The sequence below is a fragment of the Pseudomonas sp. LBUM1656 genome (assembly GCF_059716065.1).
In genome coordinates this window covers 4,402,451-4,459,941 of the sequence record NZ_CP166800.1, presented here as the reverse complement: position 1 = coordinate 4,459,941, position 57,491 = coordinate 4,402,451, and the positions used below count along the sequence as shown (strand labels likewise).

At 60.1% G+C, this 57,491-nt stretch carries 46 protein-coding genes, 2 tRNA genes and 3 rRNA genes (2 of these 51 running past the window's edge); 26 read left to right on the top strand and 25 right to left on the bottom strand.

All coding sequences use genetic code 11. From position 1 onward, the window contains the following. Together ACA072_RS20025 and ACA072_RS20020 are read left to right on the top strand one after the other, a co-directional pair. Positions 1–7,068: the 3' portion of a non-ribosomal peptide synthetase gene (locus ACA072_RS20025; RefSeq protein ID WP_497620091.1), read on the top strand. It extends 5,916 nt beyond the left edge of the window; only the last 7,068 of its 12,984 coding nucleotides appear in the window; its start codon lies beyond the left edge, outside the window; its stop codon occupies positions 7,066–7,068. Between the two features lie 181 nt (positions 7,069–7,249). Further along, a complete protein-coding gene (locus ACA072_RS20020; protein ID WP_497620089.1) occupies positions 7,250–8,074 on the top strand; it encodes an alpha/beta fold hydrolase in 825 nt (274 codons plus the stop codon). 104 nt (positions 8,075–8,178) lie between these two features. On the opposite strand, the gene dsbG is transcribed toward ACA072_RS20020, so the two are convergent. Genes dsbG through dsbD form a run of 3 tightly spaced genes read right to left on the bottom strand, consistent with a single transcriptional unit; the run spans position 8,179 to position 11,527 of the window. Continuing rightward, positions 8,179–8,949: a thiol:disulfide interchange protein DsbG gene (gene dsbG, locus ACA072_RS20015; protein WP_497620087.1), complete on the bottom strand. Its 771-nt coding sequence runs from the start codon at positions 8,947–8,949 to the stop codon at positions 8,179–8,181. Then, positions 8,925–9,791, bottom strand: coding sequence for a TlpA disulfide reductase family protein (locus ACA072_RS20010; RefSeq protein WP_109633534.1), 867 nt, complete (start codon positions 9,789–9,791; stop codon positions 8,925–8,927). The genes dsbG and ACA072_RS20010 overlap by 25 nt, the downstream gene beginning before the upstream one ends. Beyond that, positions 9,791–11,527, bottom strand: a complete 1,737-nt coding sequence (gene dsbD, locus ACA072_RS20005; RefSeq protein WP_497620084.1) for a protein-disulfide reductase DsbD — start codon at positions 11,525–11,527, stop codon at positions 9,791–9,793. Before dsbD ends, ACA072_RS20010 begins: the two co-directional genes overlap by 1 nt. Before the next feature lie 153 nt (positions 11,528–11,680). Here dsbD and ACA072_RS20000 point away from each other — a divergent pair, with 153 nt between their 5' ends. From ACA072_RS20000 to ACA072_RS19980, 5 genes are all read left to right on the top strand, one after another. Beyond that, entirely contained in the window at positions 11,681–12,364 is a 684-nt protein-coding gene (locus tag ACA072_RS20000; RefSeq protein WP_497329659.1) for a response regulator, read from the top strand. Further along, complete coding sequence (locus tag ACA072_RS19995; protein WP_497620081.1) at positions 12,361–13,686, top strand: ATP-binding protein; 1,326 nt, start codon at positions 12,361–12,363, stop codon at positions 13,684–13,686. The genes ACA072_RS20000 and ACA072_RS19995 overlap by 4 nt, the downstream gene beginning before the upstream one ends. A gap of 219 nt (positions 13,687–13,905) precedes the next feature. Further along, complete coding sequence (locus ACA072_RS19990) at positions 13,906–14,391, top strand: GNAT family N-acetyltransferase (RefSeq protein WP_497620079.1); 486 nt, start codon at positions 13,906–13,908, stop codon at positions 14,389–14,391. Positions 14,392–14,468: 77 nt separating this feature from the next. Continuing rightward, on the top strand, positions 14,469–15,881 hold the full coding sequence (locus tag ACA072_RS19985; protein ID WP_497620078.1) for an aspartate aminotransferase family protein: 1,413 nt from the start codon (positions 14,469–14,471) through the stop codon (positions 15,879–15,881). An 81-nt stretch (positions 15,882–15,962) separates the two neighbouring features. Then, a complete protein-coding gene (locus ACA072_RS19980) occupies positions 15,963–16,190 on the top strand; it encodes an MbtH family protein (protein ID WP_497620076.1) in 228 nt (75 codons plus the stop codon). Between the two features lie 192 nt (positions 16,191–16,382). Here the strand turns inward: ACA072_RS19980 and ACA072_RS19975 are convergent, their stop codons facing one another. The 8 genes from ACA072_RS19975 to ACA072_RS19940 all read right to left on the bottom strand — a co-directional run bounded on the left by ACA072_RS19975 (position 16,383) and on the right by ACA072_RS19940 (position 22,610). Further along, positions 16,383–17,285: a metal ABC transporter substrate-binding protein gene (locus ACA072_RS19975; protein WP_497620074.1), complete on the bottom strand. Its 903-nt coding sequence runs from the start codon at positions 17,283–17,285 to the stop codon at positions 16,383–16,385. After that, positions 17,286–18,185, bottom strand: a complete 900-nt coding sequence (locus ACA072_RS19970; RefSeq protein WP_003226663.1) for a metal ABC transporter permease — start codon at positions 18,183–18,185, stop codon at positions 17,286–17,288. After that, on the bottom strand, positions 18,185–18,943 hold the full coding sequence (locus tag ACA072_RS19965) for a metal ABC transporter ATP-binding protein (RefSeq protein WP_497625017.1): 759 nt from the start codon (positions 18,941–18,943) through the stop codon (positions 18,185–18,187). Before ACA072_RS19965 ends, ACA072_RS19970 begins: the two co-directional genes overlap by 1 nt. A gap of 83 nt (positions 18,944–19,026) precedes the next feature. Further along, positions 19,027–19,953 carry a metal ABC transporter substrate-binding protein gene (locus ACA072_RS19960; RefSeq protein WP_497620071.1) on the bottom strand — a complete coding sequence of 309 codons (927 nt, stop codon included), beginning with the start codon at positions 19,951–19,953 and terminating at the stop codon, positions 19,027–19,029. A 35-nt stretch (positions 19,954–19,988) separates the two neighbouring features. After that, complete coding sequence (locus tag ACA072_RS19955; RefSeq protein WP_497620070.1) at positions 19,989–20,561, bottom strand: DUF6162 family protein; 573 nt, start codon at positions 20,559–20,561, stop codon at positions 19,989–19,991. Beyond that, entirely contained in the window at positions 20,558–20,881 is a 324-nt protein-coding gene (locus ACA072_RS19950) for a hypothetical protein (RefSeq protein ID WP_497620068.1), read from the bottom strand. Before ACA072_RS19950 ends, ACA072_RS19955 begins: the two co-directional genes overlap by 4 nt. After that, positions 20,878–21,420, bottom strand: coding sequence for a PA2404 family protein (locus tag ACA072_RS19945; protein ID WP_497620066.1), 543 nt, complete (start codon positions 21,418–21,420; stop codon positions 20,878–20,880). The genes ACA072_RS19950 and ACA072_RS19945 overlap by 4 nt, the downstream gene beginning before the upstream one ends. Continuing rightward, positions 21,417–22,610 (bottom strand): PepSY-associated TM helix domain-containing protein, encoded by a 1,194-nt coding sequence (locus tag ACA072_RS19940; protein WP_497620065.1) that lies wholly within the window; start codon positions 22,608–22,610, stop codon positions 21,417–21,419. The genes ACA072_RS19945 and ACA072_RS19940 overlap by 4 nt, the downstream gene beginning before the upstream one ends. 430 nt (positions 22,611–23,040) lie before the next feature. On the opposite strand from ACA072_RS19940, the gene leuC reads away from it, so the two are divergent. Together leuC and leuD are read left to right on the top strand one after the other, a co-directional pair. Continuing rightward, on the top strand, positions 23,041–24,462 hold the full coding sequence (gene leuC / locus ACA072_RS19935; protein WP_497620063.1) for a 3-isopropylmalate dehydratase large subunit: 1,422 nt from the start codon (positions 23,041–23,043) through the stop codon (positions 24,460–24,462). Beyond that, the gene (gene leuD / locus ACA072_RS19930; RefSeq protein WP_497620061.1) at positions 24,459–25,073 is read left to right on the top strand and encodes a 3-isopropylmalate dehydratase small subunit; all 615 of its coding nucleotides are present in this window, start codon (positions 24,459–24,461) and stop codon (positions 25,071–25,073) included. The genes leuC and leuD overlap by 4 nt, the downstream gene beginning before the upstream one ends. Positions 25,074–25,217: 144 nt before the next feature. Here leuD and ACA072_RS19925 read toward each other — a convergent pair whose 3' ends face one another. The 4 genes from ACA072_RS19925 to soxR form a co-directional block, all read right to left on the bottom strand. Beyond that, entirely contained in the window at positions 25,218–26,168 is a 951-nt protein-coding gene (locus ACA072_RS19925; protein WP_497625016.1) for a LysR substrate-binding domain-containing protein, read from the bottom strand. Between the two features lie 18 nt (positions 26,169–26,186). Then, the gene (locus tag ACA072_RS19920; RefSeq protein ID WP_497620059.1) at positions 26,187–27,062 is read right to left on the bottom strand and encodes an alpha/beta fold hydrolase; all 876 of its coding nucleotides are present in this window, start codon (positions 27,060–27,062) and stop codon (positions 26,187–26,189) included. Between the two features lie 242 nt (positions 27,063–27,304). Continuing rightward, a complete protein-coding gene (locus ACA072_RS19915) occupies positions 27,305–27,763 on the bottom strand; it encodes a VOC family protein (protein ID WP_497620057.1) in 459 nt (152 codons plus the stop codon). A gap of 270 nt (positions 27,764–28,033) precedes the next feature. Further along, complete coding sequence (soxR, locus tag ACA072_RS19910; protein WP_497620055.1) at positions 28,034–28,501, bottom strand: redox-sensitive transcriptional activator SoxR; 468 nt, start codon at positions 28,499–28,501, stop codon at positions 28,034–28,036. A 95-nt stretch (positions 28,502–28,596) separates the two neighbouring features. Between soxR and ACA072_RS19905 the strand changes: the two genes are divergently transcribed. After that, the gene (locus ACA072_RS19905; RefSeq protein WP_497620054.1) at positions 28,597–28,962 is read left to right on the top strand and encodes an antibiotic biosynthesis monooxygenase; all 366 of its coding nucleotides are present in this window, start codon (positions 28,597–28,599) and stop codon (positions 28,960–28,962) included. Here the strand turns inward: ACA072_RS19905 and ACA072_RS19900 are convergent. The 4 genes from ACA072_RS19900 to msuE form a co-directional block, all read right to left on the bottom strand. Then, positions 28,959–30,062, bottom strand: a complete 1,104-nt coding sequence (locus ACA072_RS19900; protein WP_497620053.1) for a sigma-54 interaction domain-containing protein — start codon at positions 30,060–30,062, stop codon at positions 28,959–28,961. The two genes, ACA072_RS19905 and ACA072_RS19900, sit on opposite strands and share 4 nt — an antisense overlap. A 24-nt stretch (positions 30,063–30,086) precedes the next feature. Continuing rightward, positions 30,087–31,274 carry an acyl-CoA dehydrogenase family protein gene (locus tag ACA072_RS19895; RefSeq protein ID WP_497620052.1) on the bottom strand — a complete coding sequence of 396 codons (1,188 nt, stop codon included), beginning with the start codon at positions 31,272–31,274 and terminating at the stop codon, positions 30,087–30,089. Positions 31,275–31,409: 135 nt separating this feature from the next. Next, a complete protein-coding gene (ssuD, locus tag ACA072_RS19890; protein ID WP_497620050.1) occupies positions 31,410–32,555 on the bottom strand; it encodes an FMNH2-dependent alkanesulfonate monooxygenase in 1,146 nt (381 codons plus the stop codon). 10 nt (positions 32,556–32,565) lie between these two features. After that, a complete protein-coding gene (msuE, locus tag ACA072_RS19885; protein WP_497620049.1) occupies positions 32,566–33,129 on the bottom strand; it encodes an FMN reductase in 564 nt (187 codons plus the stop codon). Positions 33,130–33,529: 400 nt separating this feature from the next. Between msuE and ACA072_RS19880 the strand changes: the two genes are divergently transcribed. The 4 genes from ACA072_RS19880 to ACA072_RS19865 all read left to right on the top strand — a co-directional run bounded on the left by ACA072_RS19880 (position 33,530) and on the right by ACA072_RS19865 (position 37,749). Then, entirely contained in the window at positions 33,530–33,799 is a 270-nt protein-coding gene (locus ACA072_RS19880) for a hypothetical protein (protein WP_131060115.1), read from the top strand. Positions 33,800–33,901: 102 nt separating this feature from the next. Continuing rightward, entirely contained in the window at positions 33,902–34,513 is a 612-nt protein-coding gene (locus ACA072_RS19875; protein WP_497620047.1) for a LysE family translocator, read from the top strand. A 204-nt stretch (positions 34,514–34,717) separates the two neighbouring features. Next, positions 34,718–35,875, top strand: a complete 1,158-nt coding sequence (locus ACA072_RS19870) for a cysteine desulfurase family protein (protein WP_497620046.1) — start codon at positions 34,718–34,720, stop codon at positions 35,873–35,875. A gap of 65 nt (positions 35,876–35,940) precedes the next feature. Then, positions 35,941–37,749 (top strand): aminopeptidase P family protein, encoded by a 1,809-nt coding sequence (locus ACA072_RS19865; protein WP_497620045.1) that lies wholly within the window; start codon positions 35,941–35,943, stop codon positions 37,747–37,749. On the opposite strand, the gene ACA072_RS19860 is transcribed toward ACA072_RS19865, so the two are convergent. After that, on the bottom strand, positions 37,742–38,662 hold the full coding sequence (locus tag ACA072_RS19860; protein WP_497620044.1) for a LysR family transcriptional regulator: 921 nt from the start codon (positions 38,660–38,662) through the stop codon (positions 37,742–37,744). The two genes, ACA072_RS19865 and ACA072_RS19860, sit on opposite strands and share 8 nt — an antisense overlap. 104 nt (positions 38,663–38,766) lie before the next feature. Between ACA072_RS19860 and ACA072_RS19855 the strand changes: the two genes are divergently transcribed. Next, complete coding sequence (locus ACA072_RS19855) at positions 38,767–39,765, top strand: zinc-dependent alcohol dehydrogenase family protein (protein ID WP_497620042.1); 999 nt, start codon at positions 38,767–38,769, stop codon at positions 39,763–39,765. On the opposite strand, the gene ACA072_RS19850 is transcribed toward ACA072_RS19855, so the two are convergent. Continuing rightward, positions 39,762–40,352 carry a 2-hydroxychromene-2-carboxylate isomerase gene (locus tag ACA072_RS19850; protein WP_497620040.1) on the bottom strand — a complete coding sequence of 197 codons (591 nt, stop codon included), beginning with the start codon at positions 40,350–40,352 and terminating at the stop codon, positions 39,762–39,764. The two genes, ACA072_RS19855 and ACA072_RS19850, sit on opposite strands and share 4 nt — an antisense overlap. Positions 40,353–40,389: 37 nt before the next feature. After that, positions 40,390–41,118 (bottom strand): SDR family oxidoreductase, encoded by a 729-nt coding sequence (locus ACA072_RS19845; protein WP_131060120.1) that lies wholly within the window; start codon positions 41,116–41,118, stop codon positions 40,390–40,392. A 92-nt stretch (positions 41,119–41,210) separates the two neighbouring features. Here ACA072_RS19845 and ACA072_RS19840 point away from each other — a divergent pair, with 92 nt between their 5' ends. Beyond that, entirely contained in the window at positions 41,211–41,783 is a 573-nt protein-coding gene (locus ACA072_RS19840; RefSeq protein ID WP_497620038.1) for a TetR/AcrR family transcriptional regulator, read from the top strand. Here the strand turns inward: ACA072_RS19840 and ACA072_RS19835 are convergent. Next, the gene (locus ACA072_RS19835) at positions 41,770–42,051 is read right to left on the bottom strand and encodes a hypothetical protein (protein ID WP_010461128.1); all 282 of its coding nucleotides are present in this window, start codon (positions 42,049–42,051) and stop codon (positions 41,770–41,772) included. The genes ACA072_RS19840 and ACA072_RS19835 overlap by 14 nt on opposite strands. Positions 42,052–42,219: 168 nt before the next feature. After that, a complete protein-coding gene (gene rhtA / locus ACA072_RS19830; RefSeq protein WP_497620036.1) occupies positions 42,220–43,107 on the bottom strand; it encodes a threonine/homoserine exporter RhtA in 888 nt (295 codons plus the stop codon). A gap of 670 nt (positions 43,108–43,777) precedes the next feature. Between rhtA and ACA072_RS19825 the strand changes: the two genes are divergently transcribed. From ACA072_RS19825 to rrf, 5 genes are all read left to right on the top strand, one after another. After that, positions 43,778–45,316, top strand: a 16S ribosomal RNA gene (locus ACA072_RS19825). An 82-nt stretch (positions 45,317–45,398) separates the two neighbouring features. Continuing rightward, positions 45,399–45,475: transfer RNA gene (locus ACA072_RS19820), tRNA-Ile, on the top strand. 27 nt (positions 45,476–45,502) lie between these two features. Beyond that, positions 45,503–45,578, top strand: a tRNA-Ala gene (locus ACA072_RS19815). 250 nt (positions 45,579–45,828) lie between these two features. After that, positions 45,829–48,720 (top strand): 23S ribosomal RNA (locus ACA072_RS19810). A 160-nt stretch (positions 48,721–48,880) separates the two neighbouring features. Next, positions 48,881–48,996, top strand: a 5S ribosomal RNA gene (gene rrf / locus ACA072_RS19805). The 16S, 23S and 5S rRNA genes sit together here with 2 tRNA genes alongside, the layout of an rRNA operon. Before the next feature lie 111 nt (positions 48,997–49,107). Here rrf and ACA072_RS19800 read toward each other — a convergent pair. Beyond that, the gene (locus ACA072_RS19800) at positions 49,108–50,031 is read right to left on the bottom strand and encodes a TIGR03571 family LLM class oxidoreductase (protein WP_497620034.1); all 924 of its coding nucleotides are present in this window, start codon (positions 50,029–50,031) and stop codon (positions 49,108–49,110) included. Positions 50,032–50,308: 277 nt separating this feature from the next. Here ACA072_RS19800 and mrdA point away from each other — a divergent pair, with 277 nt between their 5' ends. The 5 genes from mrdA to qhpG all read left to right on the top strand — a co-directional run. Further along, positions 50,309–52,201 carry a penicillin-binding protein 2 gene (gene mrdA / locus ACA072_RS19795; RefSeq protein WP_497620032.1) on the top strand — a complete coding sequence of 631 codons (1,893 nt, stop codon included), beginning with the start codon at positions 50,309–50,311 and terminating at the stop codon, positions 52,199–52,201. 247 nt (positions 52,202–52,448) lie between these two features. Beyond that, positions 52,449–54,353, top strand: coding sequence for a sigma-54-dependent Fis family transcriptional regulator (locus tag ACA072_RS19790; RefSeq protein ID WP_497620030.1), 1,905 nt, complete (start codon positions 52,449–52,451; stop codon positions 54,351–54,353). Continuing rightward, complete coding sequence (locus tag ACA072_RS19785; protein ID WP_497620028.1) at positions 54,353–56,071, top strand: ABC transporter ATP-binding protein; 1,719 nt, start codon at positions 54,353–54,355, stop codon at positions 56,069–56,071. The genes ACA072_RS19790 and ACA072_RS19785 overlap by 1 nt, the downstream gene beginning before the upstream one ends. Next, complete coding sequence (qhpE, locus tag ACA072_RS19780) at positions 56,061–56,738, top strand: subtilisin-like serine protease QhpE (RefSeq protein WP_497620026.1); 678 nt, start codon at positions 56,061–56,063, stop codon at positions 56,736–56,738. The genes ACA072_RS19785 and qhpE overlap by 11 nt, the downstream gene beginning before the upstream one ends. Further along, a protein-coding gene (qhpG, locus tag ACA072_RS19775; protein ID WP_497620024.1) for a flavin-dependent monooxygenase QhpG crosses the window boundary here: on the top strand, positions 56,735–57,491 show its 5' portion. The gene runs 533 nt beyond the window's last position; the window shows 757 of its 1,290 coding nt (coding positions 1–757); it begins with the start codon at positions 56,735–56,737; its stop codon lies beyond the right edge, outside the window. The genes qhpE and qhpG overlap by 4 nt, the downstream gene beginning before the upstream one ends.

Here is a 57,491-nt window from a genome sequence, read left to right as displayed (position 1 = left end):
TTCATGACCATGACCGCCGCGCTGGCCGTGCTGCTTTACCGTTACAGCGGCCAGACCGACCTGCGCATCGGCGCGCCAGTGGCCAACCGGATTCGCCCGGAAAGCGAAGGGCTGATCGGCGCCTTTCTCAACACCCAAGTGTTGCGTTGCCAGCTCGACGGGCAGATGTCTGTCGGCGAGTTGTTCGAGCAGGTGCGCCACACGGTGATCGAAGGCCAGTCCCATCAGGACTTGCCGTTCGATCATCTGGTGGAGGCGTTGCAGCCACCGCGCAGCGCCGCTTACAACCCGCTGTTCCAGGTGATGTGCAACGTGCAGCGTTGGGAATTCCAGCAGAGCCGCACCCTGGCCGGCATGACCGTCGAGTACCTGGCCAACGATGCCCGGGCGACCAAGTTCGACCTCAACCTGGAAGTCACCGACCTCGATCATCGACTGGGTTGCTGCCTGACCTACAGCACCGACTTGTTCGATGAACCGCGCATTGCGCGCATGGCCGGGCACTGGCGCAATCTGCTGGAAGCGCTGCTGGCCAATCCGCAACAGCGCCTCAGCGAGCTGCCGTTGCTTGAAGCTGGCGAACAGCAAAAACTACTCGATAGCCTAGGCGTTGAACCGGGCGAGCATCGCCTCGACCAGTGCATTCATCACCTGTTCAGCGAGCAGGCACTGGCGCGCAAGGACGCTCCAGCGTTGACGTTTGCGGGGGAAACCCTGAGCTACGCCGAACTCGACAGCCGCGCCAATCGCCTGGCCTGGATGCTGCGCGAGCGCGGCGTTGGCCCGCAGGTCCGTGTCGGCCTGGCGCTTGAGCGTTCGCTGGAAATGGTCGTCGGCTTGCTGGCGATCCTCAAGGCCGGCGGCGCTTACGTGCCGTTGGACCCGGAATACCCGCTCGATCGCCTGCATTACATGATCGAAGACAGCGGCATCGGTTTGCTGCTCAGCGATGCGGCCATGTTCGACGCGCTCGGCGAACTGCCGGCAACCGTCGCCCGTTGGTGCCTCGAAGAGGACGTCGCCGAACTGGCCAATTACCCGGCCACCGAGCTGCCGTTTATCAGCCTGCCGCAGCATCAGGCGTACCTGATTTACACCTCGGGCTCGACCGGCAAGCCGAAAGGCGTGGTGGTGTCCCACGGCGAAATCGCCATGCATTGCCAAGCGGTCATTGAGCGTTTTGGCATGCGTGCGGACGACTGCGAGCTGCATTTCTATTCGATCAACTTCGACGCCGCCACCGAGCGTTTGCTGGTGCCGCTGTTGAGCGGTGCGCAAGTGGTGTTGCGTGCCCAGGGTCAATGGGATGCGGAAGAAATCTGCGGGCTGATCCGTCGCCATCACATCAATATCCTCGGCTTCACCCCAAGCTACGGTAGCCAGTTGGCACAGTGGCTGGCGACCCAGGGCGAAACCTTGCCGGTGCGCATGTGCATCACCGGTGGCGAAGCCCTGACCGGCGAGCACCTGGCGCGAATCCGTGCGGCGTTCAAACCCAGCCTGTTCTTCAACGCCTATGGTCCGACCGAAACGGTGGTCATGCCATTGGCAAGTCTGGCGCCGGAACAGCTCGAAGAAGGCCTGGGCAGCGTACCAATCGGCAGCGTGATTGGCGCTCGCGTGGCGTACATCCTTGATGCCGATCTGGCATTGGTGCCGCAAGGCGCGACCGGTGAGTTGTACGTCGGCGGCGCCGGCCTCGCGCAGGGTTATCACCAGCGTCCGGGCATGACCGCCGAGCGATTCGTGGCTGATCCGTTCGCCGCCGATGGCGGGCGTCTGTACCGCACCGGCGACCTGGTGCGCCAGCGCGCCGATGGTTTGGTGGAGTACCTCGGACGCATCGACCATCAAGTGAAGATTCGCGGTTTCCGCATCGAGTTGGGCGAAATCGAAACCCGTCTGCTGGAACATGAATCGATCCGTGAAGCCGTGGTCCTGGCCCTGGACGCACCGAGCGGCAAACAACTGGTCGGCTATCTGGTGACCGACGTTGCCGAGCAGGACGAACCGCAACAAGCGGCATTGCGCGAAGCCTTGAAGCATCACCTCAAATCGCAATTGCCGGATTACATGGTCCCCACGTACCTGATCCTGCTGGCCAGCATGCCGCTGACCGCCAACGGCAAACTTGATCGCCGCGCCTTGCCGGCGCCGGACCCGGAACTGAACCGTCAGCACTACGTGGCGCCGAGCAACGAGCTGGAACTGACCTTGGCCGGCATCTGGTGCGAAGTGCTGAACGTTGAGCAAGTGGGCCTCAACGACAACTTCTTCGAACTGGGCGGCGATTCGATTCTGTCGATCCAGGTGGTCAGCCGTGCGCGGCAGCAGGGCATTCATTTCAGTCCGCGTGACCTGTTCCAGCACCAGACCGTGCAGACCCTGGCCGCCGTGGCGACCCGCACCGAGCAGGTCACTGCCGAGCAAGGCTTGCTCACTGGTGAGTCGCGTTTGACGCCTATCCAGCACTGGTTCTTCGACACCGACATCCCTGAGCGTCAGCACTGGAACCAGGCGTTGCTGCTGGAACCAACCGTCGCACTGGAACCCCATCGCCTGGAGCAAGCGCTGCTGGCGGTGATCGAGCAGCACGATGCCTTGCGTCTGCGCTTCAGCCAAACCGATGCGCAATGGCACGCCGAGCATCAGGCGATTTCCGACGTGCCGGTGCTGTGGCAAGTGCGTGTTTCGTCCATGGACAAATGCGCCGCACTGTTCGCCGATGCTCAGCGCAGTCTCGACCTCGAACAGGGGCCGCTGATACGCGTACTGCTGGTCGATGGTCCCGAGGGCGAACAACGGCTGTTCATCGCCATTCATCACCTGGTGGTGGACGGCGTTTCGTGGCGGGTGCTGCTGGACGATCTGCAAACCGTCTACCGTCAACTGGACGCACAGCAGTCGGTCAAACTGCCGGCGAAAACCAGTGCGTTCAAGGATTGGTCCGCGCGTTTGCAGGCCTATGCCGGCAGCGAATCCCTGCGTGAAGAACTGAGCTGGTGGCAGTCGCAGCTGGCCGGTCCAAGTGCAGAATTCCCGTGTGATCGTCCGCAAGGTGGCCAGCAGAATCGTCATGCACAAACCGTCAGCGTGCGGTTGGATGCCGAGCGTACCCGCCAATTGCTGCAACAGGCGCCGAGTGCCTATCGCACCCAGGTTAACGACCTGCTGCTCACCGCGTTGGCCCGGGTGCTGTGCAACTGGAGCGGACAGGAATCGGCGCTGATTCAACTCGAAGGCCATGGCCGCGAAACCCTGTTCGACGAGATCGACCTGACCCGCACCGTCGGCTGGTTCACCAGCGCTTATCCGCTGCGTTTGGTCCCAGTGACGGAGCAGGGCGCCTCGATCAAGGCGATCAAGGAACAACTGCGCGCCGTGCCGCACAAAGGTCTGGGTTATGGCGTGCTGCGTTATCTGGCCGATGATCTGAGTCGCCAGACCCTGTGCGCATTGCCGGTGGCGCCAATCACCTTCAACTACCTCGGTCAGTTCGACCAGAGCTTCGGCGCGGACGCGTTGTTCCGTCCACTGGATGAGCCCGTCGGTGCGGCCCACGATCCGCATGCGCCGCTGCCCAATGAGTTGAGCGTCGACAGTCAGGTCTACGGCGGCGAACTGGTGCTGCGTTGGACCTTCAGCGCCGAACGCCACGATCCGCAAGCCATCACCGAACTGGCAAATGCTTACCTGGGCGAACTGCAAAGCCTGATCGAGCATTGCTTGCAGGACGATGCCGGTGGCCTGACGCCATCCGACTTCCCGCTGGCCAGACTGACTCAGCCACAACTCGACGCGCTGCCGATTCCGGCCGCCGTCATCGAAGACGTCTACCCGCTGACCCCGATGCAGGAAGGCATGCTGCTGCACACTTTGCTGGAACCGGGCACCGGTCTCTACTACATGCAGGACCGCTACCGCATCAACAGCGAACTCGATCCGCAGCGTTTCGCCCAGGCCTGGCAAGCGGTGATCGCCCGTCACGAAGCCCTGCGCGCATCGTTCTGCTGGAACGTCGGCGACGACATGCTGCAGGTTATCCACAAGCCCGGCAGCACGCCGATCGAGATCCTTGACTGGACCGCAATCGCCGAAGCCGAGCAGGAGCCGAAACTGCAGGCGCTGCTCAAAAGCGAGCGCGAGGCCGGGTTCGATCTGCTCAATCAGGCACCGTTCCACCTGCGCCTGATCAAGGTCGGCGCGGCGCGTTACTGGTTCATGATGAGCAATCACCACATCCTCATCGATGCCTGGTGCCGGTCGCTGTTGATGAACGATTTCTTCGAAATCTACACCGCGCTTGGCGAAGGTCGAGAGGCACAGCTTGGGCTTGTGTCGCGTTATCGTGACTACATCGGCTGGCTGCAACGCCAGAGCCTGGCCGAGGCGCGCCAGTGGTGGAAAACCAACCTGCAAGGTTTCGAGAGGACCACGCCGATTCCGAGCGACCGGCCGTTCCTGCGTGAACACGCCGGTGAGAGCGGCGGCATGATTGTCGGTGACCGCTACACCCGTCTCGATGCCCGTGACGGTGCGCAACTGCGCGAATTGGCGCAGGCGCATCAGCTGACCATCAACACCTTCGCCCAAGCGGCGTGGGCCTTGGTGCTACGGCGTTTGAGCGGTGATCGCGACGTGCTGTTTGGCGTCACGGTGGCCGGGCGTCCGGTGGAAATGCCGGAAATGCAGCGCACCGTCGGGCTGTTCATCAACAGCATTGCGCTGCGGGTGAAGATGCCCGAAGACGATCAACGTTGCAGCGTGCGCCAATGGCTCAGCGGCTTGCTCGACAGCAACATGCAACTGCGCGAATACGAATACCTGCCGCTGGTGAGCATCCAGGAAAACAGCGAACTGCCCAAGGGCCAGCCGCTGTTCGACAGCCTGTTTGTGTTCGAAAACGCCCCGGTGGAAGTCTCCGTGCTGGACCGGGCGCAGAGCCTCAATGCCACGTCGGATTCGGGCCGCACTCACACCAACTTCCCGCTGACGGCGGTCTGCTATCCGGGCGACGACCTGGGGCTGCACCTGTCTTACGACCAGCGTTATTTCGACGAATCGACTGTCGAGCGCATGCTCGGTGAGTTCAAGCGTTTGCTGCTGGCACTGGTCGATGGTTTCCATGGCGACATGGCCGATCTGCCGCTGCTGGGCGCCGAGGAACAGGATTTCCTGATCCATGGCTGCAACCAGAGTGAACACGATTACCCGCTGGAACAGAGCTATGTCGCATTGTTCGAAGCGCAGGTCGCTCAGCATCCACAGCGGATTGCCGCCAGTTGCCTGGATCAACAACACAGTTACGTTGAGCTGAACCAGCGCAGCAACCGCCTCGGTCATGCATTGATCGCGGCCGGTGTCGGGCTGGATCAACCGGTGGCGTTGCTGGCTGAACGTAACCTCGATTTGCTCGGCATGATCATCGGCAGCTTCAAGGCCGGCGCGGGTTATCTGCCGCTGGATCCGGGGCTGCCGAGTCAGCGTCTGAGCCGGATCATCGACCTCAGCCGCACGCCGTTGCTGGTGTGCACCGAGGCCTGTCGTGAACAGGCGGTCGCGCTGCTGGAGGAATTCAGTTGCGCCAATCGGCCGAAGTTGCTGGTCTGGGAAGAGGTGCAGGCGAGCGATGCATCGGTGGCGAATCCGGGTGTTTACAGCGGCCCGGACAACCTCGCCTATGTGATCTACACCTCCGGTTCCACCGGTTTACCAAAAGGCGTGATGGTCGAGCAGCGCGGCATGCTCAACAACCAGTTGAGTAAAGTGCCTTACCTGAATTTGAGCGATGCCGACGTGATCGCCCAGACCGCTTCGCAAAGCTTCGATATCTCGGTCTGGCAGTTCCTCGCCGCGCCGCTGTTCGGCGCTCGGGTGGACATCGTGCCGAATACCATCGCCCATGACCCGCAAGGGTTGCTGGCGCATGTGTCGGCCCAGGGCATCACGGTGCTGGAAAGCGTGCCGTCGCTGATTCAAGGCATGCTCGCCCAGGAACGCATGAGCCTTGATGGCCTGCGCTGGATGTTGCCGACCGGTGAAGCGATGCCGCCAGAGCTGGCGCATCAGTGGCTGCTGCGTTATCCGGATATCGGGCTGGTGAACGCTTATGGCCCGGCGGAATGCTCGGATGACGTGGCGTTCTTCCGCGTGGACATGGCCTCGACCCGTGGCAGTTATCTGCCGATTGGTACGCCGACCGACAACAACCGTTTGTACCTGCTTGATGGCGCGCTGGAACTGGTGCCGTTGGGTGCGGTGGGCGAGTTGTGCGTCGCCGGCACCGGGGTCGGGCGCGGTTACGTCAGCGATCCGTTGCGCACCGCCCAAGTGTTTGTGCCGAACCCGTTCGGTGCGCCGGGGGATCGTCTGTATCGCACCGGCGATCTGGCCCGTCGACGCAGTGACGGTGTGCTGGAATACGTCGGGCGTATCGACCATCAAGTGAAGATCCGCGGTTACCGCATCGAACTGGGTGAAATCGAAGCGCGTCTGCATGAACAGCCGGAAGTCCGCGAAGCAGCGATCGGCGTGCAGGAAGGCGCGAACGGCAAGCATCTGGTTGGTTACCTGGTGGCGGCTGATTCGGCGCTGAATCCAACCGAACGCCTGGAGCGCATCAAGCAACGTCTGCGCGCCGAACTGCCGGAGTACATGGTGCCGCTGCACTGGCTGTGGCTGGAGCGGATGCCGCTCAATGCCAACGGCAAACTCGACCGCAAGGCGCTGCCGGCGCTGGAGATCGGGCAGTTGCAGAGCCAGGATTACCAGGCGCCGCGCACTGAGCTGGAGCAGACGCTGGCGGATATCTGGGCTGAAGTGCTGAAGGTCGAGCAGGTGGGTGTTCAGGACAACTTCTTTGAGTTGGGCGGGCATTCGTTGCTGGCAACGCAGATTGCTTCGCGGGTGCAGAAAACCCTGCAGCGTGATGTGCCGTTGCGGGCGATGTTCGAGTGCAGCACGGTGGCGGAGTTGGCTGAGTACATCGACGGGTTGGCGGCGAGTGACATCACCGAAGAGAAGGTGGATCGCCTGAATGACCTGATGGCGGAGTTGGAGGGGTTTTGATCCTTTAGCGTCTTTGAGGGCCTCTTCGCGAGCAAGCCCGCTCCCACAATGGACCTGTGTTCGCAGGACTAATGTGGGAGCGGGCTTGCTCGCGAAGGGGTCGCCGGAAGCACCACAAGGTTGACTGTGGATCGCCGCCGGCACAGTCTCCCGACTCCAGTTTTCACAAAGGAGACAGTCAATGCCCTTCGTAACAGTTGACGGACAAGCCCTTCACTACATCGATCAAGGCACCGGCCCGGCAGTATTGCTGGCCGGCAGCTACCTGTGGGACCAGGCCATGTGGGCACCGCAGATTGCTGCGTTGTCGCAGCACTACCGGGTCATTGCCCTGGACCTGTGGGGCCACGGCGAATCCGGCCCACTTCCCGAAAACACCCGATCGCTGGATGACATCGCCCGTCAGGCCTTGGCGCTGCTCGATCATCTGGACATTGATCGTGTCTCGCTGGTCGGTCTGTCGGTGGGTGGCATGTGGGGTGTTCGACTGGCGCTGTCCGCGCCACAGCGAATCAACGGCCTGGTGCTGATGGACACCTACGTCGGCGTCGAGCCGGAACCGACTCGCCAGTACTATTTCTCACTGTTCAAACAGATCGAAGACACCGGCGTGATCGCGCCGCAGCTGCTCGACATCGTCGTGCCGATTTTCTTCCGTCCGGGGATCGATCCGCAGTCGACGCTGTATCAGGATTTCCGCGCGAAACTGGCCGCGTTGCCGGCCGAGCGTCTGCGTGAAAGCATTGTGCCGATGGGGCGAATTACGTTTGGTCGGGATGATCTGCTGCCGCGTCTGGGCGAACTGAATCCTGAAACCACACTGGTGATGTGCGGCGATCAGGATAAGCCGCGTCCGCCGTCTGAAACGAAGGAAATGGCTGAGTTGATTGGTTGCCCATCTGTGCTGGTGCCGGAGGCGGGGCATATCTCCAATCTGGAGAATCCGCAGTTCGTTACCGAGGCGTTGTTGAAGTTTCTAGGCGAGAGAGCCTGCAAGACCGCGTAATCGTTCTTCGCGAGCAAGCTCGCTCCCACAGGGAAATGCATTCCAATGTGGGAGCGGGCTTGCTCGCGAAGGGGCCGGTGCGTTCAGTGAGTCTCTGAAGCAAACTACTTCGGCCCGAGAATCTTCACCAACTTGTCCGGCGAAGGCGCGCCTTGCTGTTGTTGCAACTCGCCCTTGTCGTCCATGTAGAAAATCGCCGGGGTGGCCTGCAGTTCCAGGTCTTCCATCAGCTGCATGTTCGCCGCCAGTTTCGCCTGAATCGCCGGCGGCACGTCTTTCAAGGCTTTGAGAGAACTGCCCTTGCCGGACTTCTCATGATCTTCCAGCGCCTTGCTCGGGTCCTTGGCGGCCAGCAGCGCGGCGGATTTGCCCGGGCTGTCTTCGCGAATGATCCCGACCATGATGTGCCGCAGTTGCACCTTGCCAGCCTTGACCCATGGCCGCGCCTGTTCCCAAAACATGTTGCAGTAAGGGCAGTTTGGGTCGCTGAACAGGTACACCACGCGTGGCGCATCTTTTTTGCCGTCGCCGATCCAGTTGCTGGCTTCCATCTTGCCCCAGACTTCCTTGGACATCGGCGCGTAGACCAGCTTCTGCAACGGTGCGCTGCTCAGGTCATTGCCCTCGGCGTCGTAAAGATTGCCGAGCAACACATGCTTGCCATCCGGGGTCAGGTACAGCGCCATGCCGCGGTTCTGGTATTGCGCGGCATACCCGCGTAGACCGTCGGGTGCGTCGAACTGACCGACGATCTTGGCGCCCTTGGCTTCGATCTTCTTGATCGCTTCAGGCAATTCTTCGGCGGCCTGCACCGACGGCAGGTGCAGCAATGCTGCGCCCAAGGTCAGGGTCAGCAGGTGGCGGAGGCGGGGCATGGCAGTTTCCTTGAAGAGGTGGCCGGTACGGCAGGAGAAGGGGTGTCGAAATTTTCCAGGGCGCGGGCCAGGCTGGCATCCGAGAGTTCGCCCAAATGGCTGCCGAGCAATCGACCGTCAGGGCTATAGAACAGCGTAGTCGGCAATGCCATGGAACCCACGGCCTGACCCAATCGACCACTGCCGTCGAACAGCACGTTGGTCAGGCTCAGGCCCTGGGTTTCGAGGAAGGTGCTGACGCTTTGCATGCTCTCGGCCTGATTGACGAACAGGAAGGTCAGGTCCGGGCGCTGTTGCTGGGCGTTTTCCAGCACCGGCATTTCCCGGCGGCACGGCGGGCACCAAGTGGCCCAGAGGTTGATGACCAGTGGGCCACCCTTGTAGTCCGCCAGTTGCACGGTTTCGCCGGCGGCATTGCGCAGGGCGATTTCCGGCAAGCGCGTGCCTTGTTCGTAAATACTCAGGGAGAAGGTCGCCAGCAGCCAGAACGCCAGGCCGCTGGCCACGCCAAAGCCCAGTGGGCGGCGCAAACCGGGTCGACGCCAACCGCGGTACAACGCCGTGAGCAGCAGCACAATCACCCCGGGCCAGGCGAGGAAGCCGCCATCGCGCAAGTCGATGATCTGCCACGGATCGTTGCGATAGTGGGCCCAGTAGGCGACCACGAAACCGACCCGCGCCGCCAGCATCCCCAGCAAAAACAGGCTGAACAGCGCCGATTCCGGGTTTTCACCTCCGCGCTTGGCCACCCGCCAGCCGACAAATGTCGCCAGCGCCAAAGCACTGATCAGCAGCAGATGGTTGAGCGCGATGGCAAAGGTGCCGAGGGTAAAGGTCAGCATTAACGGGCGTCTCGGGTGGTGGTCCAGCGTTGCAGGAAGGTGTCGGCATCAACCTCGCCGGTGATGCGCTGGCTGCGACGCTCCTGGCCGTCGGCGCCGATCCACAGAAAACTCGGTGGCCCCGGCACTTTATAACGGCCGAGCAGTTCGCGGCTGGCGGCATTGTCGGCGGTCACGTCCAGCCGTAGCAAGCGCACATCACTCAGCGCTTCCATCACGTTGGCTTTGCCGAAGACCTGTTTTTCCATGACCTTGCACGACACGCACCAGTCGGCGTAGTAGTCCAGCAGCACCCACTGGCCCTTGGCCTGGGCGGCGTCGAGTTCCTGTTGCAGCACTTGCGGACTGTTGATCGTGGTGAACGCCTCATGGCCGGTCGGGCGATTGGCATTACCGGAAGAAGCTGAGGCGCTGTAGACCTGCAACGGTTTGAGCAAATCATCGCTGCCACCGGCGGCGCCGATCATCAGCAGACCGCCCCAGATCCCGAGCAGCAGCGAACTGGCGCCGAACAGATGGGCGACGCGACCAAAACCTTCCGACTGTTTCCAGGCGCTGTAGGCGGCTATCAGCAACAAGGCGCCGCACAAACCGATCCACAGCGATTGATCCAGCACCGGGCGCAGCATCAGCAGGGCGGTGGCGAGGAACAGGAAACCGAAGATGCCTTTGAGCAGGTTCATCCAGGCGCCGGGTTTGGGCAGGAAGCGATTGCCCACAGTCACCAGCAGCAACAGCGGCACACCAATGCCGACGCCCATGGCGAACAGAATCAGCCCGCCATGCAGCGCATTACCGCTTTGCGCGATGTAGAGCAGGGCGCCGGCCAAGGGCGCGGTCATGCACGGGCCGACCAGCAACCCCGACAACGCCCCCAGCACGCCGGCACCGATCAGGCTACCGCCGCGTTGATTGCGCGAGACATTTTCCAGCCGATCACGCACCGCCACCGGCAATTGCAGCTCGAAGAAACCGAACATCGGCAACGCCAGCAACACAAATATCGCCGCGAAACTGCCCAGCAGCCAAGGGTTCTGCAACAGCGCCTGAAGGTTCGCACCCAGCAGCGCTGCCAGCACGCCCATTGCCGCATACACCAGCGCCATGCTCACCACATAACTGGTCGCCAGGGCGAAGCCGCGTTTGGGCGTGGCGCCGCTGCCGACGATCAAACCCGCCAGGATCGGCAGCATCGGCAACGAGCAAGGGGTGAAGGCCAGCAACAAGCCCAGACCGAAGAACACCAGCAAACTCCAGCCCAGCGCCCGTTGTTGCAGACCGCTGGCCAGGGCCTGGTCCGGTGCTTCGTTGGTGGCGACCGCGGCGCTGCCGCCCAGATCCACGACCTGGGTTTGCGGCGGATAGCACAAACCGGCATCGGCACAGCCCTGGAAGCCCACCTTGATCTGACCGGTGGCGCCTGCCGGAATCTTCAGCTCCAGGCCTTGGCGATAGACCTGTTGTTCGCCGAAGAACTCATCACTGTGCGCTTCGCCTTCAGGTAATGGTGGATGCAGCTCCGGGGGCAACCCCTCGAATTTCAGGCGTTTCTGATAAAGGTAATAACCGTCGGTAATCTGCCAATAGAGCTGTGTTTCGCCCGATTCAAGGCGCTCGGAGGTGAAGACAAAGGCCTTTTCCACTGGCAGGAATTCAGGTTTTGTATCGAACGGATTGGTCCCTGCCTGGGCCACACCCGAGATCAAGAGAACAAAGAATAAAAACAGTCGACGCATGGGTAGGCCTTATCCCTGTGCAAGTGAGGTGCACAATGGGAGGCGGCGATTAACCGATGATTAACCGCGACGGCCTTGTGGCTATGGCGCTTGCGGCATAATGTCCGCTTAATCGGCCAGCGGCTTAATCACCTTTTTTCTACGGGGCCCACCATGCACGTACTGGTTTGCGAAGACGATGAGCTGATCGCCAGCGGCATTGTCGCCGGCCTCACCGCCCAGGGCTTGACCGTGGAGCATGTGGCGACGGCGTCCTCCGCCCGGGCGATGCTCAAAGTGGCTGAGTTCGACGTCATGGTGCTCGACCTTGGCCTTCCCGATGAGGATGGCCTGAAGTTGTTGCAGCAGTTGCGTCACAGTGGCCTGGAGATTCCGGTGCTGATTCTCACGGCGCGGGACTCGGTCACCGATCGCGTCGATGGCCTGCAGGCCGGCGCCGACGATTACCTGCTCAAGCCGTTCGACCTGCGTGAACTCGCCGCTCGCCTGCACACTTTGTTGCGACGAGTGGCGGGGCGCAGCGTCAACCTGATCGAACATGGCCGTCTGACCTACGACCCGAGCAGCCGTGAAACCATGCTCGGCGGTCAGTCCGTCGACCTTTCGCGGCGTGAACAGTCGCTGTTGCAGGCCCTGTTGCATAACCGTGGCCGGGTGCTGTCCACCGAGCAATTGAAAGACAGCGTTTACGGGTTCAATGACGAGCTGGAAAGCAACGCCCTCAACGTGCATATCCATCACCTGCGGCGCAAACTCGGCAATGGCATTGTCGAGACCGTGCGCGGCCTGGGGTATCGCCTGGGGCCGGCCGATGGTGGAGAGGAATTGAAAAAGTGATGAGCCTGCGTTTGCGCCTGAGCCTGACGCTCGGCGCCGCCTTCGCGCTGATCTGGGCCCTGGCGGCAGCCTGGATGCTCAGTGACCTGCGCAACCAAATGATGTTTTCCCTCGACCAGCGGCTGGTGGCATCAGCGCGCATGGTCGCCGGCCTGATGGAGCAATTGCCGGCACTGCCGAGCAAGGGCGAGGGCACCCACTTCAGTGCTGAACAATTAAATATTCCCGGTGGCATGGCCTGCCAGGTCAGCTCGTTGCGCGGCGAAATCCTCGCCCGCAGTCACACCGACCCGCAACAAACTCTCGAAGCCGAGAAAATGGGCTTCCACGATCAGATGATCGACGGCGCGCCGTGGCGCAGCTTCACCCTGGCCCGCGGCGATTTGCGTATCACCACCGCTGACCGACAGATCGAGCGCGAGGCGCTCAACATGTCGATCCTGCTGGCCGCTTCGGTGCCGGTGGGCGTGGCGTTGCTCGGCTGCCTGTGCCTGTTGTGGCTGGGGATCGGCCAGGGGCTGGCGCCGCTGAACCGGATGCGCGATGCCTTGATGCGGCGCAGTGCCGACTCGCTTGAACCCTTGCAGATTCAGCCGCTGCCCAGCGAGCTTCAACCGTTGCTGGACACCCAGAATCAGCTGTTCCAGCGCATCGGCAAGACCATCGAGCGCGAACGCCGCCTGACCGGCGACGCGGCCCACGAATTGCGCAGCCCGCTGACGGCGATCAAAACCCACCTGCAAGTGGCGCGCATGACCGAGGGCGCGGCCCGGGATCAGTCCCTGGCCCGGGCCGAAGAAGGTGCCGACCGCATGCACCGCACGCTGGAGCAATTGCTGTTGCTGGCGCGGGTCGAGGGCAGTCTGTCGTTCGATGACGGTGTGCAATGCAGCGCCGAACAAGTGGCGAAACTGGCGATTCAGGATGCTGCCAGCGGCGATCGTCGGCGAATCAAGCTGCAACTGCCGGCGAAGTTCTCCGATGCGCCGGTGCAAATGCCCGCGGTGCTGTCGATCGCCGCGTTGCGCAACCTGCTGGACAACGCCCTGCGCCATACCCCAGGCGATGGGGCGGTGGAACTGAGCCTGGAAACCACCGGCAGTCGTGCACGCTTCCTGGTCCGCGACCACGGCCCGGGCATTGCCGAAGACGACCTGCAACACCTGACCCAACGCTTCTGGCGCCACGGCCAGAGCACCGGCTGCGGACTGGGCCTGGCGATTGTCCAGGCGATTGTCCAGCGCTGCGGCTGCACCCTGCATTTCGACAGCCGGCCGGACGGGTTGCGTGTTGAGTTGACGATGCCCCTGCAACCCCTCTAACCCACACCCCAGAACCAGTGTGGGAGCGGGCTTGCTCGCGAAAGCGGTTTAACATTCAACGATGATGTTGGCTGTGAGTCCGCCTTCGCGAGCAAGCCCGCTCCCACAGGGGATCATCTGTGTTGCACACCAAATGTAACGTCTCTCCATTAGTCACCGACGCGCCACAGCGCTATCGTCCCCGGCAGCTTTTTCTCAATGGATTGAGGTAACAGCGCCATGGATGCATCGATTCACATCTGCAAGGCAACCCCCGCCGACGCCGGCATCATCAGCCGGATCGTCGAGCGCTCCATTCGTGTCGGCTGCGCGCTCGACCACCGCAACGACCCGCGAACCGTTGCCACCTGGACCCACAACAAAACCATCGAACACGTGCAGCCCTGGCTGGCCGACCAACGGTTGTACCTGAACATCGCCCTGTTGCAGGACAAACCGGTCGGTGTCGCCATGGCGGCGATCAGTGGCAAGGTTGCGTTCTGCTACGTGCAGCCGGAATGGTTCCGTCGCGGTGCCGGAGAGGCGCTGGTCCACGACCTCGAAGGCTGGTTGATCAATCAGGGGTTGGCTCAGGCACGGCTCAACAGCACCCGCACCAGCGAGGCCTTTTACCGTCATTTGGGCTACCGGCCCTGCGCCGAAATCTTTACCGTGGCCGGGCTCCGCGCCATCCCCATGCACAAAGCACTGACATCGCCTTCATAGAAAGCTGATCGAGGGTCTAAATCCTCGGCGCCCTGATGCGTTTCCAGAACAGGAAAACCTTATTGAGGGGTCGAGAGATGTCAGTCGCTACCAGCCTTATGGAAGATCAGTCGGCCCGGATCACTCCGGCGCCGGCCGAGACGCTGTATCAGTTCAACGAATCGCCGCTGCTGGCCCGTCAAAACCAGCAGGAGTCGAATGCCCGCAGCTACCCGCGGCGCATTCCCCTGGCGCTCAAGCGCGCCAAGGGCATTTATGTCGAAGACGTCGAAGGCCGCCGTTTCATCGACTGCCTGGCCGGCGCCGGGACATTGGCCCTGGGGCATAACCATCCGGTGGTGATCGAAGCGATCCAGCAAGTGCTGACCGATGAACTGCCGCTGCACACCCTCGACCTGACCACGCCGGTCAAGGATCAGTTCGTCCAGGACCTGTTCGGTTTGCTGCCACCGGCCTTGGCTGCTGAGGCGAAGATCCAGTTCTGTGGCCCGACCGGCACCGACGCGGTGGAAGCCGCGCTGAAACTGGTGCGCACCGCCACCGGACGCAGCACCGTGTTGTCGTTCCAGGGCGGTTATCATGGCATGAGCCAGGGCGCGTTGAGCCTGATGGGCAGCCTGGGGCCGAAAAAGCCGTTGGGCGCCTTGCTCAGCAACGGCGTGCAATTCATGCCGTATCCTTACGATTACCGCTGCCCGTTCGGGCTCGGCGGCGCGCAAGGGGTGAAAGTCAACCTGAGCTACCTGGAAAACCTGCTGAATGATCCCGAGGCCGGCGTGCAATTGCCGGCGGCGGTGATCGTCGAAGCGGTGCAGGGCGAGGGCGGGGTGATCCCGGCCGATCTCGATTGGCTGCGCGGCCTGCGACGCATCACCGAACAGGCCGGCGTGGCGCTGATCGTCGATGAAATCCAGAGCGGTTTCGCCCGCACCGGCAAGATGTTCGCCTTCGAGCACGCCGGGATCATTCCGGACGTGGTGGTGATGTCCAAAGCCATCGGCGGCAGCCTGCCGCTGGCGGTGGTGGTCTACCGCGACTGGCTCGACACCTGGCTACCTGGCGCCCATGCCGGGACCTTCCGTGGCAATCAGATGGCCATGGCCGCGGGCTCTGCGGTGATGCGTTACCTGACCGAACACAAGGTCTGCGAGCACGCCGCCGCCATGGGCGAACGTTTGAGCGAACACTTGCGCATCCTGCAGCGGGACTTCCCGCAACTGGGCGATATTCGCGGTCGCGGCTTGATGCTTGGCGTTGAACTGGTCGATCCGACGGGCACGCCCGATGCATTGAGGCATCCGCCGATCTTCGGGCGCCTGGCGCCACTGGTGCAGCGTGAATGCCTCAAGCGCGGGCTGATTCTTGAGCTGGGCGGGCGTCATGGCGGCGTGGTGCGCTTCCTGCCGCCGCTGGTGATTACCGCCGCGGAAATCGATCGGGTGGCCGAAATTTTCGGCCGGGCCATGGCTGCTGCCACTGCCAGCCTGTAAATTTTTCAGCTTCCGGTACGTTCCTTCTACATACCGGCTGCGCATGCGGCGCAGCCCACCCTACAGCGATGGAGACACACCATGACGTCAGTATTCGACCGCGAGGACATCCTCTTTCAGGTCGTGGTCAACCACGAAGAGCAATACTCGATCTGGCCCGACTACAAAGCCGTGCCTGCCGGCTGGCGCACCGTGGGCAAGAGCGGTCTGAAAAAGGAATGCCTGGCCTACATCGAAGAAACCTGGACCGATATGCGCCCGTTGAGCTTGCGCCAGAAGATGGACGAGCAGGCGGCGGTGGATAGTTAAGTCACGGCGCAAAAAGAAGCCCGCTGAACTGGAAACAGTTAGCGGGCTTTTTCATGTCCGGGATTTGTGTTGCCTGTCAGGCTGCCTTCGCGAGCAAGCCCGCTCCCACACTTGACCGAGTTGTCCGGGCGAACGCGGTTAAATGTGGGAGCGGGCTTGCTCGCGAAGAACGATAACGCGGACTAACTGACGTTAAACCCCGCTCAACCCCTTGATCACCAGATCCACATTCCCCTCCAGCTCAGCCACCGGATCCTCCGAGTCCACACTCAACACCACCAACCGACTGCCAGCCTCGGCAATCACGGTTTTCACCGCCTCCGACGGCTGGCGATGATGCAACACCACCGCCACGTCATTGTCCTTCAGCGTCGCGCCCAATTGCTTCAGCGCTTCAGGCGTCCACTCGGCATCCGGCCGTGCATCGAGGCCGATCAGCTCCAGATTCAGGCCGCCGATCAGGTAGCCGAAGTGATCGCTCAGGCTCATCACACTGAGGTTGTCGGCACTGGCCAACCGCGCTTCGCTGTCCGCACTGAGCTTGAGCAAGCGCTGCTTCAACGCCGCCAGGTTAGCCTCGATCTTCGGTTTGGCCGCGGGCGCCAGGCGCACCAGGTCAGCCGCCATCACATCCGCCATCCGCCCCATGTTGTTGCTGGAAAACCATGGCTGACTGTTCAACCCGTCGACCTTGTTGCCCGGCTGCACGGCGATGCCGGGCAGGGCACCGTCCACGGGGCGGGCGGCGTCGACTTCGATGATACGGATGTTGCTGCGCCGCGAGATCGGGTACAGCGGATCATCCGTCCACAGCGAACGCAGGCCGATCACCGCATCGGCGTCGGTCGCCAGTTTGGCCAGCGCCGGAGCGCCGCGCCCAGTGAAGTAGGCAGTCTGACGGCTGCCCGGCAGGTTCGCTGGCGCAGCACGCTCGAGGCTGACATCGGTTCCCTTGAGCAGAACTTCGCCCAGACCGTAAGTGATCGGCAAGGACGCCAATACGCGCAACGGCTTGGTGCTGTCCACTGCAAAGGAAGTATTGACCAATCCACACAGGGCAACGGCCAGGGTCAATTGACGCAGAGGAAAAGACATTTATCCGAGATTCCCTTTCAGGCTTGGGACGACGCCACGCGCAATGGCGGCGAGAGCGAAGGCGATACCGGCGACCAGAATGATCGCGGCGCCGGACGGAATAGGCAGGTCGAAGACAATCGGCGCGAGAATGCCGCACAGCGTACTGACCGTGGCGATCAACACCGAACACCAGAAAAAGCCCTTCAGCGACTGGCTGAGCAAACGTGCCGCGGCCGCCGGAATCACCAGCAGCGCACCGACCAGAATCGCGCCGATGACTTTCACTGCGGCCACGGTGATCAGGGTCACCAGAATCACAAACAGATAATCCAGCGTCTTCACGGCCACACCGCGTACCGCCGCCAGTTGCGGGTTGAAACTGGCCAGCATGATGCGGTTGTACAGCGGCAAGGCCAGCGCCATCACCAGCGAGCCGACGATGGCCAGCACCAGCAGGTCATTACCGTTGACCGTCAGCACCGAACCGAACAGCACGTTTTCGAGAATGTGCACGTTGATCTTGCCCGCCAGGATCAGCAGCAGGCTTGCACCCAGTGCCAGTGACACCGAGAGAAACACGCCGATCAACGTATCCGGTGCCAACCCCGTGCGGTTGCGCAGGTAGTTGAGCAGGATGCCAAACAGCAGGCAGTAACCGAACAGGCTGCCGTAAGGCCCGGTGTAAGGTTCGCCGAGCAGGATGCCGATGGCCACGCCGGTCAGTGCCGCGTGACCCACTGCTTCGGAGAAAAACGCGAAACGCTTGACCACCACCAGCGTGCCCAGGCCGCCCAGCACCGGGCCGATCAGCAAGCCGGCGAGCAGGGCGTTGACCACAAATCCATAGGCCAGCGCTTCAGGCAGATAACCCGACGACGCCCAGCCCTGGACCATCAAACGAAAGGCTTCATAACTCATCAGGCAGCGCTCCGTGGATGGGTCGAGAACAGGGTCAGCAAGCGCTCGGGAGTCAATGCTTCCTTGGCCGTGGCATCGAACAGCACCCGGCGATTGAGCCCGGTGACGCGATCCGCCAGACGTCCGACTGCTTCCAGATCATGCTCGATCCACAACACGGTTATGCCGCTCTGGCGCCAGTCGCCGAGCAGTCGTTCGAACACCTGGATACCGGCCTCATCAAGGGCCGACATCGGTTCGTCGAGCACCAGCAACTGCGGCGCCGGGATCAACCCTTGAGCGAGCAATACGCGCTGACGCTCACCGCCGGACAACGCGCCCATGCGCCGCTTGCGTTTGTCCTGCATGCCGACCCGTTCCAGGGCTTCACCAATCGCTGCCGCGTAATGCTTGCTCAAACCGAGAAACGCGGGCCGACGTTGACACATCGCGGCCATGAAGTCGTCGACAGTCATCGGCAGACCGCGATCGAATTCCAGCGCCTGAGGCACGTAGCCGATGGTCCCGGGTGTGCCTGGCCATTTCAGGCTCAAGCGGCCCTGATGCGGCATCTGTCCGAGCAGGGTCTTGATCAGCGAACTTTTGCCGCCACCGTTCGGGCCGACCAGCGCATGCACGCTGCCGGGCTGGACCTGGAAGGTCACGTTGTCGAGGATGGTCGTGCGGCCCAGCGTCAAACTGACCTGCGCAAAATCCAGCGTCGGCCCGGTACTTTGTGGGAGCGGGCTTGCTCGCGAAAGCGGTGGATCAGTCGACATCAACGTTGAATGACACGCCGTATTCGCGAGCAAGCCCGCTCCCACAGGGGGGGCATCGTTGGCCAGAATGGTTTCTTTTGAGGTCATTTCCCCGACTCCTGAATCGCCCGGACCACGGTGTTGAGGTTGCCGGTCATTTCCTTTTCGTACTTGTCGGCGGTGTATTCGCCATAGGAAATGTGCGACAGCGGGTACAGCTTGACCCCGGATTCACGCTGGATGGTGTCGACATAGGAGGACGGGAAATCCATCTCTGAGAAGATCACCTTCACGTCGAGTTCCCGCAGTTGATCGATGGTTTTTTTCAGCTGGCTCGGGCTCGGCTCGATACCGTGGGCCGGTTCGACCACGGCCGTCACTTCCAGGCCGAATTCACGCAGCAGATAGTCATACGCCGCGTGAACAGTGGCCACTCGCAGCTCGGCGTTCGGTGCCTGGGTCAGTTTCGCCAGGGCATCGGCGCGCATCTGCCGCAGGCGTTTGCCGTAGGCGCGGGCGTTCTGGGTGTAGGTCTTGGCGTTGGCCGGGTCGAGCTTGCCCAGTTCCCGGGCGATGTTGTTGACCTGGGCAATCGAGGCGCTGATCGACAGGAAAGTGTGCGGGTTCACGACCTTGCCGGCACCGCGTGCGGCGACGCCGGTGGCGGCCAGCAGCGGCACGTTTTCGTTGGCTTCGATCACCGGGACGTTCGGGGTTTCGCTGGCGGCAATCATGCGGTCGGCGAAGTCGTCATGACCAACGCCGTTTAACACGACCACGTCCAGTCCGCTGATGCGCTTGATGTCTTCGGCGCGCGGCTCGTAGGCATGCGGGTTGAAACCGGCCGGAATCAGCGGCACCACCTCGGCCTTGTCACCGACGATATTGGCCACGTAGCTGTAATAAGGGTGCAGGGTGATGCCGATGCGCAAGCGCTTGGCTTCGTCGGCGCTGGCCAGTGGCGTCAGCAGCAAGGCTAGCAGGCCGACCAGCAGCGGGCGCAGGAAAGAGCGTTGAGATGAAATGGGCATGGGAAAGCGGTCTTCTCTCGGGTGAAGGCGAGGGTTCAGTGCCGGTGCTGGCGGGTTACGCCGGCATCGAATTGCGCGACGATCTGCTGCCAGCCGGCGCTTTCCAGCGCGGCGTCAGTCAGATCGGTCGGGGCCGCGAGGGCTTTACCGCGGTTGAGCCAGACGTCAGGTGCGTCGTCGTCGGCAGTCAGGCGCATCAAAAACGAACCGGCCACGGCAGGCGTCTGGCTTTGACCGAAGTACGCCTTGGCGGCGAGCAAATACCAGGCATGGCTGCCACGGCTGACGGAACTGGCGTCCTGGGCAAACGGTGCAAAGCCTTCATCGGCAAGATTTTGTGGTGTCGGCAGCGCTTGCTGTTCCTGGCGCAGCAGGTGGATCTCGTCCAGGGTCACCCGCAGGTCGGCGTAGATCCCTTGCTCGGACGCGCTGAGGTCGCGGCGGGCATCCAGTTGATGGCTGCCGACGCTGCTGACTTCCTGAGACTCATGGCGCCAGGCGACCACCGAGCCGGCCACCGCCAGGATCATCAGACACAACAGCAACACATACAGGGTTTCATGACCGGCACCGGCCGGGCGAACGACGTGTGTAGTAGGCGTACTCATGGGGCTTCGATGTCCGCTTGGTCGATCTCGACGACGTGGCCGGGGCCTGCGTCGAACAGCACGTAGAACTCGGCGCCGGGCTTCTTGAAGGTCAGGGTCGAATCGGCGCCGAGCTTGCCCGGCACCAGAATGGTTTCGTCGTAGCCGATCACATCCAGCGTCACGCCTGGCGCGCCGCTGCCGTCGGAGAAACCGCCGGTGCATTTGATTTGTTCGGCGTCGATGGCTTTGCATTCGCACATCGGGTTGTGGGCCAGGGCGCTGGCGCTGAAACCGGTGCAGAGCACCAGCAAAGCCGCGTTCAGGGAACGTAGCGTCATGGTTTGCCTCCTTGTTTGTTCAGCCACGCGAGGGTGGCGGGGGATGCCTGGCTCAGCGGGATCGACGCTTGGTGCATCGCGCCGTCCCAGCCTTCCATAGTGATCCACAGTTCGGCGTCGGCTTTGGTCTTGTCCGGGATCGGCAGCATGGCGCCCATGCGGTACGGCGTGCCGAAGAAAATCACTCCGGCGGCGCGCAGGCTGCGGGGTTTGCCGATGCGCAGGTACGTGGCCTTGACCTGATCGCGGCAGCTGTCGCACAGCGCCGCGCTGAAGCTCTTCATGTGGCCGGCCGGGCCATCGAGGGTCGGGGCTTCGTTGCGCAACTCGGCGAGGCGCAGGCTCCAGGGACCGACCTTCACTTCACCGATTTCCCGCTCACCGAGGCCGGTGTCGCCGCGAAACAGCGCCGCGTCGGCAAAGTATTTGGGCATGAACCCCAGCGGCACCAGCAACAGCAGTACGTTGATGTGGAAGCGCCATTTGTGCCAGAAGCGGCTCAGCTTCGAGGCAGGTTTGTCAGCGATGAACAGGCTCATTGGCTGGCCTCCGTGGTTTCACGGCGTGTGACGACGGCGGTGCGCGGACGTTTGTCTTTGCGCTTGAGGGCATTGGCCGTGGCCAGGGCGGTGCGCTTGGTCCAGATCAGCAGGCCGCTAAGGACCATCATGCTCAGGATCAAACCGAAGAAGAACCAGATCAGCTTGATCCAGAGGCCGCCGAAATCACCGGTGTGCAACGGCCGCATGGATTCGGTCACCAGCTCCAGGCCGGAACGGTCCGACAGCAGGCGGGTGGCGGCGATATCACCGGTGTACGGGTTGATTTCGGCGGTCTGGAACATCAACGGATACCAACTGCGACCACCCACCGTCAGGTAGCTGTAGGCATTGGCGGGCATGCTGACGAAGCTGTCTTCCAGGCCGGGAATGCGTTCCTTGGCCTGGGCAATCGCGGCCTCCAGGCTGATCATCGGCGCCGGCGAGCCATCGGTACTCACCGGTACGCTTTCACGCGGGACCACCAAGGCCACTGGGGCGGTGGAAATCGACACCTGGTTATCGAACATGAACGCCTGGATCAGGAACCACGTGCTGGTGATGGAAATCACTGCGATGAACCAGATCGACCAGATGCCGCTCAGGCGGTGAAAGTCGCCCCAGAAAATCCGCGCGCCATGACGGATACGCAGCGTCGGCCGAAAGAAGCCTTTCCAGAAACGCTTGTAGACCACCAGCCCGGTCACCAAAGACGCCAGTAAAGGCAGACTCAAGAACGACACCAGGTACCAGCCCCAGCTGTAACCGTTGGTGAACGGCACCAGCCACCAGCCATGCAATGCACGGGTGAAGGCCTGGAAATTGAATTGCGGGGCGGCGCCCTGAATCACGCCAGTGTATGGGTTGACGTAAACCGTCACCGAGCGCCCGTCGGGGTAGCTGACGCTGACATCGAGCGCGAAGTGCGACTCGTCGGGCCGGCTGATGCCCTCGACCAGGGTGTTCGGTTCCGCCTTCTTGATGGCGGCGATGATCTGGTCATAGCTGAGCAGCGGCGCGTCGTCCGATGGTTGACTGGCGCGCATTTGCGGGTTGGCCAGCCAGACGATTTCCTGACTGACCACCGCCAGCGTGCCGGTGACACAGACGATCAGCACGAAAAACCAGATCGGCAAGGCCAGCCAGCTGTGGACCAGAAACCAGAGTTTGGAGCGGGATTTCTTCGACATGATTAAAGGTCTTGTATCAGTGAGAGGGCCTCTGCTGCGGGCTTCCCAGCGATGAGGTCCATGAAAGGCCGGCCCGTGGCTTTTGCCTACGCGGACTGACTGCATCTATATAGGACGGATGAGAACCGGAAATCCCGAACGGCAATGTGAAAGTAAATGTTTCGCGTTCCCGCCAACCCATAACCCCCCCGTGGGAGCGGGCTTGCTCGCGAAGGCGTCTTGTCAGTCGATATCAATGTTGAATGACACACCGTCTTCGCGAGCAAGCCCGCTCCCACAGGGGGGCTGCATTCATATGTGATTGCGGTGTTTTACCGATCCAACACGAACCATGGTTCACGGGATCACTTTCCGGCCATTGATGGCTATGGACCACTCCCTAAGATGGAGCTCAGACGCCTTTCACCCGCGAGCCTGAGCGAGCACCTCCATGACTCCAGCAAGAACCCTCTACGACAAACACATCGATTCCCACACGGTGTGTCGCCTCGATGACCAGGGCCACGTCCTGTTGTACATCGATCGCCAGGTCATCAACGAATACACCAGTCCCCAGGCGTTCAGCGGTTTGCGCGAGGCCGGGCGCGGAGTCTGGCGTGCCGGAACCGCGTTGGCGGTGGTCGATCACGTCAACCCCACCGCCCCGTTACGCATCGCCGCGATGCCGGACCCCGGTGGCGCGCGGCAGGTGTCGTACCTGGCGGAAAACTGCCGGGACTTCGGCATCGAGTTGATCGACATCCTCAACAAACGTCAGGGCATCGAACACGTCATCGCCCCGGAGCAGGGTTTTATCCTGCCGGGCATGGTGATCGCCGCGGGCGACAGCCACACCACCACCTATGGCGCCCTTGGTGCGTTCGGCTTCGGTATTGGCACTTCGGAAATCGAGCACTTGCTGGCGTCCCAGACTCTGGTCTACAAACGCCTGAAAAGCATGCGCGTGACGGTAGATGGCGAGTTGGCGCCGGGGCTGACGTCCAAGGACGTGATCATGGCGCTGATCGGCCAGATCGGCGCGTCAGGCGCGACTGGCTACGCCATCGAATTTTGCGGCTCGACCATCGATGCCCTGAGTGTCGAAGCGCGCATGACCATCTGCAACATGGCCGTCGAGGCCGGCGCGCGGGGTGCGTTCATGGCCCCGGACGAGAAAGTCTTCGCCTACCTCAAGGGCAAACCCCGCGCTCCCAAAGGCACGTTGTGGGAGCAAGCGCTGGAGAAATGGCGCGCCTTGTACAGCGACGCGGACGCGCACTTCGACCGTGAAGTCCGGGTTGAGGCCAACGCCCTGGAACCGATGGTGACGTGGGGCACCAGCCCGGACCAGGCCTCCCCGATCGGCGCGCGCGTGCCTGACCCGCAGGACATCAGCGACCTGATCCTGCGTCAGGACATGCGCCGCGCCCTGAATTACATGGGCCTCGAAGCCGGCATGCCGCTCAGCGACATTGTCATCAGCCACGCCTTTATCGGCTCCTGCACCAACGCGCGCATCGAAGACCTGCGCGATGCCGCCAGCGTGGTGCGCGGCAAACACGTCGCCGGGCACGTGCGGGCGATGATCGTGCCGGGCTCCACCGAGGTGCGCAATCAGGCTGAAGCCGAAGGCCTGGCGGCGATCTTTATCGAGGCCGGCTTTGAGTGGCGGCAGTCCGGCTGCTCGATGTGCCTGGCGATGAACGACGACGTGCTGGCGCCGGGCGACCGCTGCGCCTCCAGCACCAACCGCAATTTCGAAGGCCGTCAGGGTGCGGGCGCGCGCACGCACCTAATGAGCCCGGCGATGGTCGCCGCGGCAGCGATCACCGGCCGCTTGACCGACATCCGCCACTTTGGAGACCGCGCATGAGCCTGCAACCTTTCACTCAGGTCACCGGCAAGGCCGCGCCGATGCTCGCGGCCAATATCGACACCGACGTGATCATGCCCAAGCAGTTTCTCAAGGGCATCGACCGCGCCGGGCTGGATCGTGGCTTGTTTTTTGACCTGCGGTTCTTGCCGGACGGTTCGCTTAATCCCCAGTTCGTGCTGAACAAACCGGCATGGCAGGGTGCAAGTTTCATGGTGGTCGGGCCGAACTTCGGCTGCGGGTCGAGCCGTGAGCACGCGGTGTGGGGCTTGAAGCAGATGGGGATTCGGGCGCTGATCGGCAGCAGCTTTGCCGGGATTTTTTATGACAACTGCCAGCGTAACGGGGTGTTGTTGATTACCCTCGATGAGGCAGCGTCACAGCGGCTTGGGCAAGTGGTCAGTGAGCCGGACAGCGCGCTGATCCATGTCGATCTGGAAGATCAGGAGATTCGCCTCCACGATGGTCGGGTCATCCCCTTCGAGATCGATACCTTGCGTAAAACCGCATTGCTGCTGGGCCTCGACGCCATCGGCAGCACCCTGCAGCGCAGCGAACAGATCAAAGCCTTCGAGCGCAATCACCTGGCCGCCAACCCCTGGCTAAGCTGAAACACAAATCCAATTGTGGGAGCGGGCTTGCTCGCGAAGGCGGTGTGTCAGTCAACGTTGATGGCGACTGACACGACGCCTTCGCGAGCAAGCCCGCTCCCACAATCAATCTTTATCAGGCACAGATTCCAGTTGAGGCTTCGGCTACACCGACAACCCCTTGAAATGCTCCTGCAAGAACTCCACACACGCGCGCAATTTCCCCGAATACGCCAGCCGCGTCGGGTACACCGCCCAGACGTTGGCGCTCTGGGTATATTCCGGCAGCAGTTGCACCAGCCGCCCTTGCTCCAGCAACGGTTTCACATCCCACAATGAGCGCAGCAACACCCCGCGCCCATCCAGCGCCCACTGCAAGACAATCTCTCCGCTGTTGGACGACAACGGCCCGCTGACCCTTACGCTGTCCAGAACCCCCTCGCGTTCCAGGTTCCAGACACCAAAAGAATTGTCGCGCTCCTTGAGCACCAGGCAATCGTGCTGCTCCAGATCGCTCAGGGTTTGCGGCGTGCCCCGGCGTTGCAGATAGGCCGGGGCCGCGCACAGCACCCGCCGGTTACTCACCAACTGCCGGCCAATGTGCTGACCGGGAATGTCATCGCCGACACGGATCTCCAGATCAAAGCCTTCGTTGACGATGTCCACCACCCGATCGAACAGGTCGAGGCGAATCTCCAGATCCGGGTAGCGCTCGGCCAAGAACGACAGGGCCGGTGCCACATGAATGCGGCCGAAGCCGAAACTCGTGCACAAATGCAAGCGCCCGCGAGGGCTGTCGTGGGCGTCGGAGAGTTCGTCGTGCAGTTGCTGGAAGTCATCGAGAATGCGCAGCGCCCAGCGCTGGACCCGTTCACCGTCCTCGGTCAGGGCGATGCGGCGACTGGTGCGATGGAGCAGGCGGGTGCCGAGGGTGGTTTCGAGAATCTGGATGCGCTTGCTGACGTAGGCGGGCGACAGGCCCAGCTCATCGGCCGCGGCGGCGAAACCGCTCTTGCGGATCACGGTGAGGAGTACACGCAGGTCTTCGGGTAGGGGCACGGTGTCTTTCTTGGTGGTCATGGCAGAACGAACACTGGCGGCATGAGCCGCCAGCATAGCAGCGGGACGCAACGATCAGCGCAGGAAACCCAGCACTTCGGCCAGCAGCAGTTCAGGGGCTTCTTCGGCGATGTAATGGCCAGCGGGCAGGGCCTTGCCACGGACGTCGGTGGCCACGTGTTGCCATTCCTTGAGCGGCGCGAAACAGCGCCCGACCGTCCCTTCGGCGCCCCACAGAACCAGTAACGGCAGGTGCAGATAATGACCGGCCTTGATATCGGCACGGTCATGCTCCAGGTCGATGCTGGCGCTGGCGCGGTAGTCCTCGCAGATGCCGCGCGCGGTGCCCGGCAGTTTCAGGCAGCGCACGTATTCACCGAAGGCCTCGGGGGTAAACGGCTTGAGCCCGGCGCTGCGGCTGCCCATCACGCTGCGCAGATAGGCTTCGGGGTCGGCTTCGATCAGGGTTTCCGGCAGCGGTGCCGGGCGGATCAGGAAGAACCAGTGCCAATAGGCACGGGCAAAGGCTTCGTTGGTTTGCGCGTACATCGACAGGGTCGGTGCGATGTCCAGCAGCACCATGCGTTGTACGGTATCGGGATGATCCAGCGCCAGGCGATGAGCCACTCGGGCACCACGGTCGTGAGCCAGTACCGAGAACTGTTCGAAACCCAGGGACTTCATCAGTTCGACGCTGTCCTTGGCCATTTCTCGTTTGGAATAGTTTGTGTGGTGATCATTGGCCGGCGGCTTGCCGCTGTCGCCGTAGCCGCGCAAGTCGGCGGCGACCACGGTGAAGTGCTCGGCCAGTTGTTCGGCGACCTTGTGCCAGATGACGTGGGTCTGCGGGTGACCGTGCAGCAACAGCAGGCCCGGTCCGCTGCCGCCGATGCGGCAGGCAATGTCCACACCGTTGACGTGGCGCTGGTCTTTCAGGAATCCGGCGAACATGGGCGAGTCCTTGTTGTAGTTGCCTGCATCCTGAAAGTGTTGCGCGCCGGGGACAAGGCGCGAAGCGTGGAGCGCTTGTTCATGAAGTGTGTTCAGGGAGATAGGCGATGCCTGTGAGGGCCTCTTCGCGAGCAAGCCCGCTCCCACATTTGATTTTCTGTGAACACATAACTTGGGTCTGATGAAGATCAAATGTGGGAGCGGGCTTGCTCGCGAAGGGGCCGTAGGCTCCACCGAGGATCTCAACCCTGCTGAAACATCTCCTTCGCCCGCTGCTCAATCTGCTCCTGAGTCAAATCCTCCTTGCGCGTAGCCAGAAACCAGAGATGCCCATAGGGATCTCTCAACGTCCCCGAGCGGTCGCCATAGAACTGATCCTTGACCTCAGACACCACCGTGCCGCCCGCTGCAATTGCCTGTTTATAGGACGTGTCCACATCGTTCACATACAAATGCAGCCCCACGGACGGCGACCTGTCCGGATTGCTCAATGGCCCCTGATCGCACGGCGTACCGAGCATGATCGGGCAATCGCCGATGCGCAGTTCAGCGTGGCCAATCCCGCCATCCGGCATGGCCAGGCGCATGACTTCGGTGGCACCAAAGGCTTTCTTGTAGAACTCGATGGCTTCGGCCGCTTTCTGAATGCCCAGATAAGGCGTGATGCTGTGATAACCCTCTGGAATGGGTTTGACGCTCATGACGGTGCTCCCTTGTTGTAGTGAGTTGAAGGTGTTCCTTCGCCGATTTCCGGTCGGATAACTATAGGTCAGCGCCTTTTGCACAGCCGAGTCCCCGACGAGCAGCAGCGCCACTGTTCAGCCATCAACCGAGCAGGGTTCTAAGCTTCTGTTGACCATGAGGACGCCATCGCGGGCAAGCCACGCTCCCACAGGTTCTGTGTCGCTTATAAAAATTGCGAACAACACAAAAAACTGTGGGAGCGTGGCTTGCCCGCGAAAGCCGCACCGCTATTTCGGGTCAGTCCCCGATTCAAGCAGCTGCGCTCCCGACCCCAGTTCCCCCAGCACATCGCCAAAATTACGCAACGGACACGCCTCCATCGACAAACACCCGCAGCCAATACAGCCATTGAGCTTGTCCCGCAGCAAGGTCAATTGATTGATCCGCTCATCCAGATCCCGGCTCCACTGCGCCGACAACATCTTCCAGTCCGCCGCCGTCGGCGCGCGGTTATCCGGCAAGGCTTTCAGCGCTTCGCCGATCTCCGCCAGTGGAATCCCCAAGCGCTGGGCCACCTTGATCAACGCCACTCGCCGCAACACTTCCCGTGGATAGCGCCGCTGGTTGCCCTGATTGCGATTGCTTTTGATCAAGCCCTTGGATTCATAAAAGTGCAGCGCCGTGACCGCCACGCCGCTGCGCGCAGCCAATTGGCCGACGGTGAGTTCCTTGTGCAAATGTTCCGAGGTGATCATTTGAAAAATGCCTCTTGACCTCTAGTTAACTTGAGGTTTTACCCTGCAGGCCTTCGGATCGCAAGGTCCGGCTTTCACGTCAGTGGGGACTCTTCATGCCAGCGCCAGAGAAAAATCGCAGCTTCACCCAGTTGATCGAATTCGAGATCGAACCCCATCAGCAACCCGCGTTGGTGTCGGCATTATCAAAGCAGACCGAACGCCTGGCCCAAGGCTACAGCGGTTTTCTGAGTGCGAGCATCCAGGCCAGCGACGACGGCCGGCGGGTGCTCAACTACCTGCAATGGCAATCTCGCGAGGCGGGAGAAGCCGCGTTTCAGAGCTTTGAAAGCGGCGAGCAGGATTTCTGGCAACTGATTCGCGCCCATCAGGCGAAAACCGTGACCTTCGGCTCGTTCCAGGTGCTGCACAGTCTGGAACGTAGCCACGACGACGCGTTGCACTGCAACTTAGTAGGTTAAATCGACAACTGCATCAAGCGCTCACCCTGAACGTTTTCCGTAGGCCGGCGCTTGTTCACCGCCAGTTCGCCGATCTTTATCAGTCGCGTGCGCGTGACGTTGCGGCTCAAGCCCAGCAGGGCAGCGGTGTGCACCTGGTTGTAATGGCTGAAGCGATAAGCCGCGCGCAACAAGGCGTCCTCGACTTTCTCGTGGAGTGCACCGGCCTGTTCTTCGAAAAGCTTTTGAAAGGCCCGGTCGAGCAAGGCTTCCGGTGAGTCGTCGACGTTGCTGTGGTGATCATCCTGACGCTCGATACGCATGTTCGACAGCCGCAGGTCATCGCGTTCGATCACGCCGTTGCGGCAGATCAGCAGGGTGTGGTGAATCACGTTTTCCAGTTCACGGATGTTGCCCGGCCAGCTGTAGCTGCGCAGTTTCAGCTCGGCCTCTTTGCTGATGGTGATGCTGCCGTAACCCAGACGCTGGCTGTAGGCTTCGACGAAATGTCGAGTCAGCGGCAGGATATCGCCGGGGCGGTCGCGCAGCGGGCTCAGTTCCAGGCTGACCACGTCGAGGCGGTAGTACAAATCCTCACGGAAATGCCCGGCGTTGATGGCTTTCTCCAACTGCACGTTGGTCGCCGCCAGCACCCGCACGTCGATGGGAATGCTCTTGCGCGAACCGAGGCGCACCACTTCGCGCTCTTGCAGCACGCGCAGCAACTTGACCTGAATCGCCATCGGCAAATCACCGATCTCGTCGAGGAACAAGGTGCCGCCATCGGCCTCTTCGAACCAGCCGGCCTTGGCGCTCAGCGCCCCGGTGAACGCACCTTTTTCATGGCCGAACAACTCGGCTTCCACCAGGGATTCGGAGAACGCCCCGCAGTTCACCGCCACGAACGGCCGATTACGCCGGGCGCTCAGATTGTGGATGTGCCGCGCCACCAACTCCTTGCCGGTGCCGGTTTCGCCGATGATCAGCACGCTGGCTTCACTCGGTGCGACTTGTTGAATGTGCGCGAGCAAGGCCTGGGATTTCGGGTCTTCGAACACCTGCGCGGTGGCGCGGATCGACGTGGCCAGGGCGGGCGAGGGCGGTAGGGTCAGAAGTTGCATCAGGCAGGCTCCCTGAATAGAAGGCTATGAATAGAAAGTCGGGATCGGCAGGGACTGGTTCAACGCCCAGTCGCCCAGTTCATGGAGTTTGTAATCCACCGGGTCGTGCAGGGTTTGCGTGCGCAGGTTGCGCCAGTGGCGGTCCAGTCGTAGCGAGGCGTGAGTCGAGCGCGCGCCGGTGACTTCGAACAAGCGGCTACAGATCTCCAGGCCATTGCGCGTGGCCGCGACTTTCGCGGTGGCGATGGCCGTGGCGAGCTGCCCGCGTTCTTCGGCGCTGAGGTTCGGGCCCTTGGCCCACGCCTTGTCGAGCAACCCGGCGGCGCGTTCCACCAGCAGTCGAACGCCTTCGAGGGCGACCCAGAATTCGCCGTAATGACCAAGCACATAAGGATCCTGACGCACATCCTGTGCGCTGGATTTATGCCACGGTCGGGTCTCGGTGAGCGTGTATTGCCGCGCTTCTTCGAAAGCCCCTTCGGCAATGCCGAGGAACATGTGGGTGAATGTAAGTTGGGCAATCAACGGCCGCAGACAGGCAAATGGTGTACTCAGCGGACCCGGATCGAGCAGCAGTTCCGATTCCTCGACCCGCACTCGCTCGAACGTCGCGCTGCCGCTGTCGGTCTGGCGCTGGCCCATGTTGTTCCAGTCGTTGTGCAGGGTGATACCGCTGCGACCGCTGGGAATCGCGGCGATCAGCAGCTTGCCACCGGCACTTTCATCAACGGCCGAAGCGATCAGCATTTCCGAGTCAGTGGCACCGGAGCAGAAACTTTTCTTGCCGGAAAACTCCCGCCAGCCACCGAGGTTTTTCACCACGGTACGGGTGTCCAGCGGGTTGAGCGCGTTGCCCCAGAACCAGTTTTTGCGCGCGGTCTGTTCAAACCACGGTTGCCACTGCTCGGGCCTGGCGAACAGGCGCACGGTGGCGAGCATCAGGTGATGGAAACCGAAGACATGGGCGATCGAACTGTCGACCTTGGCGAACTCGCGCACGATGCCCAAGGTGTCACTCCAGCTGACGCCGAGGCCGCCGTACTGGACGGGAATGCTTAATGCGAGCAGACCGCTTTGGCGCAAGGCGTCACGTTCGGCCTTGGGCGTACCGCCACGCTCGTCGCGCTCGACGGCAGTCAGGGCAAACTCGGCGGCCAACTGGCGGGCGGTCTGCAAAGGGGATAACAGGGCACTTTGCGGCTTGGCAGTCACGCGGGGTTCCTCTTCGAAATCGGAGCAAATCCCTGTGGGAGCGGGCTTGCCCGCGAAGGCGTCGGAACATTCAAAATAAATGTCGGCTGTACGTACGCTTTCGCGGGCAAGCCCGCTCCCACAGGTTTTGCGTGGTCAGGCCGTGGCTTTGGCGGGCAGTACGTCATTGGCGATCATTTCACCAAACGGCCCGGTGAGGTTGGTGACGCCCCGCCCCGCGAGGCTCGCGTACGGCTCGGGCAAGAGCGGGAACACCAACTCGGCAAAGCGATACGCCTCTTCGAGGTGCGGGTAGCCGGAGAAGATGAAACTCTCGATCCCCAGGTCCGCGTACTCCTTGATCCGCGCCGCCACTTGCTGCGGGTCACCGACCAGCGCCGTCCCGGCGCCGCCGCGCACCAGGCCGACACCGGCCCACAGGTTGGGCGAGATTTCCAGGTTGTCGCGGCGCCCGTCATGCAGTGCCGCCATGCGTCGCTGACCTTCGGAGTCGAAACGCGAGAACGATTTCTGCGCCGCGGCGATGGTCTCGTCGCTGATGTGCTCGATCAGTTTGTCCGCCGCCTTCCAGGCTTCTTTGGCCGTCTCGCGAACGATCACATGCAAGCGAATCCCGAACTTCACCGTGCGACCGTTTCGCTCTGCACGTTCACGCACATCAGCCAGTTTTTCCGCAACGGCGGCCGGCGGTTCGCCCCAGGTCAGGTAGACATCAACCTGCTCGGCGGCGAGTTCATGGGCCGCTTCGGAGGAGCCACCGAAATACAGTGGCGGATAGGGTTTCTGCACCGGCGGATACAGCGCCTTGGCGTTCTGCACTTGCAGGTGTTTGCCTTCGAAATCCACTGATTCGCCTTGCAACACGCGGCGCCAGATCTGCAGGAATTCGTCGGTGACCTCATAGCGCTCGCCGTGATCGAGGAAGATCCCGTCGCCGCGGTTTTCATCTGGATCACCGCCAGTCACCACGTTGATCAGCAACCGGCCATTGGACAGTCGATCCAGCGTGGCAGCCATGCGCGCCGAAACCGTCGGCGAGATGATCCCGGGGCGGATCGCCACCAGATACCGCAGGCGTTCGGTCAATGGCACCAGCGCCGAGGCGATCACCCACGAGTCCTCGCAGGAGCGCCCGGTAGGAATCAGCACGCCGTGGTAGCCAAGGCTGTCAGCGGCTTGCGCCACTTGTTTCAAATAGTTGAGCGTCACAGGGCGCGCGCCCTGGGTGGTGCCCAGGTAATGGCCGTCGCCGTGGGTCGGCAGGAACCAGAAAACATCCATGAAGAAATCCTTAAGCGATTTTCAGCAGATTTTTGGGGGACACGCCAAACAGCGGCGCAGCGCGTTCTGCAGCAAGACGAATGCGGGCCTTCAAGGGCTCACTGGTTATCTGGTAATTGGCGAAATCGGCTTCGGTGGCGTAGACGCCAATCGGCAAGGTCAGGGCCTGGAAGAAACTGAACAGCGGCCGCAACTGATGATCGAGCACCAGCGCATGCCGTTCGCTGCCACCGGTGGCAGCCAGCAAAACCGGCGTGTCGATCAGCGCGTTGAGGTCGATCAGGTCAAACAGGTGCTTGAGCAGGCCAGGGTAGGAGCCGCGATAAACCGGCGCGGCGACGATCAGCAGGTCGGCGTTCTCGATCGCTTGCAGCTCGGCTTCGATCTCGGCGCTCAATTCCTGGCGGGACAGCGCGGCGCCCAGTGGCCTGGCGATGTCGCCCAACTCGATCAGCTTGCTCTCGATCGGCAATTGCTCGGACAGCTCGGCCAATAGCGCTTGGGTCAGCACCAGCGTGCGAGACGGACGCCAGGTACCGCCGGAGAGGGCAACGACTTTCAATGGACGCGACATGATCAGTTCCTTTTTAAACAGTTGCTCAGGGAGCAGTGAGGAGTCACTGACTTGAGCAAGAGCTGTACCAATCCTTACAAGCCCCGTTTTCCGGGGCTTGCAGCGCATCGGTCAGTGGGCGCTGTGCGATTTCGAGGGCTGTTTGTTGAATGACTGTTGCCTGGCAAACAGTTGCCAGGGCAACAGTTGGCTGAGGCGATGGAGTCGTTATAAAGGCTCGTTGTTATTCTGCAAAAGACATTAAATTAATATTTATAGATCGTTTGGAGATAAGAGCCGGCTCGGCTGAGCGTCGTTAGCCAAATTCGATAGCCACTATCGAGAGCGTTGATTTCTGCCCATCGAAGGGCGCGAGTAGCCTGTGTTCATTGCCCCGAACCCAGATGCCAGGACGCCACAGATGAAACCTCTAATCGCCACTTTCTTGCTGCTCGCGGTCTCCGTTCTCGCCGGATGTGCCAGCCATGTTTCGCCTGAATTACGGCCGTACACCGCTGAAGAAAGTCGCGAACTGGCGTTGGAAGCCTTGAATCGTCGAGGTTTGTCCTTCGACGAGTACCATGCGAAAAAAGCCGAATTGCTCGGCCAGCCGCAAAAGTCGTTCAGTTTCGACAAACAAGGCGAGATGAACGCCGAACGTGCTGTACAGCTTCACGGTCGTCCAAGCTGATCGAAAACTGTACCGCTCGAAGTTTTACGTAACTGTCCATGGGTTTCCCCCGGGGCGTGCGATAGGGTCAACACCTGACTGACCCTGATTGGACTGCCGCTCATGCTCTCGCTCGAACTGCTGATGGGCTTCGCCCTGTTTGCCCTCGTCACCTCGATTACCCCCGGCCCCAACAACACCATGTTGCTGGCATCGGGTGTGAACTTCGGCTTTCACCGCACCATCCCGCACATGCTGGGCATCACTTGCGGCTTCTTCGTGCTCGTCGTGGCGGTCGGTTTCGGTCTTGGCGCCGTGTTTCAAACCTATCCGTTGCTCTACACGGTGCTGCGTTACGTCGGCGCGGCGTACTTGCTGTATCTGGCGTGGAAAATAGCCCATTCAGGCCCGGTCTCGGAGAGTGAACAGGGCGACAGCAAGCCGATCAGCTACCTGGGCGCGGCGGCGTTTCAGTGGGTCAATCCCAAGGCTTGGATCATGGCCATCGGCGCCATCAGCACCTACACGCCGATGCAGGGCTATTTCACCAACGTGATCGTGATTGCCGCGGTGTTTGCCTTGATCAACCTGCCGAGCGTCGGCGTCTGGGCCGGTTGCGGCACGTTGTTGCGCAATGTGTTGAAGGATCGTCGCTGGTTGCGCCTGTTCAACTGGGGCATGGCCTTGCTGTTGGTGGCTTCGCTGTATCCGTTATTGATCGAGAGCTTTAGCTGACACATCGCTTCAACCGGTTGGCCGATGCCTGTTAAGCTCGACTTCAGGAGCGTTCCTACGCACTTTTAAATGAAGTTGTTCTTCTTTAACGGCCTCCGATCAGGTATTTCTAACGTTCTGAACGATCGGCGCAGCTCACGAGGCTGCGCTTTGATGTTTCAGTGACGAGCCTCCTGATCCCGGAACATGCTCTGCGAGTTTTCTATGAATAAACGTCCTCTGTATTTTGACTACGCCGCCACCACGCCGGTGGATGAGCGAGTCATCAAGGTCATGGTCGAGTGTCTGGGTTTCAACGGAAACTTTGGCAACCCGGCGTCCAGCTCCCATGCCTTCGGCCAGCAGGCCCGGCAAACGGTCGAGCAGGCGCGGCGCCAGGTCGCTGAGCTGGTCGGTGCCCAGGCAGAACAGATCGTCTGGACCTCCGGTGCCACCGAATCGAACAACCTGGCCCTCAAGGGCGTGGCGCAGGCCCGCGGGGTGTCCGGCGGCCACATCATCACCAGTCAGATCGAACACAAGGCTATCCTCGACACGGCGAAGCAGTTGCAGGACGCCGGTGTTGCAGTGACTTACCTGGTGCCTGACGCCGAGGGACTGATTACCCCGCAAGCGGTCAGCGAGGCGATGCGCGAAGACACCTTTCTGGTGTCGCTGATGCTGGTCAACAACGAGTTGGGCACGGTCAATGACATCGCGGCCATCGGCCAGATCGTGCGTGACCGTGATGCGCTGTTCCATGTCGATGCGGCCCAGGGCGCGGGCAAAGTGGTGATCGATCTGGCCCGCTTGCCGGTGGACCTGATGTCGTTTTCGGCGCACAAGATTTACGGTCCGAAAGGCATCGGCGCCCTGTACGTCGGCCCGCGCGCGCAACAGCGTTTGCAGGCGCAGATTCACGGAGGCGGCCACGAGGGCGGTTTACGTTCCGGGACCCTGGCGACTCACCAGATCGCCGCCATGGGCGTGGCCTTCGCCTTGGCGGCCGCAGCGTTCGATGAAGAAAAAACCACAATCGTGGGACTGCGCGAACGCTTGCTCGGGCAACTGCTGAGCATCCCCGGCGTTCGGCTCAATGGCAGCCCGACCCAACGCATTCCCCACACCCTGAGCCTGACCTTCAACGAAGGCGAGTTCAATTCCGCGGCGTTGAGCAGCTCGATCGCGTTTTCCGCGACCTCGGCCTGTAACTCCGCCAGCAATGCGCCTTCCCATGTGCTGCTGGCCCTGGGGCATGACGCCCGCTCGGCGAGTCGCACCATCCGCTTGAGTCTCGGCCGGTTCACCACCGAGCAGGACATCGACCAAGCGGTACAACTGATCAAAGCAGCCTGCGCCAGTGCCCCGGCATTCTGGCAATAAGGCCTGACAGTGCCGGCGTTGATCGGCACTCAACAATAATGATGAAGTGATTAGCAGGAGACATGATGAGTACGCAGCTTTCGATCAATGGATCGGTGCCCGAGCGCCTGGCGCAAACCCGCGAACTGATGAGCCGGGAGGGCATTCATGCCCTGCTGGTGCCGTCGGCCGATCCGCACCTCTCGGAATACCTGCCGGGTTATTGGCAAGGGCGGCAGTGGTTGTCGGGCTTTCATGGTTCGGTCGGCACGCTGATCGTTACCCCGGACTTCGCCGGCGTCTGGGCCGACAGCCGTTATTGGGAACAAGCGACCAAGGAACTCAATGGCAGCGGCATCGAACTGGTCAAGTTGCAACCGGGCCAGCCCGGCCCGCTGGACTGGCTGGCCGAGCAAACCCCTGAGGGCGGCGTGGTCGCGGTGGATGGCGCGGTGATGGCCGTTGCATCGGCCCGGACCCTGGGCGGTAAACTCGAAGAGCGTGGCGCAACCCTGCGCACCGACATCGACCTGTTGAGCGAAGTCTGGAGTGACCGTCCGACGCTGCCGAACGAGCCGATCTATCAACACTTGCCGCCTCAGGCGACCGTCAGCCGTGGCGAAAAACTCGCGAAGCTGCGTGAAGTCTTGAAAGAACGTGGCGCTGACTGGCACTTCATTGCCACCCTCGATGACATCGCCTGGCTGTTCAACCTGCGCGGTGGCGATGTGTCGTTCAACCCGGTATTCGTTTCCTTCGCCTTGATCAGCCAGGAGCAGGCCACCCTGTTCGTGGCCCTGAGCAAAGTAGATGCCGAGCTGCGTGCGGTCCTCGAACAAGACGGCGTGACCCTGCGCGATTACAGCGAAGTGGCAGACGCCTTGAGTGCTGTGCCGAGTGGCGCGAGCCTGCAAGTCGATCCGGCGCGCGTGACCGCCGGTTTGCTGGAAAACCTGGACAGTGGTGTGAAACTGGTCGAAGGCCTGAACCCGACCACTCTGGCCAAATCACAGAAGAGCCTGGCCGATGCCAAACATATTCGTCAGGCCATGGAGCAGGACGGCGCAGCACTGTGCGAATTCTTCACCTGGCTGGACTCTGCGTTGGGTCGTGAGCGCATCACCGAACTGACCATCGACGAACACCTGACGGCCGCGCGTACTCGTCGTCCGGGTTATGTGTCGCTGAGCTTCAACACCATTGCCGCCTTCAATGCCAATGGGGCGATGCCGCACTACCACGCCACCGAAGAAGAACACGCGGTGATCGAGGGTGACGGTCTGTTGTTGATCGACTCCGGTGGTCAATACCTGGGCGGTACCACCGACATCACGCGGATGGTGCCGGTCGGTACGCCGACGGATGAGCAGAAGCGCGATTGCACGCGGGTGCTCAAAGGCGTGATCGCCTTGTCTCGTGCGCAATTCCCGAAAGGCATTCTTTCGCCGTTGCTCGATTCGATTGCCCGCGCGCCGATCTGGGCTGAAAACGTGGATTACGGACATGGCACCGGGCATGGCGTCGGCTACTTCCTCAACGTTCACGAAGGTCCGCAGGTCATCGCGTATCAGGCTGCCGCTGCCCCGCAAACCGCGATGCAACCGGGCATGATCACCTCCATCGAACCGGGTACTTACCGTCCGGGCCGTTGGGGTGTGCGGATCGAGAACCTGGTGTTGAACACCGAAGCAGGCAAGAGCGAATTCGGCGAGTTCCTGAAATTCGAAACCCTGACCCTGTGCCCTATCGACACCCGCTGCCTGGAACCGTCGCTGCTGACGTTGGACGAGAAGCAGTGGTTTAATGCTTATCACGCCGAGGTGCGCGAGCGCTTGAGCCCGTTGCTGGATGGCGAGGCCCTTGATTGGCTGAACACCCGCACTGAGGCTATTTGATCGGTTGGAGTTCAGGCGCTTTTTCGAGCGCCTGAGTCATGTAGTCGACAAAGGCTTTGACCCTGGCGGATTGGCGACGATTCGCCGGGGACACGGCATGAATCGGTAACGACTGCGCGGTGTAGTCCTGCAAAATCGCAATCACCCTACCGGCGTTCAGATCCTCGCTGAACAACCACACCGGCGACATCGCAATCCCCAGTCCTCCCAACACCATCTCGCGAATCGCCTCGGAGTTGTTGCTTTGCGCATTGCCCTTGATTCGCACTTCGTGACGTTGGGCGCCTCGCTCGTAAATCCATAGGTTCTGACTGTTCAGCAAGTTGAATTGCAGGCAATTGTGTCCGCGCAGTTCGTCCGGTGTTGTTGGCTGGCCGTGTTGCTTGAGATAGCTCGGCGCTCCGACCGTCACCCGGTGGGTGGTGCCGATGTGGCGGGCAATGAGGCCGCTGTCGGTCAGTTCGCCGATTCTGAACGTAACGTCCAGGCCTTCGCTGACCGGATCCTGATTCTGGTCACTGAGTTGCAGGTCTATCTGAACCTGTGGATGTTGCTTCAGAAACTCAGGGAGTCGCGGTGCAATTTGCAAACGTCCGAAACTGACGGAGGAGCCGATCTTCAGGTTGCCGGCAACGGTTTCCCGGCCAGATTGAAAACTGTGTTCCGCCGCGTCCACCGCCGCCAGGATTTGTCGGCATTCGTTGTAGTACCGCTGGCCTTCGTCCGTCAGCGAGAGTTGGCGGGTGCTGCGGGAAATCAGCTTTCCGCCCAGTTCTGTTTCCAGCGCCCTCAATACTTTGCTGATGGTCGGCTGGCTGGTCTGCATCTCCCGGGCCACGGCAGAAAAACTGCCACGTTCGACGACCCGGACGAAGATGGCCATTGCATTGAGTTTGTCCACGGGGTTTCTCATTGATGCCAAATGGGCATGGTCACTATAGCTATATAGCGTCTTATCGGCATGAGTGTGCGGGAGGAAGATCGGTCCTACAGCTACCTCTGACTGGAATTTGCGAAATGACTGACTCACTTGAAATGCGTGTTCTGATTGTTGATTCGGCCAATGGGCCTTTACGCTTGGCTTCCATTCAGCGGCCTGTGCCTGGACCGGGCCAGGTGCTGGTCAGGATCAAAGCCAGCGGGGTAAACCCGTTGGATGCCAAGATTCGTTCGGGGCAGGCGGCTCATGCGCGGCAGCCGTTGCCGGCGGTGCTGGGCATGGATCTCGCGGGGACGGTTGAGGCGTTGGGAGAGGGCGTCAGCGGATGGCTGCCGGGTGATGAGGTTTATGCGATGGCGACCGGAATCGGCGGTGCGCAAGGTTCACTTGCTGAGTTCGCAGTGGTCGATGCGCGGCTGTTGGCGCACAAGCCGGACAACCTGAATATGCGTGAGGCGGCCGGGTTGCCGCTGGTGCTGATTACAGCATGGGAAGGACTGGTGGACCGGGCTCGGGTTCGAGCGGGTCAGAAGGTGCTGATTCACGGCGGTGCGGGTGGTGTCGGGCATGTGGCTGTCCAAATAGCCCGTGCTTTGGGTGCTGAAGTGTTCGCCACTGGCTCGGCGGGGCAACAGGCGACCATCGAAAGCTTCGGTGCGACGTTTATCGATTACCGCAAGGCTTCGGTCGAGGACTATGTGGCTGAGCACACGGCGGGAGAGGGGTTCGATATTGTCTACGACACGGTGGGCGGTGAAACGCTGGACGCTTCCTTCAAGGCCGCTCGGGTTTACGAGGGGCACGTGGTGAGCTGCCTCGGATGGGGGCAGCACAGTTTGGCGCCGTTGTCGTTTCGGGGCGCGACCTACTCCGGAGTGTTTACCTTGTTGCCTTTGTTGACCGGCAAGGGAGGCGAGCATCACGGACAGATCCTTCGGGAAGCCACGCAGTTGATTGAGGCCGGTAAGCTCAAGCCGTTGCTCGACCCGCGGCAGTTCACTTTGCAAACCGCCGAGGCCGCCCATGAACTGCTCGCTGCTGGAGCTGCTAAAGGACGCTTGGTCATCGAGATTTAACTCAGGGCCTCAATGACGAAATCCAGCCGATCCTGGCCGAAGTACAACTGGTCACCGACGAACATGCTCGGTGCGCCGAATACGCCTCGTTGGACCGCTTTCTCGGTGTTGTCCTTGAGAGCGGCTTTGACTTCCTCATCGGCGGTGAGGGCCAATACTTCGTTGGGATCGAAACCATTTTGCGTCAGCACGGTTGCAACAGTCGCCGGATCATCGAGGCTGCTTCCCTCCACCCAGAGTGCGTGAAACAGACAATCGATGAATGCATGGAAGCGCTCGGGATGGCGCAACTGCATACCCGTTACAGCGCGCATCAGCATCAGCGTGTTGATAGGGAAGTGGGGGTTGAACTTCAGTGGTACGCCGTAGCGCTTCGCATAGCGATCGAGGTCCTGAAACATGTAGCGACCTTTGGCCGGGATGGTCGCCGGTGAAGCGTTGCCGGTGGCTTTGAAGACCCCGCCCAGCAGCATCGGTTTGTAGATCAGCTGGCTGTCGGTCTGCTCGCAGATCTTCGGCAATTGGGTGTACGCCAGATAAGTGGCGGGGCTGCCAAGATCGAAAAAGAACTCTACGGTTTTGCTCATTGTCGGTGCGCTCTGCTTATTGTTGTTGGGGGGAGGCTTACCAGCGTTCGTTCCAGGGGCGCAGATCCAGTTCGAAAGTCCAGGCGTCCCGGGGCTGGCTGTGCAAGTACCAATAGTTCTCGGCGATGTGCTCGGGATTGAGGATGCCGTCCTCGTCCTTGGTCGCGTACTTTTCCGGAAAACTGTTGCGAATGAAGTCAGTATCGATGGCGCCGTCGACGACCACGTGGGCAACGTGAATATTCATCGGTCCCAGTTCCCGGGCCATGCTTTGGGCCAGTGCACGAATCCCATGCTTGGCGCCGGCGAACGCTGCAAATCCCGCCGCACCGCGCAGGCCTGCGGTGGCGCCGGTGAACAGAATCGTACCTCGTTGGCGTTTGGCCATCCGCTTGGCCACTTCACGCGCATTGAGAAAACCCGAGAAACAGGCCATTTCCCAGATCTTGAAGTACTTGCGGGCGGTTTCTTCAAGAATGCTGCACGGCACATTGGCGCCGATGTTGAAAACGAACGCTTCGATGGGGCCGATCTCGGTTTCAATCTGTTCGACCAGCGCAATCACGTCCTCTTCCTTGCGTGCATCACAGGCAAATCCGTGGGCGTCGCCGCCGTTGGCCTTGATTGCATCAACCAACGGTTGGAGTTTGTCCGCGCTGCGACGCGTAACGCAGGCAACGAAACCTTCCTGGGCAAAACGCTTGGCAATGGCGCCGCCGGTGGCATCACCTGCGCCGACAACCAGTACGACCTTCTTATTATTCATGGGTAGATCCCTTTGCTGAACGATCGTTAACTGAACGAACGTTATGCTAGGATTTGGCAGGCGTCAAGACGATCAATCCTGAGGGCAAGGCAATGCGTTACTCGGCCAACCACAAGCTGGAAACAAGAGAGAAACTGCTGGCAAGCAGCGCGGTGTCGGCCAAAAAGTCTGGTTTTTCTACGGTAGGTGTCGACGGGCTGATGAAGGCGATCGGCTTGAGTGGCGCCGCTTTCTACAGTCATTTTTCGTCGAAGGACGAACTGTTTGCTTCGATCGTCGAGCGTGAGTTGTGCCAAAGCCTGGAACAGCTGGGTGCTGATCAGGATTGCGAGAGGCTCGAACGTTGCCTGAAGCATTATCTGAGCATGTCCCATGTCGAGCATCCGGAGTCCGGTTGTGCATTACCGGTATTGGGAGCCGAAATCGCCCGTTCGGATATCGCTATTCGCCAGCAGGCGGAAGTCTGGATTTGTCAGTTGCAGGCGAGTTGGGCGAGGGTTCTGGAAAGCGACAGCCTGGCGTGGGCAATTCTGTCGCAATGTATCGGTGCGTTGGTCGTGGCGCGAATGCTGGCCACCCCGGACATTCAGCGCGTTGTTCTGAAGTCCAATTACGATGAGATGGGTCGCCAGATTGCCGGGCGGCATCAACCTATTTGCAAATGACGATCATGCTTCGGCTGGTATAGCCGGCAGGGTTGAGGCCAAATGGGTAATCGCCCGGCTCTTCCACGGCATCCCCGGATTTGGCGATAACCTTGTAACCCTTGGGCGCACACGAGTTGGCGGCGCTGGTGTAGCACTTGTCCCAGGATGACGAAAGTCCGGAACAGTTGATATGCAGACCTTTCTTGCCGTGTTTGACCTGAGTTTTCGATGTCGCCGCGCAGCCCGCAATTGCGAGTACGGCGATCAGTAGCAAAATTCGTTTCATTACTGTCCTTATAGCGTTCCCGGATCTTGTGCCCGGGTGTGGCTGCAGTCGCTTTCGCTTGAAGCGTTCTGATATCCCTATCCTGAAAAATCCATGTCTGACACTGGGTTACGGGCCTAAACATGGCCTAATTGAGCGGTAAATACCAGACCTGCGTCAAATCCTGTCTCAATCCGCCGCGACCGCTGGCTTGGCAGCACTTCCCATGGTCATGGTCGCGCCTACGGAAGCCAGAATGATGCACATGATCGCCATCCACTGTGACAGTGTGAGGTACTCATGGAGAAACAGCAGGCCCGACAGCGCGCCAATAGCAGGCTCAATGCTCATCAATGTGCCGAAGGTACGGGTCGGCATTCGGGTGAGAGCGATCATCTCCAGCGTGTAGGGCACCGCTGTGGAGAGAAGGGCGACACCGATGGCCAAGGGGATCAATGACGGAGTCAGCAGGGCGGCACCGGCATGGACGATGCCGATAGGGGCAACGAACAGTGCAGCGATCATTACTCCCAGTGCTGCGGTCTGCACGCCATTGTCGGCACCGGCCTTCTGGCCGAACAGGATGTACAGTGCCCAGCACACACCCGCACCCAAGGCATAACCGGCACCTGCAAGGTCGATTCCAGCCGTTGTCGCACCTGTCGGTATCAAAAGCAGCAAGCCGATGGCCGCCAGGGCTATCCACAAGAAGTCGATCGCGCGGCGTGAGGCATAGATAGCCACCGCCAGCGGTCCGGTGAACTCCAGGGCAACGGCAATACCCAGGGGGACGGTACGCAACGACATATAGAAGAGGAAATTCATGCCGCCCAGTGCCATCCCGTACACGATGACGGTACGCAGGGACTTTGCGGTGAGCTTCGCCCGCCATGGGCGCAACAGGACCAGCATGATCACACTGGCGAAGAGCAGCCGCAGGGTGGTGGTCCCCTGAGCACCAATTATCGGGAACATGCTTTTGGCCAGTGAAGCTCCGGACTGGATCGAAGCCATGGCTATTAATAGCAGGCCAACCGAAAACAGGGTCGAGGCGAGTCTGCGGGGATGGTCATTCATTACGGGGCATCGTCCGAAGTAGGAGGCGAGAGTGTTGCTCTGTGCGTTGAGCAATATACTGCGCACTTGCGGCGGTTGCGTCTATATATATGCAGCGATTTTGGACATCCTGATAGAAAAGCCAAATTAGGGGTTGACGGCAGATTCTGGAAGTCTATAATTCGCCCCACTTCCGGCGCAGTCGAAACGGAAAACTCCTTGGTAAACAAAGAGTTACGCAGTTTTCGACAGCGAGTTGCTTCAGGTCATCGAAGCCCAGAAGGAGTTGATCAAGCGAGGTTGTTTGGCTTGATTGACGGTTCGATCTTCTCGGTCGAAAGCGGAGAAAAAGAGGTGTTGACAGCAGCGAGTAACGCTGTAGAATTCGCCTCCCGCTAACGAGAGATCGAAAGCGCAAGTGGTTGAAGTTGCAAAGGAAACTTTGAAAACTTCTGAAAATAACCGCTTGACAGCAACAGAGGCTGCTGTAGAATGCGCGCCTCGGTTGAGACGAAAGATCTTAACCAACCGCTCTTTAACAACTGAATCAAGCAATTCGTGTGGGTGCTTGTGGAGTCAGACTGATAGTCAACAAGATTATCAGCATCACAAGTTACTCCGCGAGAAATCAAAGATGTAACCAACGATTGCTGAGCCAAGTTTAGGGTTTCTTAAAAACCCAAAGATGTTTGAACTGAAGAGTTTGATCATGGCTCAGATTGAACGCTGGCGGCAGGCCTAACACATGCAAGTCGAGCGGCAGCACGGGTACTTGTACCTGGTGGCGAGCGGCGGACGGGTGAGTAATGCCTAGGAATCTGCCTGGTAGTGGGGGATAACGCTCGGAAACGGACGCTAATACCGCATACGTCCTACGGGAGAAAGCAGGGGACCTTCGGGCCTTGCGCTATCAGATGAGCCTAGGTCGGATTAGCTAGTTGGTGAGGTAATGGCTCACCAAGGCGACGATCCGTAACTGGTCTGAGAGGATGATCAGTCACACTGGAACTGAGACACGGTCCAGACTCCTACGGGAGGCAGCAGTGGGGAATATTGGACAATGGGCGAAAGCCTGATCCAGCCATGCCGCGTGTGTGAAGAAGGTCTTCGGATTGTAAAGCACTTTAAGTTGGGAGGAAGGGCATTTACCTAATACGTAAGTGTTTTGACGTTACCGACAGAATAAGCACCGGCTAACTCTGTGCCAGCAGCCGCGGTAATACAGAGGGTGCAAGCGTTAATCGGAATTACTGGGCGTAAAGCGCGCGTAGGTGGTTTGTTAAGTTGGATGTGAAATCCCCGGGCTCAACCTGGGAACTGCATTCAAAACTGACAAGCTAGAGTATGGTAGAGGGTGGTGGAATTTCCTGTGTAGCGGTGAAATGCGTAGATATAGGAAGGAACACCAGTGGCGAAGGCGACCACCTGGACTGATACTGACACTGAGGTGCGAAAGCGTGGGGAGCAAACAGGATTAGATACCCTGGTAGTCCACGCCGTAAACGATGTCAACTAGCCGTTGGGAGCCTTGAGCTCTTAGTGGCGCAGCTAACGCATTAAGTTGACCGCCTGGGGAGTACGGCCGCAAGGTTAAAACTCAAATGAATTGACGGGGGCCCGCACAAGCGGTGGAGCATGTGGTTTAATTCGAAGCAACGCGAAGAACCTTACCAGGCCTTGACATCCAATGAACTTTCCAGAGATGGATTGGTGCCTTCGGGAACATTGAGACAGGTGCTGCATGGCTGTCGTCAGCTCGTGTCGTGAGATGTTGGGTTAAGTCCCGTAACGAGCGCAACCCTTGTCCTTAGTTACCAGCACGTAATGGTGGGCACTCTAAGGAGACTGCCGGTGACAAACCGGAGGAAGGTGGGGATGACGTCAAGTCATCATGGCCCTTACGGCCTGGGCTACACACGTGCTACAATGGTCGGTACAGAGGGTTGCCAAGCCGCGAGGTGGAGCTAATCCCAGAAAACCGATCGTAGTCCGGATCGCAGTCTGCAACTCGACTGCGTGAAGTCGGAATCGCTAGTAATCGCGAATCAGAATGTCGCGGTGAATACGTTCCCGGGCCTTGTACACACCGCCCGTCACACCATGGGAGTGGGTTGCACCAGAAGTAGCTAGTCTAACCTTCGGGAGGACGGTTACCACGGTGTGATTCATGACTGGGGTGAAGTCGTAACAAGGTAGCCGTAGGGGAACCTGCGGCTGGATCACCTCCTTAATCGACGACATCAGCTGCTCCATAAGTTCCCACACGAATTGCTTGATTCATTGAAGAAGACGATAAGAAGCAGCCCGAAATTGGGTCTGTAGCTCAGTTGGTTAGAGCGCACCCCTGATAAGGGTGAGGTCGGCAGTTCGAATCTGCCCAGACCCACCAATTTTGTGTGGGAACCTGTAGAAATACGGGGCCATAGCTCAGCTGGGAGAGCGCCTGCCTTGCACGCAGGAGGTCAACGGTTCGATCCCGTTTGGCTCCACCACTACTGCTTCTGTTTGTTGAAAGCTTAGAAATGAGCATTCCATTGTGATGATGGTGAATGTTGATTTCTAGTCTTTGGATTAGATCGTTCTTTAAAAATTTGGGTATGTGATAGAAAGATAGACTGAACGTTACTTTCACTGGTAACGGATCAGGCTAAGGTAAAATTTGTGAGTTGCTCTTAATTGAGCAGCATCGAATTTTCGGCGAATGTCGTCTTCACAGTATAACCAGATTGCTTGGGGTTATATGGTCAAGTGAAGAAGCGCATACGGTGGATGCCTTGGCAGTCAGAGGCGATGAAAGACGTGGTAGCCTGCGAAAAGCTTCGGGGAGTCGGCAAACAGACTTTGATCCGGAGATGTCTGAATGGGGGAACCCAGCCATCATAAGATGGTTATCTTAAGCTGAATACATAGGCTTAAGAGGCGAACCAGGGGAACTGAAACATCTAAGTACCCTGAGGAAAAGAAATCAACCGAGATTCCCTTAGTAGTGGCGAGCGAACGGGGACTAGCCCTTAAGTGGCTTTGAGATTAGCGGAACGCTCTGGAAAGTGCGGCCATAGTGGGTGATAGCCCTGTACGCGAAAATCTCTTAGTCATGAAATCGAGTAGGACGGAGCACGAGAAACTTTGTCTGAATATGGGGGGACCATCCTCCAAGGCTAAATACTACTGACTGACCGATAGTGAACTAGTACCGTGAGGGAAAGGCGAAAAGAACCCCGGAGAGGGGAGTGAAATAGATCCTGAAACCGTATGCGTACAAGCAGTGGGAGCCCACTTTGTTGGGTGACTGCGTACCTTTTGTATAATGGGTCAGCGACTTATTTTCAGTGGCGAGCTTAACCGAATAGGGGAGGCGTAGCGAAAGCGAGTCTTAATAGGGCGTCTAGTCGCTGGGAATAGACCCGAAACCGGGCGATCTATCCATGGGCAGGTTGAAGGTTGGGTAACACTAACTGGAGGACCGAACCGACTACCGTTGAAAAGTTAGCGGATGACCTGTGGATCGGAGTGAAAGGCTAATCAAGCTCGGAGATAGCTGGTTCTCCTCGAAAGCTATTTAGGTAGCGCCTCATGTATCACTGTAGGGGGTAGAGCACTGTTTCGGCTAGGGGGTCATCCCGACTTACCAAACCGATGCAAACTCCGAATACCTACAAGTGCCGAGCATGGGAGACACACGGCGGGTGCTAACGTCCGTCGTGAAAAGGGAAACAACCCAGACCGTCAGCTAAGGTCCCAAAGTTATGGTTAAGTGGGAAACGATGTGGGAAGGCTTAGACAGCTAGGAGGTTGGCTTAGAAGCAGCCACCCTTTAAAGAAAGCGTAATAGCTCACTAGTCGAGTCGGCCTGCGCGGAAGATGTAACGGGGCTCAAACCATACACCGAAGCTACGGGTATCACTTAGGTGATGCGGTAGAGGAGCGTTCTGTAAGCCTGTGAAGGTGAGTTGAGAAGCTTGCTGGAGGTATCAGAAGTGCGAATGCTGACATGAGTAACGACAATGGGTGTGAAAAACACCCACGCCGAAAGACCAAGGTTTCCTGCGCAACGTTAATCGACGCAGGGTTAGTCGGTCCCTAAGGCGAGGCTGAAAAGCGTAGTCGATGGAAAACAGGTTAATATTCCTGTACTTCTGGTTATTGCGATGGAGGGACGGAGAAGGCTAGGCCAGCTTGGCGTTGGTTGTCCAAGTTTAAGGTGGTAGGCTGGAATCTTAGGTAAATCCGGGATTCTAAGGCCGAGAGCTGATGACGAGTGTTCTTTTAGAACACGAAGTGGTTGATGCCATGCTTCCAAGAAAAGCTTCTAAGCTTCAGGTAACCAGGAACCGTACCCCAAACCGACACAGGTGGTTGGGTAGAGAATACCAAGGCGCTTGAGAGAACTCGGGTGAAGGAACTAGGCAAAATGGCACCGTAACTTCGGGAGAAGGTGCGCCGGTGAGGGTGAAGCATTTACTGCGTAAGCCCATGCCGGTCGAAGATACCAGGCCGCTGCGACTGTTTATTAAAAACACAGCACTCTGCAAACACGAAAGTGGACGTATAGGGTGTGACGCCTGCCCGGTGCCGGAAGGTTAATTGATGGGGTTAGCTAACGCGAAGCTCTTGATCGAAGCCCCGGTAAACGGCGGCCGTAACTATAACGGTCCTAAGGTAGCGAAATTCCTTGTCGGGTAAGTTCCGACCTGCACGAATGGCGTAACGATGGCGGCGCTGTCTCCACCCGAGACTCAGTGAAATTGAAATCGCTGTGAAGATGCAGTGTATCCGCGGCTAGACGGAAAGACCCCGTGAACCTTTACTATAGCTTTGCACTGGACTTTGAATTTGCTTGTGTAGGATAGGTGGGAGGCTTTGAAGCGTGGACGCCAGTTCGCGTGGAGCCAACCTTGAAATACCACCCTGGCAACTTTGAGGTTCTAACTCAGGTCCGTTATCCGGATCGAGGACAGTGTATGGTGGGTAGTTTGACTGGGGCGGTCTCCTCCTAAAGAGTAACGGAGGAGTACGAAGGTGCGCTCAGACCGGTCGGAAATCGGTCGTAGAGTATAAAGGCAAAAGCGCGCTTGACTGCGAGACAGACACGTCGAGCAGGTACGAAAGTAGGTCTTAGTGATCCGGTGGTTCTGTATGGAAGGGCCATCGCTCAACGGATAAAAGGTACTCCGGGGATAACAGGCTGATACCGCCCAAGAGTTCATATCGACGGCGGTGTTTGGCACCTCGATGTCGGCTCATCACATCCTGGGGCTGAAGCCGGTCCCAAGGGTATGGCTGTTCGCCATTTAAAGTGGTACGCGAGCTGGGTTTAGAACGTCGTGAGACAGTTCGGTCCCTATCTGCCGTGGACGTTTGAGATTTGAGAGGGGCTGCTCCTAGTACGAGAGGACCGGAGTGGACGAACCTCTGGTGTTCCGGTTGTCACGCCAGTGGCATTGCCGGGTAGCTATGTTCGGAATAGATAACCGCTGAAAGCATCTAAGCGGGAAACTAGCCTCAAGATGAGATCTCACTGGGACCTTGAGTCCCCTGAAGGGCCGTCGAAGACTACGACGTTGATAGGTTGGGTGTGTAAGCGCTGTGAGGCGTTGAGCTAACCAATACTAATTGCCCGTGAGGCTTGACCATATAACACCCAAGCAATTTGCTGACCTGAAAAGGCACCAGATTGCGGTGTGTGAAGACGAAACGAACCGAAAGTTCGAGACACTCACAAAACACCTGACCATCACATACCCATTCGCTGGAGCGTAATCTCGCAAGAGAGAACGACCTGGCTACCGAATTTCTTGACGACCATAGAGCATTGGAACCACCTGATCCCATCCCGAACTCAGCAGTGAAACGATGCATCGCCGATGGTAGTGTGGGGTTTCCCCATGTGAGAGTAGGTCATCGTCAAGATTAAATTCCGAAACCCCAATTGCGAAAGCAGTTGGGGTTTTGTTTTGCCCGCAGAAAAGTGGCGCAAGGAAAAGGGCAGCCTGATAACTGCCCCTGGATCCGCCTGCGTCGTTAGTGAAACTTCGGCAGTACGTGTTCTGCGATTTCTTCAATAACCTCCGCCACAGGGCGTTCGCTACGACGCACGTGCAAGCCGACATGTTGCACGCCCGCATTACGCAACGCCTGAAGCTCATCAATCAAGGCCTGCCGTCCACAACTCCCACCGAAGCGCACACGTCGCATGGGGGCATGAGGATTTGCTGCCAGGTCCAGGTGTACAAAGCTGATGTAAGGCTTATCGCCTCCGACTTCCCGCCACAGTCCCACTCGACGCCGATGCTCATCCGGCGTGCCAGGGTAGGCGAGCCACCCATCCATGTGTTCACCAATCCAGGCAGGTGATTGCTGGCCCAGACCTGCCACCAGTAAAGGTGCAGAGTGATCGCGCTCTGGCAACAGGCGAGCGCCCTCAGGCAATAGACCTTCACCTTGGCTGCGTATCAACTCAACCGTGTCGCGAAAGATCTCTCCGCGCTGATCGTAATCCACCCCAAACAACGGATATTCCATCGGCCGGTCACCACTGGCCACCCCAAGCAGCAAACGCCCATCACTCAGTTCATCAACACTGTTGGCGGTCTTGAGCGTTAGCCAAGGCTGACGCAATGGCAGCACAACCGCCGCCGCACCGAGCATGATGTTTTCAGTGATCCCGGCCAAATACCCAAGGTAGGAAAAGGTTTCAAAGACCTGTGCAGCATCGCCAAAGTCAGGGTCGTAAACCGGCACATCACGTACCCACAGGGCTCGAAAACCGGCTTTGTCAGCCAAACGCGCCATCGTCGCGTGCTGCTTCAAATCCGGGACACCGAACGGTCGATCCTCAGCAATCCGCAGCCGTTGTCCATTGCTGGACCAATCGTTATCCAGCGGCAGTTCCAGTCCGATGGAAAACCCATTCGAACCGAGTAATCGTTGAAATCGTGGATGCATGAAAAGACTCCCAGAAAACGAAATGGAATGACATGCACCCAGTATCTACAGGCCCACCTACAAGAAAAATGCATGAATCGGAATATCAATCTTGAATAGAACGCACGAGTCATACAAAAAACCGACTGTCGTTTTGGCCCTCAAGGACACCTGTTCGAGAAAATCGGGCTAAAGTGACCGCTTGGTTTTTGGTATGGTGCAGCTCGTTTTTTCAGGGATGGAATATCAAGCCTACGGATCGGCGCTCCCCCTTTTTAGTCAAAGAGCTGCTGCAGAAATGCCCCAACCGATACCCATCAAGGACCACGAAAAAGAGACGCGCCTGGTCAACAAGAGACTGATGGCTTGCGCCCTGTTCGTCGTCGCTATTACCTGCGCACTAGTGGTGCGCATGTATGTCCTGCAAGTGGTTGAATTCGACTATCACTCCACAATCTCCGAAAACAACCGCGTACATGTGCTGCCGATCACTCCCACGAGAGGGCTGATCTACGACCGCAATGGTGTAGTCCTCGCAGACAACCGTCCCAGCTTCAACCTGACCATCACTCGCGAACGCGCTTCCGATGTCAAAGAGGAACTGGATGAAGTGGTCAACCTCCTGCACTTGCCCGCCGAAGACCGGACACTGTTCGACAAGGCCATGAAGCAGGCGCGTCACCCGTTCGTGCCGGTCACCCTGTTCTACGAGCTCAGTGAACAGCAAATCGCAGTACTCGCGGTCAACGAGTTCCGTCTGCCGGGGATCGATGTCGAGCCCCAATTCGTTCGTCACTATCCCTTGGGTGCGCACTTCGCACACTCGATTGGCTACGTCGGCCGGATAAACGAAAAAGAATCCAAAGCCCTTGATACGGTGGAGTACCGCGGCACCCAATCCATCGGCAAGACCGGCATCGAAAAATTTTACGAGTCGCAGTTGCATGGCCAAGTCGGTTACGAAGAAGTCGAAACCAACGCTCAGGGTCGCGTACTGCGAGTGCTCAAGCACACCGATCCGATCCCCGGCAAAAACATTGTCCTCAGCCTGGACGTCAAACTTCAGGAGGCGGCCGAGGAAGCTTTGGGTGATCGTCGTGGTTCAGTAGTCGCGCTCGACCCGTCGACCGGCGAAGTACTGGCGATGGTCAGCAAGCCCAGCTTCGATCCGAACCTGTTCGTCACCGGCATCAGCTTCAAGGAATACGCAGCGCTGCACGACTCCATCGATCGGCCGCTGTTCAACCGCGTCCTGCGCGGCCTTTACGCGCCGGGTTCGACCATCAAGCCCGAAGTGGCCATTGCCGGCCTCGATGCCGGCGTCGTCACCCCTCAGACTCGCGTCTTCGACCCCGGCTACTACCAACTCCCGGACTTCGATCACAAATACCGCAACTGGAACCACAGCGGCGACGGCTGGGTGGACATGGACGCGGCGATCATGCGCTCCAACGACACTTACTTCTATGATCTGGCCCACAAGCTGGGCATCGATCGCCTGCACGACTACATGGCGATGTTCGGTCTCGGCGAAAAGGTCTCGCTGGACATGTTCGAAGAGTCTGCCGGCCTGATGCCATCCCAATCCTGGAAGCGCGCCACGCGTCGTCAGGCCTGGTTCCCGGGCGAGACGGTGATCCTCGGCATCGGCCAGGGTTACATGCAGGTCACGCCGCTGCAGCTGGCCCAAGCCACCGCGCTGATCGCGAACAAGGGGGTGTGGAACCGACCGCACCTGGCGAAGACCGTGGACGGTGTTGCGCCGGTGGACGAGCATCCGATGCCGAACATCCTGCTCAAGGACCCGCGTGACTGGGAGCAGGTCAACCATGGCATGCAAATGGTGATGCACGACGCCCGCGGGATTGCCCGAGCAGCGGCGCAGGGTGCTCAGTACCGGATCGCCGGCAAGAGTGGTACGGCGCAAGTGGTCGCGATCAAGCAGGGCGAGCGCTACAACCGGGCGAAAACCCTGGAGCGTAACCGCGACAATGCCTTGTTCGTTGGATTCGCTCCGGCTGAACACCCGAAGATTGTCATCTCGGTGATGATCGAGAACGGTGAAGCCGGTGGTCGTGTCGCCGGCCCGGTCGTGCGGCAGATCATGGACGCCTGGCTGCTCGATCAGGACGGCCATCTCAAGCCACAATACGCGACGCCGAGCAAGGTCCCGGGCGATCCACACGTCTAGGCAATCAAGGATTGATGGTGTCTGGTAAATCGCCTTCGCGAGCAAGCCCGCTCCCACAGGTGACCGCGTTCCCCAGAGGAATGCGCTCACCTGTAGGAGCGAGCTTGCTCGCGATGAACGATAACGCGGTCTTACGGATGCAACACAAGCGCCGTAAGGCACTTGCCATCGCCCTGACGTTAACGTAAAGATTGCGGCAGGGCGCTGAACTTGAATAAGCGCAAAGCGGACCGATCCGGAGCGCTTGATGACGCTAATAAAAACAACTCCTCCCAAGCTTCACCGCGAAGCCCGGCTCGCCCGGGAAAAGCTCCATCTCGAGGGCGAAGTCCCCGATGGCGTGCTGCGGGCCGAAATCGATGCGTCGTGGCGGCGCAGTCTCAGCCATGGCGTACATTTCAACGCCAAGCACGAGCTGGCGCTGGAATCGAGCGCCAGCCTCGACGTGCTGTTGGCGAGCAATCGTCTGCTGATCGACGCCGCATTGCCGGCCATCGACTACCTCGCCGAACGCCAAGGCAAGGAAGGCCTGATTATCCTGGCCAATTCCGACGCGACCATCCTTGCCGTCGAAGGTCGGGCCGATCGCCTCAAGGGCAGCGGCCTGCAAGACATCACCCTCGGCGCCTGCTGGAGCGAAGCCGCTCGCGGCACCAACGCACTGGGCACCGCACTGGTCGAAGCCCGGCCGACGATGATCGATTGCGGCGAACATTACCTCGACCGTCTTAGCGATTTCTCCTGCACGTCGGTGCCGATCCATTGCCCCCAAGGCGACATTCTCGGCGTCCTCGACCTGACTCGCGAAGGCCCGCTCGGCCGGGTTCATGACAGCACCGCGTTGCTGGCCATGGCCGTCAGCCAGATCGAAAGCCGCGTGTTCAACGCAAGCTATCCAGACGAAATCGTCCTCGCCTTCCACAGCCGTCGGCAGTACCTCGAATCCCCGTGGCAGGGCCTGTTGGCAGTGAGCCTGGGCGGACAGATCCTCGCGGTCAGCGCCCAGGCCTGTCAGTTGCTGCGTGCCGAGCGTTCGGCGCTGGTCGGTCGCCGTTGCGAAGAGTTCCTGGGGGTCGATGGCCTGCAATTGTTGTCGCGTCTGCATCAGGGCGGCGTCGGCAGTTTGCAGACCGCCAAAGGCGAATTCTTCTACAAAACCCTGCGTGCGCCGCAACGTTCCATCAATGTCAGCACGCCGCCACGCAGCCCGGCGAAAACCGCCAAACCGCAACCAGATCTTGAATCCCTGGCCGGCAGCAATGTCCGTTACGCCCGGGCCTTGCGCATGGCCCGCCAAGGGCTGGCCAATGAATTGCCAGTGTTGCTGCTCGGTGAAACCGGCACCGGCAAAGAAGTCATCGCCCGCGCCCTGCACATGGCCGGAACCCGCTGTGACAAGCCTTTCGTCGCGGTGAATTGTGCTGCGATTCCTGAAGGCCTGATCGAGTCGGAGCTGTTCGGCTACCGTGAAGGCGCCTTCACCGGGTCCCGTCGTGGCGGCATGATCGGACGGCTGCAACAGGCCCACGGTGGCACGTTATTCCTCGATGAAATCGGCGACATGCCGCTGGCCTTGCAGGCGCGTCTGCTGCGGGTATTGCAGGACCGTAAAGTAGCGCCGCTGGGTGCCGGTGAGGAACAAGACATCGACGTCGCGCTGATCTGCGCGACCCACCGCGACCTCAAGCGCCTGGTCGAAGAAAAGCACTTCCGCGAAGACCTGTTTTACCGGGTCAACGGTATCAGCGTGATGCTCCCGGCCCTGCGCGAGCGCGAGGATTTCAGCGCTTTGGTCGCTCGTCTGCTGACCAGACTTGATGCCTCGGCGATGGTCCTGCATGACGACTTGAGTCGCTTGCTCGACGGCTATCACTGGCCGGGCAACATCCGCCAACTGGAAATGGTCCTGCGCACCGCGCTGGCCATGCGCGAACCCGGCGACACGGTGCTCACCCTCGACCACTTGCCCGACAGCATGCTCGACGAACTGACCGCCACTGAACGACCGGCGTCGGGCAGCATTCGTGAAAACGAACTGGAGCTGATTCGCCAGTCCCTGGACAGCCATCAGGGCAACGTCTCGGCCGCCGCTGACGCCTTGGGTATCAGCCGCGCGACCCTGTATCGCAAGCTCAAACAGTTGCGCTCGTGATGCAGCGCTTGATCGTTCGGCTGATCGACAGCCAGAACCCCGAAGCCCTGCAAGCGGCATTGCGTTGGCTCTACAGCTTTGTGCGCCCGCATCGATTGGCGATTGCCGGGCTGCTTGGTTTGTCGGCCTGCGCTTCGTCGCTGGTGCTGGTGCAACCGTGGTTGACCAAGCTGCTGATCGACGATGGCTTGTTGGCGAAAAACTTTCCGATGCTGGTGCTGATTGCCGGGTTAATGATTCTCGCCGGGCTGCTCGGCACGGCGCTGTCGGGGATCAATCGCTACCTGCACACACGACTGTCCGGACGGATTCTGTTTAGCCTGCGCGATGACCTTTATCGGCATCTGCAAACCCTGTCGCCGAGTTTCTACGGACAGCGGCGCATCGGTGATCTGATGTCGCGCCTCGATGGCGATGTCGCGGAGATCCAGCGCTTTGCTGTGGATTCGCTGTTCTCTGCAGTATCCAGCGTCATTGGCCTGGTGGTTGCGGTGGCGATGCTGCTGACCCTGTCGTGGAAACTTTCGTTGCTGGCATTGGTGCTGATTCCCCTCGACGTGCTCTGGCTGCGCTGGATGCGGCGCAAGGTCGAGCGCGATGTGCGGCAGTTGCGCGAGCGTTCTGCGGACATGTCGTCGTTCATGGTCGAGACCTTGCCGGTGATGAAATTCATCCAGTCTGCCGGCCAGCAACAGCGTGAATCGCGACGGCTGGAGACGCTCGGTCAAGGCTACATGAGCCAGTTACTGCGCCTGCAAGTCACCGAGTTTTTCACTCAGGCGGTGCCCGGCACGCTGACGTCATTGTCCCGGGCCTGCGCGTTTTTGATTGGCGGTTATTGGGTAGTGCAGGGGACCTGGCAACTGGGTGCGTTGATCGCGTTTTCCACTTACCTGGGCATGGCGGTCGGGCCAGTTCAGAGTTTGCTCGGGCTCTATGTGGCGATTCAGCGGATGACCGTCAGCCTCGGTCGGGTGATGGAATTGCGCGGTGAAGAACCGACCGTTCTCACACCGGTTGAACCCCAACCGATACCGACCTCCGGTGAGCTGCGTTTCGACGACGTGCACTTCAGCCATCCCGGTCGTTCAACCACTTTGCGCGGCATCGAAGCGCGAATTCCCTATGGCTTGAAAGTCGCCCTGAGCGGCGGCTCCGGGGTCGGTAAATCAACGCTTATCGATCTGCTGCAACGGCATCACGATCCACAGTCCGGTCGCGTGCTGCTGGGGGACGTCGATTTACGAGAACTGGACCTGTTCCAGCTGCGTCGACGGATCGCTGTGGTCAGTCAGGACATCGTGCTGTTTCGCGGCAGCCTCGCGGACAACCTCGCTTACGCGGTGCCGGACGCCAGCCGCGAAGCGATTGCCGAAGTCGGCCGGCTGGCGCAACTCGACAGTCTGATCGAGTCGCTTCCCGAAGGTCTCGACAGTCCGCTGGGCGAGCGCGGCCAGCAGCTTTCCGGTGGGCAGAAACAACGCATCGCCATCGCCCGCGCGCTGTTGCAGGACCCGCTGATTCTGGTGCTGGACGAAGCGACCTCAGCGGTGGACGAAGCCACCGAGCGCGAAGTCATCGAGGCCATCGACCGGCTGTTTGCCGGGCGTACGCGAATTCTGATCAGCCATCGCCCTTCGACGTTGGCCGATGCCGATTTGCGCTTTGAATTGCTCGACGGCGTGCTCACTTCAAAAACGGTGCTGCATGAAGCCTGAGATACGGATTGGCGTGGTGGACAGCGGCCATTCGGCGGCGCAACGGGTGCAGGTGATTGCCGGACGGCGGTTTTCACTGCTGGAGGATGGACTGGCCGAAAGCGAGTTGCGTGACGATCCGCTGGGCCATGGCAGCGCGGTGATCGAAGCGATCGGACGACGGGCGCCTGCGGCGGTGTTTTGCGTAGGGCAGGTATTTGACCAGCGTGGCGTCACCAGCGCCTTGCAGATTGCCACCGCGATTGACTGGCTGGTGGCACAGGACGTTCGGCTGATCAATTTGAGTCTCGGCTTGCGTCAGGATCGAAGCCTGTTGCGCGAAGCCTGCGCAGCAGCGGTGGCACGCGGCATTTTGTTGTGTGCCTCCAGCCCGGCGCAGGGCGAGGGCGTGTTCCCGGCGAATTATCCACAGGTGCTGCGAGTCACTGGCGATGCCCGCTGCGCCGAACATGAATGGTCGTGGCTCAACAGTGCCCAGGCCGATTTCGCGGCGTGCGTGCACGGGACCTATCCGGGGCAATCGGGTGCGAGTCTCGGGTGCGCGGCGTTGAGCGGGCACATTGCGGGTTTCCTGGTTGCGCATCCCGACGCGAGCAACGAACACGTCATCGAATGGCTGCGCGAGCACGCCCGTTATCGCGGCCCTGAACGGCGCTTCGGACCATGATTCTGATTCTTGGCGCCGGTCCCGCCGGGGCGGCGGTCGCCCTGGGATTGCGACGGCTCGGCTATGCGGTGACGCTGGTCAGCGAGTGGCGCCGGTTTGCGGCGTTGGAAGGTGTTTCTGTTCGGGTACTGGAGGCGTTGCGCGGTGTGGGTCTGCATCAGGCGTTGGCAGATGCGGCGTTGCCTTCCCAGCGGCAGGTGTCGTGGAACGGTCAGCAGCATGCGCAAAACATCGAATTTCTGTTGGACCGTCCGAGCTTCGACCGAGGCTTGCGCGAGGACCTGCGTCTGGCGGGCGTCGAGTTGATCGAAGGCCGGGTGCTGAGCGTTCAGACCTCGGCGACCGGACATCGGGTCGAGATTGAAGGGCACGAAGCGCTGAACGTGGATTTTCTCGTAGAAGCCCGTGGACGTCAGGCACCCGCGCTTGGCAAAGGCCTGCGTGGGCCCGAGACGGTCAGTCTGCTCAATCGCTGGCAAGGCACGCCGGGCAGCACCGTCAGTGCGGTGGAAAGCCTTGAGGACGGCTGGGCCTGGATGGCGCGACGGGCCGACGGTCAGTGTTATTGGCAGTGGACGGTGGACGTGGCCAGTGCCGAGTTGCCGTGCAAGGCAAAGTTGCTGGATTACTGTCGCGCACGACGCCAGGGCTCGGCATTGGCGCGTGAGTTTTTCGGTGCCGGGGCTGAGATCGATCTACAGCTGCATGCGCGCAGCAGCACGGCGATCTTGAGCCCGCAGGTATGCGGTGATC

Coding starts and splice junctions, on each gene's coding strand:
- ACA072_RS20020 (WP_497620089.1), top strand. CDS start 7,250: ATGCCCTTCGTAACAGTTGACGGACAAGCCCTTCACTACATCGATCAA.
- dsbG (WP_497620087.1), bottom strand. CDS start 8,949: ATGCCCCGCCTCCGCCACCTGCTGACCCTGACCTTGGGCGCAGCATTG.
- ACA072_RS20010 (WP_109633534.1), bottom strand. CDS start 9,791: ATGCTGACCTTTACCCTCGGCACCTTTGCCATCGCGCTCAACCATCTG.
- dsbD (WP_497620084.1), bottom strand. CDS start 11,527: ATGCGTCGACTGTTTTTATTCTTTGTTCTCTTGATCTCGGGTGTGGCC.
- ACA072_RS20000 (WP_497329659.1), top strand. CDS start 11,681: ATGCACGTACTGGTTTGCGAAGACGATGAGCTGATCGCCAGCGGCATT.
- ACA072_RS19990 (WP_497620079.1), top strand. CDS start 13,906: ATGGATGCATCGATTCACATCTGCAAGGCAACCCCCGCCGACGCCGGC.
- ACA072_RS19985 (WP_497620078.1), top strand. CDS start 14,469: ATGTCAGTCGCTACCAGCCTTATGGAAGATCAGTCGGCCCGGATCACT.
- ACA072_RS19980 (WP_497620076.1), top strand. CDS start 15,963: ATGACGTCAGTATTCGACCGCGAGGACATCCTCTTTCAGGTCGTGGTC.
- ACA072_RS19975 (WP_497620074.1), bottom strand. CDS start 17,285: ATGTCTTTTCCTCTGCGTCAATTGACCCTGGCCGTTGCCCTGTGTGGA.
- ACA072_RS19970 (WP_003226663.1), bottom strand. CDS start 18,185: ATGAGTTATGAAGCCTTTCGTTTGATGGTCCAGGGCTGGGCGTCGTCG.
- ACA072_RS19965 (WP_497625017.1), bottom strand. CDS start 18,943: ATGTCGACTGATCCACCGCTTTCGCGAGCAAGCCCGCTCCCACAAAGT.
- ACA072_RS19960 (WP_497620071.1), bottom strand. CDS start 19,953: ATGCCCATTTCATCTCAACGCTCTTTCCTGCGCCCGCTGCTGGTCGGC.
- ACA072_RS19955 (WP_497620070.1), bottom strand. CDS start 20,561: ATGAGTACGCCTACTACACACGTCGTTCGCCCGGCCGGTGCCGGTCAT.
- ACA072_RS19950 (WP_497620068.1), bottom strand. CDS start 20,881: ATGACGCTACGTTCCCTGAACGCGGCTTTGCTGGTGCTCTGCACCGGT.
- ACA072_RS19945 (WP_497620066.1), bottom strand. CDS start 21,420: ATGAGCCTGTTCATCGCTGACAAACCTGCCTCGAAGCTGAGCCGCTTC.
- ACA072_RS19940 (WP_497620065.1), bottom strand. CDS start 22,610: ATGTCGAAGAAATCCCGCTCCAAACTCTGGTTTCTGGTCCACAGCTGG.
- leuC (WP_497620063.1), top strand. CDS start 23,041: ATGACTCCAGCAAGAACCCTCTACGACAAACACATCGATTCCCACACG.
- leuD (WP_497620061.1), top strand. CDS start 24,459: ATGAGCCTGCAACCTTTCACTCAGGTCACCGGCAAGGCCGCGCCGATG.
- ACA072_RS19925 (WP_497625016.1), bottom strand. CDS start 26,168: ATGCTGGCGGCTCATGCCGCCAGTGTTCGTTCTGCCATGACCACCAAG.
- ACA072_RS19920 (WP_497620059.1), bottom strand. CDS start 27,062: ATGTTCGCCGGATTCCTGAAAGACCAGCGCCACGTCAACGGTGTGGAC.
- ACA072_RS19915 (WP_497620057.1), bottom strand. CDS start 27,763: ATGAGCGTCAAACCCATTCCAGAGGGTTATCACAGCATCACGCCTTAT.
- soxR (WP_497620055.1), bottom strand. CDS start 28,501: ATGATCACCTCGGAACATTTGCACAAGGAACTCACCGTCGGCCAATTG.
- ACA072_RS19905 (WP_497620054.1), top strand. CDS start 28,597: ATGCCAGCGCCAGAGAAAAATCGCAGCTTCACCCAGTTGATCGAATTC.
- ACA072_RS19900 (WP_497620053.1), bottom strand. CDS start 30,062: ATGCAACTTCTGACCCTACCGCCCTCGCCCGCCCTGGCCACGTCGATC.
- ssuD (WP_497620050.1), bottom strand. CDS start 32,555: ATGGATGTTTTCTGGTTCCTGCCGACCCACGGCGACGGCCATTACCTG.
- msuE (WP_497620049.1), bottom strand. CDS start 33,129: ATGTCGCGTCCATTGAAAGTCGTTGCCCTCTCCGGCGGTACCTGGCGT.
- ACA072_RS19880 (WP_131060115.1), top strand. CDS start 33,530: ATGAAACCTCTAATCGCCACTTTCTTGCTGCTCGCGGTCTCCGTTCTC.
- ACA072_RS19875 (WP_497620047.1), top strand. CDS start 33,902: ATGCTCTCGCTCGAACTGCTGATGGGCTTCGCCCTGTTTGCCCTCGTC.
- ACA072_RS19870 (WP_497620046.1), top strand. CDS start 34,718: ATGAATAAACGTCCTCTGTATTTTGACTACGCCGCCACCACGCCGGTG.
- ACA072_RS19865 (WP_497620045.1), top strand. CDS start 35,941: ATGAGTACGCAGCTTTCGATCAATGGATCGGTGCCCGAGCGCCTGGCG.
- ACA072_RS19860 (WP_497620044.1), bottom strand. CDS start 38,662: ATGAGAAACCCCGTGGACAAACTCAATGCAATGGCCATCTTCGTCCGG.
- ACA072_RS19855 (WP_497620042.1), top strand. CDS start 38,767: ATGACTGACTCACTTGAAATGCGTGTTCTGATTGTTGATTCGGCCAAT.
- ACA072_RS19850 (WP_497620040.1), bottom strand. CDS start 40,352: ATGAGCAAAACCGTAGAGTTCTTTTTCGATCTTGGCAGCCCCGCCACT.
- ACA072_RS19845 (WP_131060120.1), bottom strand. CDS start 41,118: ATGAATAATAAGAAGGTCGTACTGGTTGTCGGCGCAGGTGATGCCACC.
- ACA072_RS19840 (WP_497620038.1), top strand. CDS start 41,211: ATGCGTTACTCGGCCAACCACAAGCTGGAAACAAGAGAGAAACTGCTG.
- ACA072_RS19835 (WP_010461128.1), bottom strand. CDS start 42,051: ATGAAACGAATTTTGCTACTGATCGCCGTACTCGCAATTGCGGGCTGC.
- rhtA (WP_497620036.1), bottom strand. CDS start 43,107: ATGAATGACCATCCCCGCAGACTCGCCTCGACCCTGTTTTCGGTTGGC.
- ACA072_RS19800 (WP_497620034.1), bottom strand. CDS start 50,031: ATGCATCCACGATTTCAACGATTACTCGGTTCGAATGGGTTTTCCATC.
- mrdA (WP_497620032.1), top strand. CDS start 50,309: ATGCCCCAACCGATACCCATCAAGGACCACGAAAAAGAGACGCGCCTG.
- ACA072_RS19790 (WP_497620030.1), top strand. CDS start 52,449: ATGACGCTAATAAAAACAACTCCTCCCAAGCTTCACCGCGAAGCCCGG.
- ACA072_RS19785 (WP_497620028.1), top strand. CDS start 54,353: ATGCAGCGCTTGATCGTTCGGCTGATCGACAGCCAGAACCCCGAAGCC.
- qhpE (WP_497620026.1), top strand. CDS start 56,061: ATGAAGCCTGAGATACGGATTGGCGTGGTGGACAGCGGCCATTCGGCG.